The organism is Pseudomonas sp. NPDC089395 (genome assembly GCF_044749525.1).
Classification (GTDB): domain Bacteria; phylum Pseudomonadota; class Gammaproteobacteria; order Pseudomonadales; family Pseudomonadaceae; genus Aquipseudomonas.
Window position 1 is genome coordinate 1 of sequence record NZ_JBIVID010000003.1, and the last position, 54,794, is coordinate 54,794.

The window sequence follows — 54,794 nt, forward strand, 5'->3', positions numbered from 1 at the left end:
GTGTAAGCGCTGTGAGGCGTTGAGCTAACCAATACTAATTGCCCGTGAGGCTTGACCATATAACACCCAAGCAATTTGCTGCTGCAGATTGTGGTGGTGAAGACGAAAGAACCGAAAGTTCGAACGTAACCCACAAATATCGCATATCCGAATTCGCTGGGCTGTCCATCTGGACATTCTGGCTACCGAATTTCTTGACGACCATAGAGCATTGGAACCACCTGATCCCATCCCGAACTCAGTAGTGAAACGATGCATCGCCGATGGTAGTGTGGGGTTTCCCCATGTGAGAGTAGGTCATCGTCAAGATTCATTTCGCAAAACCCCTATCTGCGCAAGCAGGTAGGGGTTTTGTCTTTTCAGCTTGGATCAACCGCGGGCGAGTTCCGCGAGATGTGCAGTGGCCTCTTCACTCTTGAGGACCAATACGTCGCTTTTCAGCGAGTCGAGCACTACCTCGGATGTATTGCCAATCAATGCCCCGGAAATGCCTGTGCGTGCGATCGTGCCGATCACGGTGACCACCGCATCGAGTTCCTTCTCGAAATGAGGAATCAGTACATCGGCTGGGCCCTCTTCGACATGCAGTCGGTCTTCGCTGATGTCGTATTCCGCCTGGAACGCACTGCAAGCCTCCCGATAGCGTTTGTCTATGGTCTCGCTCCGCTGATAAGTTGGGTCTGAAGCTGCCAGCATGGGCGAGGGATGAGCACTGATCACGTGAAGCTCTCCCTTGGTCAAGCTGGCGATGCCGTAGCCGTGATCGATGATGCTGGCATGCAGCCGCCGATGATCTTCGTCATCGTTACCGACATCCACGGCCGCGAGAATCTTGCCTTCGGTCCAGGGGCGTTCGCTTTTGACCATCAATACTGCGCAAGGGCAAAGACGCAGCAATTTCCAGTCACTGGGCGTCAGCAGTGCCTTGCGCAGCGGATTGTCCGGTCGGTGTTCCTTGATTACCAGGTCACAGCCCTCGGCCTGCTGGACGGCGATAATTGACTCGTGGAGGCTCTCCTTCCAGTTCTGTTCATGGGAAACATTATCGTAGCCATCGTCATGCAGCTGACTGCTGAGCAGGCTGAGCAATGCGTTGTGATCCTGCTTCTTGTCACACATGAGCAGATGTAGGCGTGCACCGGTCACGCGAGCGATAAGCTTGGCGCGGGTCAGCGCACGGCTGTGGGCATGTTCGGGGTCGAGGACGACAAGGATGCTACGGACAGCTTGCATGGGCGTGAACTCCCTTCAAAGGTGGCGGCCAATGCCAGACTATAGTCGGCGTCCGTCGCGCCGCAGTTTGATGTACATCAAGAAGCATAGTCACTGGCGCTAACAGTCGCCGCCGGTATAATCGCCGGTCCTGACTGTACAGTGTGGTTGTATGCCTATGTCCCTGATCCCCGAAATCGATGCCTTCCTCGGCTGTCGCACGCCAGACGCCTGGATCGAAGCGGCGCTCGCCGACCAGGAAACCTTGCTCATCGACCACAAGAACTGTGAATTCAAGGCAGCCAGTACGGCCTTGAGCCTGATCGCCAAGTACAACACCCACCTGGACCTGATCAACATGATGTCGCGCCTGGCGCGTGAAGAGCTGGTGCATCATGAGCAGGTCCTGCGCCTGATGAAGCGCCGAGGGGTGCCGCTGCGGCCAGTGTCGGCGGGGCGCTATGCCTCAGGTCTGCGTCGGTTGGTTCGCGCCCATGAGCCGGTCAAGCTGGTGGATACCCTGGTGGTGGGGGCGTTCATCGAAGCCCGTAGCTGTGAGCGTTTCGCAGCCCTGGTACCTCACCTCGATGAAGAGCTCGGGACCTTTTATCACGGCTTGCTGAAGAGTGAAGCGCGCCATTATCAGGGTTACCTGAAACTGGCGCACCACTACGGGGAAGAGGCGGATATCATCCGCCGTATTGAGCTGGTCCGGGAAGCGGAAGCTGAGCTGATCCAGTCCCCGGACCAGGAGCTGCGCTTCCACAGTGGTATACCGATGGCGCAGGCCGCCTGACTCACCCGCGGCAGGCAACCCTTAGTATCGGCGGCCCAACAGTAGCCCTATCACGAGGCCGAAGCCTGCAGAAACGGCCACGGTTTGCCACGGATGGCCGCCGATATAGTCCTGGGTCGCGTCAACCACGGGTTGCGCTTTTGCGCGGACTTGGCTGGCAGCTTCCCTGGCCTGGCGCAGCTTCAGGCTGACCTGCGCGCGCAAGGTTTCGGCTTCCTCGCCAACCAGCGACGCGCTGTCGTTAAGCAATTTTTCCGACTCTTCGATCAAAGCCTGCAGCTCGCTGAAAACCTGGTCCTTGATCTGGTCGTTGTTGGCTACTGCAGCAATTTTTCGGGCCATGAACTCGTCCTCGTCGATGGGGGTGAATAATCAATGGATGCCGGCGCGCCAGGAAAGTTGCGGCGGTTTCTCGATGATGCAGCGCTACGGTGTAAGATAGCGGCCATTTAAACGAGCAGGTAATTCCATGAGTTTCAATCTGGCCAACAGGAGCTTCGAGGAACGGGCGCAGATCGAGGCAGAGAAGGCCCGGCTGTTCGAGCTGTGGCAGAACAACCTGGGCAAGGCAAAGGGCGAGGCTGCCCGGATCATTTCAGAAAAACCGCGGCGCAAGGGCAAATGGGCCGAATGGGTGCGTGCCGAACTGGACGCCATGTCACCGCCCGAGTACGCCAATATGGTGCGCAGTGAAATCAACAAGATGATGGCAGCTGCCAGCGGCAACCGCTGACACCTTTTCACCTGGCAAATGCACAGTAGCGTTGAAACGTTTGGTCGTTATGAAAGATACTGTTTCTCATTAACGCCCGATAACTCCTCTTACTGGCAGTGCCTCCACCCAATGCCGACGTCTCCTGTGTCTGGTCTGCTGGCAAGTTTCCAGCAGCACTATGACGATCTCCTGCAGTTTCTGACCCGCCGCATGAGCGACCGTCAGCGTGCCGCCGACGTGGCGCAGGAGACCTACCTCAAGCTGGTGAAGATCGAAGAGCAGTCCATGCCGGTGTTGCATGCGCGCAGTTTCATCTTTCGCGTGGCAGGCAACCTGGCCATCGACGCCCTGCGCCGTGAGCAGCGCCTCGCCGCGAGCCACGAGGACAGTGACGGTGCAGGGGAGGTGGCCTGCCCGGCACCGGCGCCGGAAGCGGCGCTATTGGCCCGCGAGCGCCTGCAGATCCTCGATGAAGGGTTGCTGCAGCTGTCCGAAAATGCCCGCCAGGCCCTGCTGCTCAATCGTGTCGAAGGCCTGACCCAGGCTCAAATCGCACAACGACTGGGCGTCTCCGAGAGCATGGTGGCAAAATACATCGCCCAGGCCCTGCGCCACTGCCGCGACTGGCTCAAACATAACCATGACTGACACCCCGACCATGCCCGTGCCGCAGCCGATCAGCGATTTGTCCGACGATGCCCTCGACTGGCAGGTGCTGCTGCGGTCGGGCAACGCCAGCGCGGCCGATCATGCGCGTTACCAGCGCTGGATTCAGCTGAGCCCGGCGCATGCCGAGGCGGCGCGTGAGGCCGAGGCGCTCTGGCAGGATCTCGGGCAGACGCCGACTGCGCAAGCATTTGAAGCGCCGCCCATGCGCCGCCACAAACGACACTGGGCCGCAGGCATCGCCGCTTCCCTGGTGCTGCTGGTGGCCGGCTACGGCGGGTGGCAGCAAGTGCCAGTGTGGTTGGCGGACTATCACACCGGCATGGGGCAGCGGCAGAGCGTCACCCTGGCAGACGGTTCGCGGGTACTGCTCAACAGCGCCAGCGCCCTCAGCGTGGCCTTTACCGCCAGCGAGCGCAGGGTGTCGTTGCGGGCCGGCGAGGCGTTGTTCGAAACGGCAGATGATCCACGGCCGTTTGTGGTCGAGACCGCCGGTGAGGCCGTGCAAGGCAGTGCAGCGACCTTTAGCGTGCGCCGCGATGGCCACGTAGTGCTGGCCAAAGGTGACGCCCAGGTTGGAGCACGCAACCTGGCCGTGGCGCCCGACGCCAGCGCGCAGATGGCCTGGCAACGCGGCAAACTGATCTTCAACGGCAAGCCCCTCGGGCAGGTGCTGGCCGAACTCGAGCGTTACCAGCACGGCCGTATCCTGCTCTCCGACAGCAAGCTTGCGGCGCTTGAAGTCAGTGGCGTATTCGACCTGAACGAACCCCAGGCGCTGCTGCACACACTCGAACAGCGTTACGGCCTCAAGGTCACCTACCTCCCGTGGCTGGCGGTGGTGCACTGAGCCGGTAAAAAATAATCGAAATTTTTTTCATTCGGCACTGCAAGTTCGTGTGAGCCAGATCGTCGTAGAGGGACTGATCAGTACCCATTCTCATTTACGACTTGTCTGGAAGCTCATTCGTGCCTCTCATGCCCAAGCCCTTGTACCGTTGCGGCGGTCGTTTCCATCATGCCTTGTTGTCTTGCAGCGCGCTGGCCGTGTTCGCTGGCCCCCTGCAAGTGTGGGCCGCCACGCAAACCGGGCAGGCACCGATAGAAACACGGCAGGTGCAACTGGACCTGCCAGCACAATCCCTGGACCAGGCCCTGACAGCCTTCGCCGACCAGGCCGGGCTGCATCTTCTGTACACCACCGGCGATGTGTCCGGTCTGACCAGCCCGGCCTTGCAAGGCAGTTATAGCGTCGAGCAGGCACTGCAGCAGCTGCTCGCCGGCAGTGACATGGCCTGGCAGTTCAGCGATGCCCGCACGGTCACCTTGCGCAAAGCCGTCGCGCCGCCGCAGGCGGTCAACCTCAAGCCGATCGAAGTCAGCGTCGCCTCGCGCACCAGTACCGCCATCAGCGAAATCCCCGGCACCGTGTGGGTGGTCGATCAGCAGCAGCTGCGTGAACAGATCGACAGCGGTGTGAGCCTCAAGGAGGCCATCGGCAAGCTGGTTCCGGGCCTTGACCTGGCCCCGGAGGGCCGGACCAACTACGGCCAGAACATGCGCGGGCGCAACGTCCTGGTAATGATCGACGGGGTTAGCCAGAACAGCTCGCGCGGGCTGTCGCGCCAGTTCGACAGCATTTCGCCGTTCAACGTCGAGCGCGTCGAAGTGCTGTCCGGGGCCAGTGCCATCTATGGCGGTGGTGCCACCGGCGGCATTATCAACATTGTCACCAAAAAGGGCGAACCGGGCCCCGCGCGCTTCGAGACCCAGCTCGGCGCCAGCAGCGGCTTCAACAACAGTGATGACCTGGCGACGCGTTTCGCGCAGTCCATCAGCGGCGGCAACGAGCGGGTCAATGCCCGCCTGGGGATCTCCGGTGAACAGAACGAAGCCTTCTACGACGGTGCGGGCGAGCAGATCTTCATCGACAACACCCAGACCGACCTGCAGTACAACCGCACTATCGACGTGCTCGGCACCGTCGGCCTGAAACTGACTGACCAGCAAAGCCTCGACCTGCTGGCGCAGTACTACGATTCCGGTAACCACGGCAGCACCGGCATCTATTTCCCCAACCTCAACTACAACGCGCCTTCCGACCTTGAAGACGCCGAGCTGCGCAGCGGCTACTCGTCCGATCTGGAGCCGCGTACCCGGCGCCTGTTGCTCAACGCCAACTACCACCATACCGACGTATTGGGCCAGGATTTCTACCTGCAAGCCTCCTATCGCAAGGAAGACGACAACTTCTACCCGTTCCCGTATTACAACCGCGCCACGCCCACCGGCTCACGTGGGGTGTATTTCGCTGCCTCGCAGCAGAACTTTGAAGTTACCAGCCTCAAGGGACTGTTCGCCAAGCAGTGGGACACGCTGAAGCTCACCTATGGCGTGGACCTCGACCGCGAACGCTTCAACGCCGACCAGACCACCTTCGATGCGCTGACTTCGTCCGAGAGCGGTGGCCTCGACCTGGACAAAGAGAGCAAGGCCGCCCGCTACCCCAGTTATCGCGTGGATGGCGTCTCGGTCTATGCCCAGCTGGATTGGCACGCCACCGACAACCTGACCCTCTCCGGCGGCGCTCGGCGCCAGCAGATGGACGTGGATGTCAGTGATTTCAAGGGCGTACCCGGCGGCAGCAATGACTACCAGGTCAACCTGTACAACGTCGGCGCCATCTACGACTTCAAGAATGGCCATCAGGTCTGGACCAACTACGGCGAGGGCTTCGATCTGCCGGACCCTGCCAAGTACTACGGCAAGCCGGGCCTGAGCGTGGCAGACAACCCCTTGGCCGGCATCAAGAGCCGCCAGGTCGAGCTAGGCTGGCGCTACGCCGACCTGGATTGGGATGCCCAGGCCGCGCTGTACTACATCTGGTCGGACAAGATCATCAACGTCGATTCGCAGACGCTGACCATCAATGTGGAAGACCAGAAGAGCCGTGATTTCGGCTTCGAAGGGGCATTGACCCGGCATTTCCAGAGCGGCTGGGAGGCTGGCGGCACGTTGCACCTGACCCGCTCCGAAGAAGAAGATGCCGACGGTGACTGGATCAAGCGCGATGCCCGTTATGCCTCCCTGTCCAAGTCCACGGCGTTCGTCGGCTGGAAGGGTGATGGGCGCAGTGCGCGGCTGCAGGCCAACCATGCGTTCAGCCTGAAGGATGATGCCGATCATGAGATCGACGGGTACACCACCTTCGATCTGCTGGGCAGTCAGGACACAGGCTTCGGCACCTTCAGCGCCGGTATCCAGAACCTGTTGGACAAGCAGTACAGCACCGTGTGGGGGCAGCGGGCGACGTTGTTCTACTCGCCCACTTACGGCCCGGCGTACTTGTATGACTATCAAGGGCGGGGGCGCACCTACACCCTGACCTGGAGCATGGCTTACTGATTTTGGGTGTCTGCGCGGGCCTCATCGCCGGCTTGCCGGCGATGAGGCCCGCGCAGACGATCAGCCAAACACCGCCAACAAGTCCTCCACAAACGCCCGCTGCGCCTCCCCTGGCACCTGCCCCCGATGCCTGGCCAGGGTAAACGGCACCACAAAGTCCAACCCCGCATCCAGCGCCCACAACAAACCCTGATCCTCCCACCCCTGAGCGCAATGGCTCGGCAGATACCCCATGTGCCGCCCCGAGAGAATGAACATCAACACACTCTCGATCTGTTCGGCCACGGCCATGCTGCGCCGGCTCTGGAACGGCTCGCCGCCCTTGAGAAAACGATAGGGGTGGCGCACCTGGTCCGCCTCCAGCAACTGCTCGCGAGGCACCTGCGCCAGGCCGAACAACGGGTGCCCCTTGCCGCAGTACAAACGCTGGCGCTCTTCGAACAGCGGCTGGTAATCGAACGCCGCCTGGTTGCCGGAAAAGTAGCTGATGGCGCAGTCCAGGCGCTGCTCCAGCAATAACCGCTCCAGCTCCGCGGGTGGCGCACTGATCAGCTCCAGCTGCACCGCTTCATCCCGTTCGCGAAAGCGTGAAATGGCCTGCGCCAAGCGCAGGCTGACGGTTGCATCCTGGTTTTCCGCCATGCCCACCCGCACCGTGCCCAGCAAGCGCCCACCTACGCCATTAGCCTGCTGGCGGAACCGCTCGATATCCAGTAGCAAGCCACGCGCAGCTTCCAGCAACAGCTCGCCCTTTTCCGTCAGGCTGAAACCAGCCTTGCCACGGCTGCACAGGCGATAGCCCAGGCGTGCTTCCAGCTGTGCCATGCGCTGGCTGATGGTGGGCTGGCTCAGCCCCGACACGCCTTGGGCGGCGCTGAAGCCGCCGGCCTCGACAACCGTGATGAATAGCCGCAACAGGTGCAGGTCAGGGTCGTGCAGTTGTCCGAGCATCACATTGGTCCTGGTGAATGTCAGCTTTGCAAAGTTGCCATTCTTGCAATGTAACTCGTCTGGCATGCTGACGGCATCCACCCAGTGTTCGAGGTGTCCGTCATGCGTAGTTCGCTGTGTCTGTTGTCCCTGTGCCTGGCCTTGCCGCTGCAGGCCGAAGAGAAGGTCGTCAACCTTTACAGCTGGGCCGATTATGTCGCCCCGCAAACGCTGCAGCGGTTCGAGCAGGAAACCGGCTACAAGGTGCGTTATGACACGTTCGACACCACCGAGGTGCTGGAAACCAAACTGCTGACCGGTGGCAGTGGTTATGACGTGGTCGTGCCGTCATCCACCGTGCTGGCGCGGGCACTCAAGGCCAAGGCCCTGCAGCCGCTGGAAGCGCAGCGCATGCCCGGTTACGCCAACCTCGACACGGACCTGCTGGGCAAACTCGCCGAGGCCGACCCCGGTAACCGCTATGCGGTGCCCTATACCTGGGGCACCTTGGGCCTGGGAGTGAATGTCGAGGCGGTGCGCAAGCGCCTGGGCGACGTGCCGCTGGACAGCCTGGACCTGCTGTTCAAGCCCGAATACGCCAGCCGCCTCAAGGACTGTGGCATCGCCATGCCCGATTCGCCGCAGGAAGTGATCGGCGTGGCCCTCAACTACCTGGGCAAAGACCCGTACAGCCAGGACAAGGCCGACCTTGCGCAGGTGCAGAGCCTGTTGAGCCAGCTGCAGCCTTCGATCAGCTATGTCGCCAATGGCCGACAGATCAGCGACCTGGCCAATGGCAGCGTGTGCCTGGCGCTGACCTACAATGGCGATGCGGCCATGGCCGCCGACCAGGCGCGCCGCGCCGGCAAACCGTTCGAGCTGATCTACCGTATCCCCCGCGAAGGGACGCTCATCTGGCAGGACAACCTGGTCATTCCCAAGGATGCGCCGCACCCGGAGGCGGCCCGGGCCTTCATCGCCTTCATGCTCAAGCCGGAATCGGTGGCCGCACTGACCAACACCCTGTACTTCGCCAATGCCAACCAGGCGGCCACGCCCCTGGTCGACGAGGCGGTGCGCAATGACCCGGATATCTACCCGCCCGCAGCGGTGCGCGAGCGCCTGTTCGGCGACCGCAGCATGGCGTTGTCCGACCTGCGCCAGCGCAATCGGCTGTGGACGGCTTTCCGCACCCGTCAGTAAACCGCTAATCACAAAGGAGCCCGACCGTGGAGCAAGCCCAGAACAACGACCAGGCCATGACCCGCGACAGCCTGTATGGCACCGCGGCGGAAAGTACCTACGCCGGTATCACCAGTTTCTCCCGCCGTCGCTACAGCCGCGACCTGCGCGGGGTGGATGTAGTCGTCAGCGGAGTGCCCTTCGACACCGCCACCAGCAACCGCCCGGGCGCGCGTTTCGGGCCGCGGGCGATCCGCGCCGCTTCGGTGCAGCAGGCCTGGGCCCGTCACTGGCCCTGGGCGTTCGACCCATTCGACCACCTGGCTGTCATCGATTATGGCGATTGCCCGTTCGACAACGGTACGCCGCAGTCGGTGCCGGACAGCATCGAGGCGCATGCCACGCACATTCTGCAGGCCGGCTGCGCGATGCTCACCCTGGGCGGCGACCATTTCATCAGTTACCCGTTGCTCAAGGCCCATGCCCGCCGCCACGGCCCGTTGGCCCTGATCCACTTCGATGCGCACAGTGACACCTGGCCGGACGAGGAGGGCAAGCGCATCGACCATGGCACTATGTTCTGGCATGCCGCCCGTGAAGGCCTGGTGGACCCGTCCTGCTCCGTGCAGGTCGGCTTGCGCACCACCAATGACGACAGCCAGGGCTTCGCCATCCTCGATGCACGGCAAGTCCATCGCCAAGGCACCGAGGCGATCATTGCGGCGATCCGTCAGCGGGTCGGTGAGCGCCCGGTGTACCTGACCTTCGATATCGATTGCCTGGATCCTGCCTATGCGCCGGGCACCGGCACCCCCGTGTGTGGCGGCCTGAGCACGGTGCAGGCGCTGGAGATACTCGGCGGGCTGCGCGGCATCAACCTGGTGGGCATGGACCTGGTGGAGGTGGCACCGGCCTATGACCATGCCGATATCACGGCCTTGGCCGGCGCGACCTTGGTCATGGAGATGCTCTGCCTGTACGCCGCACGGCACAAAGTCGATACAGCCCTGTGACAAGGGCTGTACGGCCCCCTTGGCAGGTTCATACTGAAACATCAGGAATCGCATTCACACTTTTGCCGCGAACCCTTCGCGCCTTAGGCTATCCAACGCACGAGGCGCGCCTTTTCGTACGGGAGGTGAAGCATGAATCTTACATTGCCAACCCTGGCCATCGGCCTGCTGCTATGCCTGCCGGCGCAGGCTGCTGCGCCGCAGCCGCTGCAGCTTGCGGCCAGCAATAACAACCCTTACAACAGCCCGATCCAACGCGCCAATCCCAATAGCCGCCAGGGCAGCATGTCGGCTACCCCGCCGGTGCGTGGGCCTTCGACCCAGCCCATCCAGCGCACGCCCAGCCTGGACAACCGTGGCATCGGCAATGGCGACAACCTGCGGCGCCAGCAGCAGACACCGAACCTGGAACCCACTCGGCCTGCGCGCGATACCCAACGCGTGCCCTGAGCCTCTCGAAAGGAATTGCGCATGACCAAAGCTACCTGGCTGGCCACCCTGACCGCCGCCGCATTGCTGCCGATGTTGGCGCAGGCCGCTTCCGAGCAGCAGTTCCCCAGCGAGGAAGGTCAGATCACTGTCAGTACCCTGGCGGACGGCTTGCGCAACCCATGGGCGTTGGCGTTCCTGCCAGGCGGCAAGGACATGCTGGTCACCGAGCGCACCGGCAACCTGCGCCTGGTCAACGCCGAAGGCAAGGTTGGACCGCCCATCAGCGGCGTACCCAAGGTCTGGGCCGAAGGGCAAGGCGGCCTGCTCGACGTGGTGCTTTCGCCGGAGTTCGGCAAGGATCGCACCGTTTACCTCTCCTTTGCCGAAGAAGGGAGTGATGGCAAGGCGGGCACCGCAGTGGGCCGCGGCCAGCTGACGGAAGATCGTGCACGGCTGGAGAATTTCACCGTGATTTTCCGCCAGCAGCCCAAGCTGTCGGTCGGCAACCACTTTGGCTCGCGGCTGGTGTTCGATCGGAATGGCTACCTGTTCATTGCCCTGGGCGAGAACAACCAGCGTCCGACGGCACAGGACCTGGACAAGCTGCAGGGCAAGATCGTGCGCATCCTGCCCGACGGTGAAGTGCCGAAGGACAACCCCTTCGTCGGCAAGGACAACGTGCGCCCGGAGATCTGGTCGTTCGGCCATCGTAACCAGCAGGGCGCTGCGCTCAACCCCTGGACGGGCAAGCTCTGGACCCACGAGCATGGCCCGCGCGGTGGTGATGAGGTCAATATCGTGCAGCCGGGCAAGAACTACGGTTGGCCGATCGCCACGCACGGCATCAACTACTCGCTACTGCCGATTCCCGAGGCCAAGGGCAAGCATGTCGACGGCATGGTCGACCCGCTCCATGTTTGGGAAAAATCGCCTGGCATCAGCGGCATGGCTTTTTACGACAACCCGACTTTCAAGGCTTGGGATCACAACCTGTTCATTGGTGCGCTGGTTAGCCAGGAGCTGATCCGCCTGCAGCTCGATGGCGACAAGGTCGTTCACGAAGAGCGTTTGCTCGGGGGATTGAAAGAGCGCATTCGCGATGTGCGGGTGGGGCCGGATGGTTATCTGTATGTGCTGACCGATGCCAAGGATGGGCAGTTGCTGAAAGTCGGCCTGAGTGGTGGCTGAACAGGTTTGGGGTCTGCACGGGCCCTATCGCCGGCAGCCGGCTCCCACAGGTTGGATCACACATGGTGAATCCTGTGGTGTTCCTGTGGGAGCCGGCTTGCCGGCGATAGGGCCCTTGAACATAATGCCGCATGGCGCTCGATCCCCGATTTCTCTACCACAAAGCCCTCGCAGACCTTGGCTACGCCCCCGACCCGGCGCAGGCCCGGGCCGTCGACGCCCTGCAAGCCTGCTTCGAGGCCATCGAGCAGAGGCGCCCCACCCAGGGCCTCTACCTCTGGGGCCCGGTCGGCCGCGGCAAGACCTGGCTGATGGACCTGTTCCATCGCTGCCTGTCCGTCCCGGCGCGGCGCCAGCACTTTCACCATTTCATGGCTTGGGTCCACCAGCGCCTGTTCCAGCTCAATGGCACCGCCGACCCTTTGCAGGCGCTGGCCCGTGAACTGTCCGGGCAAATCCGCGTGCTGTGCTTCGACGAACTGTTTGTCAGCGACATCGGTGATGCAATCATCCTCGGCCGCCTGTTCCAGGTGCTGTTCGACCAGGGCGTGCTGGTGGTCGCCACCTCCAACCAGCCGCCCCAGCAGTTGTACCGCGACGGCTTCAACCGCGAGCGATTCCTCCCGGCAATCCGCGCCATCGAGCGGCACATGCAGGTGCTTCCGGTTGCCGGAGAGCAGGACCACCGCTTGCACCCGGGCGCGCCACGGCAACGCTACTGGGTAGCCGAAGCCGGCAAGCCAGGCAAGCTTGAGGCGGTGTTCCAGCAGCTCAGCCCGAACGACCCTGGCTGCACCCAGCCACTGTCGCTGGGTACACGGCAGATCCAGGTCATCCGCTACAGCGCCGAGGCGATCTGGTGCCGCTTCGCCGACCTGTGCGAGCAGCCGCTGGCCGCCATGGAATTCATGGCCTTGTGCGACCGTTTCCCGGCGATCCTGGTCGAGGGCGTACCGGCCTTGAGCGGTGAGCAGCGTGCAGGGCGGATCGCCCGTGGCACCGAGGATGGCGCGGCGCGCGTAGAGGCGGGCGATCGCGAATTGCCTGCCTTGTCGCCCAAGGATGACGCCGTGCGCCGCTTCATCGCCCTGGTCGATGAGTGCTACGACCGCAGGGTTGCCTTGTACCTGGAGGCGCAGGTCCCGCTGGATGCGCTCTACACTCAAGGGTATCTGGCGTTCCCGTACCAAAGGACCTTGAGCCGGCTACGGGAGATGCAACTGCAACGCTTCGCTTGAAGGAGCCGAACCATGGAGCCGTTGTCGCATCATCTGCTGACCCAGGCCTACAACAATGGCTGGGCCAACCACCGCCTGTACAAGGCTTGCCTGCAACTGACCCACGACGAATTCGTCGCCCCGCGTTGCAGCTTCTTTCCGTCGATCAAGGCCACCCTCAACCATCTGCTGACGGTGGACTGGTTCTACCTGCACATGCTCGAGTGCGAGCAGCGCGGCGAGGCACCAGGGGCCGACGGCGAACGCTTCTTCGACCCGGAACAGCCGTTCGCCACCTGCGCTGATCTGCATGCCGAACAGGCCCAGGCCGACCACCGGCTGATTGCCTACTGCAGCTTGCTGCACGACGATCAATTGGCCCGCTATGTGAGCATCGTGCGACCCGACCGGGTGCAGCGCGAACAGCGCCTGAGATTGCTGTCGCACCTGTTCGAGCACCAGATCCACCACCGTGGGCAGGTGCATGCCATGCTCAGCGACACGGCGGTGCGGCCACCGCAGCTGGATGAGTTTTTCTGCGAGGAGGAAGACAGTTTGCGGGCTTTGGATTTTGCCGAACTTGGCTGGACAGAAGGGCAGGTCTGGAAGGGCTAGCTGTAGGTACAGCGCTACTTTCAAGGCCCGGCTGCGGACTCGTTGTGGGAGCGGGCTTGCCCCGCGAAGCAGGCGCCGCGTTGCCTGGCACCGGCGTTGCCGGTGTTCGCGGGGCAAGCCCGCTCCCACCCATCTATTCGATCAAGGTGCCAACCACTCGACGAGAGTTTTGTTGAAGCGCCTTGGCTCTTCGATCTGCGGCGCATGCCCCATGCCTTCGAAGGTCACCAGTTCGCCGTGCGGAATCAGTTTCGCTACCTTCGGCCCAAGCACCTTGTACTTGCCCAGCTGCGCCTTGACCTCGGGCGGGGCGATGTCACTGCCAATGGCGGTGGTGTCCTGGTCACCGATCATCAGCAGGGTCGGCATCTTCAGGTCACTGAACTCGTGGTACACCGGTTGGGTGAAGATCATGTCGTAGATAAGCGCCGAGTTCCACGCCACCGCTTCATGCCCCGGCCCCTTGTTCAGCCCTACCAGCATCTGCACCCAGCGCTCGTACTCGGGCTTCCAGCGCCCGGCGTAGTAAGTCTTGCGCTCATACTCACGCACGCCCTCGGCGTCGAGCTTCAGTTCGCGCTCATACCACTGATCCACCGTGCGGTACGGCACGCCCAGGGCTTTCCAGTCCTCCAGGCCGATCGGGTTGACCATCGCCAGGCGCTCGACCTGCTGCGGGTACATCAACGCGTATCGGGTGGCTAGCATGCCACCGGTGGAGTGGCCGAGCACAATCACCTTCTGGATGCCCAGATGTTCGAGCAGGGCATGGGTGTTGCTGGCCAGTTGCTGGAAGCTGTATTGGTAATGCGCCGGCTTGCTCGACGTGCAGAAGCCGACCTGGTCGGCGGCGATCACCCGATAGCCGGCCTGGCTCAGGGCGTCGATGGTGGTTTCCCAGGTGGCCGCGCAGAAGTTCTTGCCGTGCATCAACAGCACGCTGCGGCCATTGGCCTGGCCTTTGGCCGGTACATCCATGTAGCCCATTTGCAGGGGCTGGCCCTGGGACTGGAAGTCGTAATGCTTGAGCGGGTGAGGGTAGCTGAAGCCTTCGAGTTGCTTGCCGTAGGTGGGCGTTTCGGCGGCGAGGGCCGGGGCGCCGACAAGGCAGGCCAGGGCCAGGGCGGTTGCGCGCAGCATGGGGGCACTCCGTGTAGGACCATGTAGGAATTGGCGACTGTAGCAGTCAGTGGACCACCTTAAACGTTAAAGGTGTCACCAACTGTTAAACCAGCCTAGGGTAATCAGCGCCACGACGATGTAGCGCCCGCCCTTGGCCAGCGTCACCAGCAGCATGAAGCGCCAGAACGGCTCACGCATGATCCCGGCGATCAGGGTCAACGGATCGCCGATTACTGGCATCCAGCTGAGCAGCAGCGACCATTGCCCCCAGCGCTGGTAGCGCTGCTGGGCGCGTTCCAGCTGGGTGGCGCTGAACGGAAACCAGCGCCTGTCGCGCAAGTTTTCGATGGCCCGGCCCAACAGCCAATTGACCAGCGAGCCCAGCACATTGCCCGCCGTGGCGATCAGCAACAGGGTCAACCAGGCCTCGGGCTGGCGCAGCAGCAGGCCCACCAGCACCGCCTCCGACTGCAGGGGCAGCAGGGTGGCGGCGCCGAAGGCGCTGAGGAACAGCGCCCAGAAGCTGAGCATCAGTAGTTGGCGACCACGGTGTCCTGGCCATCCTGGGTTACGCCGATGACCTGGTAGGCGTCCTTGTGGTCACCCATCTCCATGCCTGGCGAGCCCATGGGCATGCCGGGCACAGCCAGGCCTTTGAGGTCGGCGCGCTTGGCCAGCAGGCGCACCTGTTCGGCCGGCACATGGCCTTCGACGAACTTGCCCTCGATCACCCCAGTGTGGCAAGACGCCAGACGCGGCGCTACGCCCAGGCGCTGTTTGACGGCGCTCATGTTCGGTTCGACATGGTCGTTGACGGTGAAACCGTTGTCGCGCAGGTGGCTGATCCACTCCTTGCAGCAGCCGCAGTTGGGGTCGCGGTAAACGTCGATGGTCTCGGCGGCCTGGGCCAGGCCGGTGATGGCCAGCAGGCCGAAGGTGAGCAGGTTTTTACGCAGCATGGTCGAACGACTCCTTTAAAAACGCAGGCGCACGCCTGCCACCAGGCGGGTCTGGGCGAGGTCTTCGCCGTGCTCCCGTGCCTGGTCGGCGCGATTGCCGTGCAGGCGGTCGAAGCTTACCCCGATATAGGGGGCGAAGCCGCGGGTGATTTCATAGCGCAGGCGCAGGCCGATTTCGCTGTCGGCCAGCCCTGCGCCTTGCTCGTGGCCAGCAGCATTGCGGCCGAAGAAATTGGCTTCGACGGTTGTCTCGAGGATCCAGCGATTGGTCAGCAGCATAGCGTAAGCGGCCTCCAGGCGCAGCGCGGTCTGTTGTCGCTCGCCCGCGTAGGCCGTGGCTTCCAGCTCCAGGCCATACAGTGGCGTGCCTTGGATGCCAAAAGCCGCCCAGGTCTGGCCGCTGGCGGGCTTGAAGTCCTGGCGCACACCGCCGACCAGTTCCCACCAGGGGCTGATGCCATGGCCCCACAGCGCCTGCAGCTCAGCCTTGTGGGTCTTGCCCTGTTCGCGCTCGCCTTCGCTGCGCAGCCAGAGGCGGTCGACATCGCCACCGATCCAGGCCGTGGCGTTCCAGTTCAGGGCGCTGCTGCTTTCAAAGTGCTGGTATTCCAGCTGGTCAACGATGACCGCCCAGTTGATGGCGCGATCATGCACCTGGTGGTTGGACGAGGGCGTAGCGCCGGCCATGGCCCGCTCGCTGTTCAGCAGTGCCAGCAAGGCCAGGCTGGTGACGATGTGCTTGTTGATCTCATTCATCGACCCGTACCTCGCGGAACATGCCGGTCTCCATGTGGTAGAGCAGGTGGCAGTGATAGGCCCAGCGGCCTGGGGTATCGGCGCTGACCCGGTAGCTGCGTCGGCTGCCGGGCGGGATGTCGACAGTGTGCTTGCGCACCAGAAAGCGCCCATGCTCGTCTTCCAGATCGCTCCACAGACCGTGCAGGTGGATGGGGTGGGTCATCATGGTGTCGTTGACCAGGGTGATGCGCACTCGCTCGCCGTAGGTCAGGCGCAGCGGCGTGGCATCACTGAATTTGATGCCGTCGAACGACCAGGCGAAGCGCTCCATGTGCCCGGTCAGGTGCAGCTCTATGTCCCGTGAGGGCTCGCGGCCGTCCGGGTCGGGGTAGGGGCTGCGCAGGTCGGCGTAGGTCAGCACCCGCCGGCCATTGCCACGCAGGCCGATGCCAGGGTCGTCCAGGTTGGCGCGCGGGGCCATGGTCTGCATGTCCACCAGCGGGTTGTCGGTTTCGCTGGCAGGGTGCTGCTGCATCGGCGCCATGGCCGAATGGTCCATGCCGGCCATGCTGCTGTGATCCATCCCGGCCATGCTGCTGTGGTCCATGCTCGCCATGGCACCGTGGCCCATGTCGGCCATGCTCAGCACCGGTCGTGGGTCGACTTCCGGCACCGGTGCCTGCAACCCCACCGCGCGGGCCAGGGTGCCGCGGGCGTAGCCGCTGCGGTCCATGCTCTGGGCGAACAGGGTGTAAGCGGGCAGGTCGCCGACACTCACCAACACGTCGTAGGTTTCGGCCACGGCGATACGCAGTTCATCTACCGTCACGGGCGTCACCGGCAGGCCGTCGGCGGCGATCACCGTGAGCGGCAGGCCGGGAATGCGGAAATCGAAGTAGGTCATGGCCGAGGCATTGATCAGGCGCAGGCGCACGGTTTCACCCGGCTGGAACAGGCAGGTGAAATTACCGTCCGGTGGTTGGCCGTTGAGCAGGTAGGTATAGGTGGCGCCGCTGATGTCGGCGAGGTCGGTGGGGCTCATGCGCATGCGCGCCCAGGCCAGGCGCTCGTCGACGGTGTTGCTCCAGCCCTTTTGCGCAACGTCGTCGATGAAGTCGCCGAGGGTGCGCTTGTGGTAGTTGAAGGCATCGGACTGTTTCTTCAAGGTTGCCAGCAGCGCTTCGGGCGATTCGTCCGACCAGTCGCTGAACAACAGCACATGGTCGCGTTGGTAGCGGTGCGCCTCGGGTTCGCGGGGTTCGATGACGATCGCCCCGTAGACCCCGGCTTGCTCCTGCAGGCCGGAATGGCTGTGGTACCAGTAGGTGCCGCTCTGGCGCAGGGTAAAGCGGTAGAGGTAATCGCCACCGGGCGCAATGCCGGCGAAGCTCAGGCCGGGTACGCCGTCCATGTCGCTGGGCAAGAGGATGCCGTGCCAGTGGATCGAGGTGTCCTGCGCCAGCTGGTTGCGCACCCGCAGGGTCACCGTGTCGCCTTCGCGCCAGCGCAGCAGGGGGCCGGGCAGGCTGCCGTTGACGGTCAGCGCCGTGCGCGGGCGGCCGGTGATGTTGACCGGGGTCTGGCCGATGTACAGCTCGAAATGCTGGCCGGCCAGGGCCCGGCCCTCGGCGGCACTGGCCAGTGGCCGCCACAGGCCGAATCCGGCGAGCGTGGCCGCGGCGCCCAGGCCTTTGACGAAGGTGCGGCGGGAAGTGGTGGGCAACATTGGGTGGTCTCTGGTGGGGAGCCACGATCGTCGCCTGTTGCGCCTGTCAGGTAGCTGAGGCGGGGATTACAGACCTGTCAGGCAGCCTGTCCGAGGTGGGGGCATTTCTATGTGCCGGGGTTTCGCGGGTGCCATTAACCTGAATTCTCTCTTCAGCCAGGACACTATCCATGAACTTTTCCGTCAATGAATTCGACGACGCCAGCCTGGTCAGCTTTGACAGCAGCCTGGCGCGGGATGAGCGCCATGACATCCACTGCCTGCTGGCCCAGGCCGACGCGTTCTCCAGCCGCGCCTTCGACCGCGACGTGCTGTGGAAGAGCTGGCTGGACCGCTACCGCAATCGCCTGGTCAAGCACGGCTGCGAGGAACGCCAGCTGCTGTCGCTGGAGCCCGTTGTGGTGAACTCGTTGGAGGCGTTCAACCAGCAATTGGCCCTGACCTTGGCCAACCCCACGGTAGGCGGCCTGGTCGAAAAGGGCCTGCTTTCCCGGGAAGTGCTGGAAAAGCGTGAATTCGCCGAGCGTTTTTTCGCGAAAGGCAGTGCCGATGGGCGCAGCAACACCTTCCTGGTCACCCCTTGCGGCAAGAATGATCAGGGCGAGATCATTCTGCTGGTCTATGTGTTGCACCTGAGTGCTGGCGTGGACAGCCGCGAGGCTGGTGGCTACGGGCCGGACATCAGGCGCGAGCTGGTGCTGTGGCGCACGGGCAATGTCTATCGCTTCGATCGTGCCGTCTATGCAGGCTATCGCCAGGAAATCCGCCAAAGCCTGAGTGAAAGCTCGCTGCGCCACATCGACCGTCACGTCGCTGGATGAGTGTCCGGCTGGAGCAGGTCGCGCATCAGCAGCGCATGCTTGAGCGCGACCTGCTCGGGGATTGGCAGGTACACCACGTGGCCGTCCCCGGGCGCCACGTCGATGGCCTGCTGCTGGCGGTTGCACAGGTGGTGCAGGTCGAAGTGGTAGTTGCCGCGCGGGGTCATCAACTCCAGGTGGTCGCCCACGGCGAAACGGTTCTTGACCTTGACCTCGGCCAGGCCTTCCACCCGCTCACCGGTCAGCTCGCCGACGAATTGCTGGCGCTCGGAGAGCGAGTTTGCGCGCAGGTAGTTCTGGTATTCGTCATGCACATGCCGGCGCAGGAACCCTTCGGTGTAGCCGCGCTGGGCCAAGGACTCGAGGTTGTCCATCAGGGCCATGTCGAACGGCCGCCCGGCCGCCGCATCGTCGATGGCCTGGCGATATGACTGTACCGCGCGGGCGCAGTAGAAGTGCGATTTGGTGCGGCCCTCGATCTTCAGCGAATGCACGCCCATGGCCGCCAGCCGTTCGACGTGCTGGATGGCGCGCAGGTCCTTGGCGTTCATGATGTAGGTGCCGTGCTCGTCCTCGAAGGCGGGCAGTTCGGTGCCAGGGCGGTTGCTCTCCTGCAGCAGGAACACCTGCTCGGTCGGCGCCCCCAGACCCAGGGTAGGCTGCACTTGGTGAACGATGTCGCCGGTGGCATTTTCGGTGGCCGGCGTGGCTTGGTATTTCCAGCGGCAGGCATTGGTGCAAGTGCCCTGGTTGGCGTCACGCTTGTTCAGATAGCCCGACAGCAGGCAACGGCCGGAATAGGCCATGCACAGGGCGCCATGAACGAACACTTCCAGCTCCATGTCCGGCACCTGCTGGCGAATTTCCTCGATTTCTTCCAGTGACAGCTCCCGGGACAGGATCACCCGGCTCAGGCCCAGGCCCTGCCAGAACTGCACGCTGGCCCAGTTCACCGTGTTGGCCTGCACCGACAGGTGCACGGGCATGTGCGGGAAGTGCTGACGCACCAGCATGATCAGGCCGGGGTCGGACATGATCAGGGCGTCGGGGGCCATCTCGACCACGGGCGCCAGGTCCTTGAGGAATGTCTTGAGCTTGGCATTGTGCGGCGCGATGTTGACCACCACGTAGAAACGCTTGCCCAGGGCATGCGCCTCGGCGATACCCAGGGCCAGGTTGGCGTGGTCGAATTCGTTGTTGCGTACCCGCAGGCTGTAGCGCGGCTGGCCGGCATAGACAGCGTCGGCGCCGTAGGCGAAGGCGTAGCGCATGGTCTTGAGCGTGCCGGCAGGAGCCAGCAGTTCGGGCTTGGCGATCGGGTTCATGGGCGCACCGGGGCAAAAGTCGCGGATCCTAGGGCGTGACCGGGGGCGGCGTATTGATTTGAATCAAGGGTTGGGTGGCACTTTTTCCATGATGGCCTGCACTAATGTTCAGGACACTGAAGGAGCCGCCATGAAAGCAACCGCGCTGCAGAACAAAGCCCTGGCCGGACTTCTGACCTTGGTCACCTTCGCCTTCCTATTGATTCTGCTGCCGTACTACGGCGCGATCTTCTGGGCGGTGATCCTCGGCATCCTGTTCGCGCCGCTGCAACGCAACCTGCTGATACGTTTTGGTCGGCGCCGCAACCTCGCTGCCGCTACCACCCTGCTGGTGTGCCTGGTGGTGGCCATTCTGCCGGTCATCATCACCAGCGCGCTACTGGTGCAGGAGGGCGCCAGTCTGTATCAGCGTATCGAGAGCGGGCAGCTGGACATCGCCGGTTACGTGCAGCGTGGCAAGGACATGCTGCCAGCCTTCGCCCAGCATGGCCTGGACAGCCTCGGCATGGGTAATCTCGAAGGGCTGCGCGACAAGATCACCAAGTGGGCCACGCAAGGCAGTCAGGTGTTGGCGACTCAGGCTTACAGTTTCGGCCAGGGGACGTTCGAGTTCCTGGTGAGTTTCGGCATCATGCTCTACTTACTGTTCTTCTTTCTACGCGAGGGCCCCGAGGTGGCTCGCCAGGTGCGGCTTGCCGTGCCATTGCCCGAGCACCAGAAGCGCAAGCTGCAACTGAAGTTCAACCGGGTGGTGCGGGCCACGGTAAAAGGCAATGTGCTGGTGGCCATCACCCAGGGGGCGCTGGGCGGTTTGATCTTCTGGGTGCTGGACATCCCCAGCGCACTGGTCTGGGCGGTGCTGATGGCGTTCCTGTCACTGCTGCCAGCCGTGGGCGCCGGCATCATCTGGGCGCCAGTGGCGGCCTACTTTCTGCTGACCGGGGCGATGCTGCAGGGGATCATCCTGACGGCTTTTGGCGTGCTGGTGATTGGCCTGGTGGATAACGTGCTGCGGCCGATCCTGGTGGGCAAGGACACCCGGATGCCCGATTACATGATCCTGGTGTCTACCTTGGGTGGGCTGGCGGTGTTCGGGCTCAATGGATTCGTGATCGGGCCGCTGATCGCGGCCTTGTTCATGTCTAGCTGGGCGATTTTTGCATCGACCAAGCCGCAGGTGCAGTTGCCCCAATAGGGGCTGCTGTGCACCCCAATCGCCGGCTTGCCGGCGATTGGGGTGCACAGCAGCCCCCTTCAGTGGAAGCTGTACGAAACCCCGGCATACACGGCAAACCCTTCCCCCGGCGTCGAGCGGGCGATGTCCTGCCCGGCATCGTCATATCCCGGGGTCACCGTTGCCGCGTAGCGCTCGTTGGTCAGGTTGCGCAGGTCCAGCCAGGTCTGCCAGTCCTGTTTCGGGGAGTTCCAGCCCAGCCGCGCACCCAGTAGCGCATACGCATCGGCGTGGTAACTGTTGGCGTAGTCGACCTGCACCTTGGAAGCCATCTGCGTATTGACCCCGGCATAGAAGCCGCTCGGCCAGTCGTAGCGCAGCTCGGCCTGGTAGTAATGCATGGGAATGCCCGGCAGACGGTTATCACCGAACTGGTCGTCGTCACGGTAATGGAAGTCGCTGAAGGTGTAGGCCTGGCGCAGGCTCAGCCTGCCGATACCTGAGTCTTCCCAGAGTGTGCTGTCCAGGCCTGCTTCAACGCCCTGGTGAACCGTGGGGCTGGCATTGAACTCCTTGGGCAGGGCACCCGGCACGATCTCCACGGCCAGCAGTTCATGGCGAACCTGCGAGTAGTACCAGGCCAGGTCCCAGCGGCCCAGCACCGATTCCCCTCGCGCGCCGAGTTCCAGGGTGGTGGCAGTCTGGTTCTGCATCTCGATCGGCTGGGTAGCGACCGTTGAACTCCAGATCAGCGCCCAAGGGTGCGGCGGCTCCACGGAGCGGCTGAGGTTGCCATAGACCTGCAACTGCGGGCTGATGTCGTAACGCAAACCCAGACGGGGTGCGTAGTCCCAGTCATGCTGGCTGACCTTGCCACCGGTTTGCGGATAGGTCACGTCACTTTCGCGGCGGGTGTAGATCATGGCCAGGCCAGTGGACAGCCACAGGTCCGGGATCAGCTCCAGATCGTTGCCGACGTGCAGCACGGTGTCCGAGCCCTGATAGCTGAAGTCGCGGCTGCGGGCGCCGAAGTTTTCGCCGCTGCTGCGGGCGAACTGCGAGGCGCCACTGTTGGGCAGGTGCTTGGTGGTGCGCCAGCCGACGGTGGTCTTGCTTTCATGGCCGAACAGCGTGTCGCGGCGCAGATAGTTCAGCGTGCCGCTGACGTCGGTGTAGGCGACCTTCAGGCGCATCGGGCCTTCGCGCAGGTCCATCGGGTAGTCGTGATAGACCAGCCCGGCTTCCAGGCGCGCGTCATCTTCCAGGTAGAAAGTGGTCTTGTTGCCGACCCAGGTGCTGCCCGGTTGCGGGCGACTATCGTCGCGCGCCAGGTACGCCGGGTTGGCCGCGCGTGGGTCGTGCTTGATCTGTTGCTTGGTCAGGCGCCCGGCCAGGTCGTTCTCGGTTTCCCGGTAGCGCAGGTAGAAGCGCGTTTCCAGGTTGGGGTTGAAGCGGTAGCCGAGGTTGGCGGCAATGCCTTTGCCACTGCCACTGCTGTGTTCCTGGTAGCCGTCGTATTCCGAGTCGGTCAGGGCCACGTAGTAGTCGAGGTCGCCCAGTACCTGGCCGGAGCTTACGTGCCGGTGCTGGTAGCCGTGGCTGCCAACCTCATAGCGCACCTGCAGCGGTGCGGCATCGTGGCCGGTGTGGGTTACGTAGTTGATCGCGCCACCCAAGGCCAGCGCGCCCTGGTCGAAACCATTGGCACCGCGCAGTACCTCGGCGCGGCTAAGCCACAGCGGCTCGAACAGCTCATAGGGGGTACCGCCCGGACCGGTCAGGGGCAGGCCGTCGAACATCGTGTACACGCCGGAGCCGTGCGCCCCCGGTGCGCGGTTGATGCCTGAACCACGGATCGACAGCTTGATGCCGTCGTTGCCCGCCGACTGGGCGAACACGCCGGGTTGATAGGCCAGCACATCCTGGTTGCTGGCGACCCGGCCTTGTTCGACGCGCTGCATGTCTACCAGGTTACTGGCGCCAGGTACCGACTGGAGGCGCTCACGGGCGTACTCCAGTTCGCTTTGCTCCTCTTCACTTATCAGCAGCTGGCCCAGTTCGACCGACGGAGCTGCCGTGGCCTGCGGGCCTACAGTGACAGCGGCCACAAGACCAAGGCATGACGAAAGGGGCAAAACAGGACGCATCGTACAGCTCCAGGCGAAGGGGTAGACAGACAACGGCGTTGTGACGAGCGAAATGGCATTCAGAGCACGAGGAATTTCAATAAATAGCAAGCGACTTTCAAAGTGGTTTTGTTGGGCAGGCTTCTACAAGTCGCATGAATAGCTGCAATGGGCCTGTGCTTCGTAAGGTGAGCTCCAGGGCGGCAGCACGTTTGGTTGTCGCAATTGGCCATGATTGAGGAGTTCGATGATGAAAACCAATGAGCGATCGATTACAAACTGCGCAGTCGATACGCCGATCCACCTCACCCCACGTGAACAGCAGGTACTGCTGTGGTGTGCCTATGGCAAGAGCTCCTGGGAGATCGGCCGGATCCTGCAATGCAAGGAGTCTACGGTCAACTTTCACGTGTCCAACATCTTGCGCAAGTTCGCTGTCCCCACCCGTATCGCGGCAGTGATCAAAGCCATTCGCTACGGCATGTTGGCCGAGGTCTGAGGAGGTGAGTATGTTGAGCGACATCCCGATTGACCTGCAGTCCGGCCCCGAGGGGGTTGTCAGCCATGCACGTTTTCCCGATTGCCATGATCCTTTCTGGCCGCGCATCGAGCTGAGTGTCCTGCGCGAGCGATTGCGACTCGGCGCTGCTATCAGCGAAGCCCGTCTGGCACTGGCGGCACGCTGTGCCGCGATCGCCGCAGCCGAGGAGTTCGCGCGTTGGCGGGCTGCACTTCGGGCGCGTGGTCACAAGCGCCTGGAAGACTTGGCGGGGCATGATCATGGGCGCGCGTTGTCGGTCTGTTACCGGCGTTTCATCGAAGCCGCGGTGTTGCGCACACTGCATACCGAACGGGTTTGCAAAGCGTTGCCCGAGGAGGTCGAGCATGGCCGAGGGCAATGAGCTACAGGCCTTTGCCGGTGCACTATCGGAAATGCTGGCGTCGGAGGGCCGGGTGCTGTTGGGGGCGTTGCTTGGGGCCTTGTTGGTCAGTGCCGCACGGGACCGCTTGAACATCGTGTCGCGCAAGCGTCTGTCGACGCGCAAGCAATTGATGCTGATCTTCCTGACCTTGGGCGTCGGCTATCTCTTCGAACCCCTGCTGCAATCGATGGCGCCCATGTTATCCCGCGGCATGGCCGCCTTTGTGGCGGCGGTGGTGGTGATCCCGATCACCCTCAAGGTCCTGGTCTGGCTGGACTCGGTGGACCTGCGCGAGCTCATCCAGCGTTGGCGCCGGCGCAGTTAGCGTTGAGTGCCTGAATTTGCTGCTCCAGTTGCTGGATACGCTGCTTGTCCTCGATGTGCAGAAGAATGGCCTGGCGGTCTGCAGATGAAAGGCCTCGTAGGCGCTCAAGCACGTCGTTCTCCCAGGCCTCGTTGGCCTGGGCTGGCGAGCGGTTGTGCGGCTCACCCAGCAACAGCCAATCGAGCGTGCACATGTGCTTTCTGGCGTTCAATACGCATAGCGAGTACGGAATGCTGTCACGGACCTTCCAACTGCTCAGTGTTTGAGGGCTGACATCGAGCGCCCTGGCCAGCTGAACATCAGTAGCTGAGCCGGTCAGCTGCTTTAGGCGTGCCAGCACTGATGCAAGCGAGTGGCTACTCATGACAATTATCCATGGCTGGTTTAATGATATTCCTTGGGCTTAAACTACTCGATATGAATACTTTGCTTGCAATATAAGGAGAAATCTCGGCATGAGAAGTAGTGTAATGAAAAAAACCGTTATTGACTTAGCCGATACTGATTCAACTTGTCGATCAGTCCTACAGCTTGTCCGTATGTTTGGTATTAGCAGGTACTTGCCGTGAGTACCTATAAGCTGGTCTGTCCTCATTGCCAGAGTCGAATGCGTATCCGTACCAGCGAAGGGCGACATATTTTTCTGCGGATTGCCTACCTGCAATGCACCAACGAAGCCTGCGGTTGGTCAGTGCGAGCAGAATTCGAAATGACTCACGAGCTGTCACCAAGCGGTATGCCCAATCCACAGGTGCATCTGCCTTCCGCCTGTAGTGAGCTGCGTAATACCGCCTTGCAGCGTGGCGACGACACTCGCCATGGGGCGCCATTGCCAAAGGCTGCTCCCCGGCCTGTGTCACGCAGATAAAAAAACACCCCGCAGAGCGGGGTGTTTTTTTACTGGCTTGATCAACCGATCAGTTGCAGGCCTGCCTGCTGGACCATTTCCAGCAGCGGCTGCGGATAAACCCCCAGCACGAACGCGAGAATGGCGATGGCCAGCAGCATGACGCCACCGGTGCGCTGTTCCCACTTCAGCGGGGCGTCGTGGCGACGCAGGTTCGGCTCGACCAGGAACAGGGTGACCATGACGCGCAGGTAGTAGTACACGCCAATGGCGCTACCGATCACCAGGGCACCGACCAACCACCACAGCTGCGACTCGACCCCGGTGGCAATGATGTAGAACTTGCCGATGAAGCCTGCGGTCAGCGGGATACCCGCCAGCGACAGCATCATCACGGTCAGCACCGCGGTCAGGTACGGGCGGCGCCAGAACAGGCCGCGGTACTCGTACAGCGCATCGGCATCACGGCCGCCGTAAGGCGAGGACATCAGGGTGATGACACCGAAAGCGCCGAGGCTGGTGATCACGTAGGTGACCAGGTACACGCCCATGGCTTCCAGGGCCAGGCCCTTGCTGGCGACCAGGGCGATCAGCAGGTAACCGAAGTGGGCGATGGACGAGTAACCAAGCAGACGCTTGAGGTTACTCTGGGTCAGCGCCAACAGGTTACCGATCAGGATCGAGGCGACCGCGATGACTGCCAGTACGGTGCTCAGCACGCCGCTGCTGGCGGCAGGGGAGAGCATGAACAGGCGCACGACCACGGCGAAGACCGCGACCTTGCTGGCGGTGGCCAGGAAAGCAGCGACCGGCGCCGGGGCGCCTTCGTACACGTCCGGGGTCCACAGGTGGAACGGTACCAGCGACAGCTTGAAGGCCAGGCCGACCAGCATCATGCCCAGGCCCAGCTGGGCCAGCAGGCTTGGCATGCTGGTAGTGGCCAGGGCCTTGCCGATCTGGTCGAAGCTCAGGCTGCCAGCGTCGGCGTACAGCAGGGCCATGCCGAACAGCAGGAAGGCCGAGCCTGCGGCCGACAGCACCATGTACTTGATGCCGGCTTCCAGCGAGCGCTTGTTGAAGAAGGCATACGCCACCAGGCCGTAGACCGGCACCGACAGCAGCTCCAGGCCGATGAACAGGCCGGCCAGGTGGTTGGCGCTGACCAGCACCAGGCCACCGAGGGCCGACATCAGCAGCAGCAGGTACAGTTCTTCACGGTTGCCCGGGTAGCCCTTGGAGCCTTCGCCGAGGTAGGCGTGGGCGAGGGTGACGCAGGCCAGTGTGGCCACCAGGATGATCGCCATGTACAGGCAGGCGAACTTGTCGATGGTGATCAGCGGGGTGACCGCCAGCGGCGCGACTTTCAGCACCGGCAGGATCGACAGCAGGGCCAGGTTCAGCCCCACGGTGGACAGCAGGAAGGTCTGCGAGTGGTTGCGCTTCCAGGCGATCGCCAGCATCACCACCACCGTGGTGATGGTGGTGATCAGCATCGGCGCCAATGCGATGAAGTGTTGAGTGGTGAATTCCATAGCGCTCTTACCGGGCCGAAGCGAGTTGAGTGAAAGCGGAACCGAGCCACTGCTGCACACCACTCATGGTGGCGGCAGAGGTGTCGAGGAACGGCTGCGGATACACGCCCAGCAGGATCAGCAATACCGCCAGGCCCAGGACCATGATCATTTCGCGACCGTCCATACCGGCCAGCACGCCTTCGGCCTTGGCCGGGCCGAAGTAGGCGCGGTGGATCATGATCAGCGAGTAGACCGAACCGAACACCAGGCCGGTGGTAGCGATGACGGTGATCCACGGCACGCTGGCGAAGCTGCCGATCAGGATCAGGAACTCGCCGACGAAGTTGCCGGTACCTGGCAGGCCCAGGGAGGCAGCGGCGAAGAACAGGCTGATGGCAGGCAGGTAGGCGATGCGGTGCCACAGGCCGCCCATCTGACGCATGTCACGGGTGTGCAGACGCTCGTACAGCTGGCCGGACAGGATGAACAGCGCGGCGGCCGACAGGCCGTGGGCCAGCATCTGGATCACCGCGCCTTGCAGGGCCTGCTGGCTGCCGGAGTAGATACCGATCAGCACGAAGCCCATGTGCGAGACGCTGGAGAAGGCGATCAGGCGCTTGATGTCGGTTTGCGCGAAGGCCAAGAAGGCACCGTAGAAGATACCGATCAGGCCCAGGGCCATGGCGAACGGCGCGAACTCGGCCGAAGCGTTCGGGAACAGCGGCAGGGCGAAGCGCAGCAGGCCGTAGGCCGCGGTCTTCAGCAAGATACCCGCCAGGTCCACGGAACCTGCGGTCGGTGCCTGGGCGTGAGCGTCAGGCAGCCAGGAGTGGAACGGTACTACCGGCAGCTTCACCGCGAAAGCAATGAAGAAGCCCAGCATCAGCACGTATTCGACGCCGGCTGGCAGCTCGGCCTTGAGCAGGTCGCTGTAATTGAAGGTCAGCACGCCGGTGGTGTTGTAGTTGACCAGCACCAGGCCAAGGATCGCCACCAGCATGATCAGGCCGCTGGCCTGAGTGAAGATGAAGAACTTGGTGGCGGCATAGATCCGGGTCTTCTTGCCGTCTGCCGAGCTGTGACCCCAGAGCGCGATGAGGAAATACATCGGCACCAGCATCATTTCCCAGAAGAAGAAGAACAGGAACAGGTCCAGGGCCAGGAACACACCGACCACGCCGCCGAGGATCCACATCAGGTTGAGGTGGAAGAAGCCGACGTGGCGCTGGATCTCTTTCCAGGAGCACAGTACCGACAGCACACCGAGCAGGCCGGTGAGCAGGATCATCAGCAGCGACAGGCCGTCCAGGGCCAGGTGGATGCTGATGCCGAAGCGCTTGATCCACTGGACTTTGTATTCCAGGGCCCAGGCAGGTTCGGCGCCCGGAGCAGGGGCCAGGGTGTAGTCGCCGGTGCCCCACAGCCACAGGCCGATGCCGAGCAGCAGGGACATGGTCAGCAGTGCGATCCAGCGTGGCAGGGTGGCGCCGAAGCGCTCACCCAGCCAGCACAGGAAGCCGCCGATGAAGGGGATCAGGATCAGCCAAGGCAAAATCATGACGGGTTGGTTTCCTTTGGCAAAGTCGCAAGATTCATAGTCATACCGCGGCCACTACCACGGCACCGATGACCAGTACGGCACCGACGGCGATCGAGGCGGTGTACCAGCGCAGCTGGCCAGTCTCGGTCTTGCTCATGGCGACGTGACCGCCGCGAGCCATCCGAGGGATCAGGCCGATGCTGCGGTCAACCGGGTCCTTGCGCAGGATGTGGCTGATCAGCAGGTAAGGTTTGACGAAGAGCTTGTCGTAGATCCAGTCGAAGCCCCAGGCGGCGAACCACCAGGCCGACAGGACGCGGCCGATGCCGCTGTTGGCGATGGCCGAAACCAGGCGACGCTTGCCCAGGAACAGCACCGCGGCCAGCAGGATACCGGCGATGGCGATGGCGCCCGAGGTGATTTCCAGCGCGTGCTTGGCTTCGCCACCGGCGTGGCCGGCGCTTTCAGGCAGCACACCTGCCAGCGGCGGATGGATCCAGGCGCCAACGAAGGTCGACAGCACGATCAGCACGCCCAGTGGCAGCCAGTGGCTGATGCCGTGGCCGGCGTGGGCTTCGGTCTTGGCTTCGCCATGGAAGGCGATGAAGATCAGGCGGAAGGTGTAGAGCGAGGTCATGAACGCGCCCACGAGACCGGCGTACAGCAGGCCGCTGTTGCCGCTGGCGAAGGCTTCCCAGAGGATCTCGTCCTTGGAGTAGAAGCCCACGGTCACGATCGGCAGGGCAGCCAGGGCAGCACCACCGACCACGAAGCTGGCGTAGGCCAGCGGCAGTTTCTTCCACAGGCCGCCCATCTTGAAGATGTTCTGCTCGTGGTGGCAGGCAACGATCACCGCACCGGAGGCAAGGAACAGCAGGGCCTTGAAGAAGGCGTGGGTCATCAGGTGGAAGATCGCCGCGTCCCAGGCACCCACGCCCAGGGCCAGGAACATGTAGCCGATCTGGCTCATGGTCGAGTAGGCGAGGATACGCTTGATGTCGGTCTGAACCAGGGCAGCGAAGCCGGCCAGGACCAGGGTCACGCCGCCCACGACGCCTACCAGGTGCAGGATGTCCGGCGCCAGCAGGAACAGGCCGTTGGTACGGGCGATCAGGTAGACGCCCGCGGTCACCATGGTTGCCGCGTGGATCAGTGCCGAAACCGGGGTCGGGCCCGCCATTGCGTCGGCCAGCCAGGTCTGCAGCGGCAGCTGGGCCGATTTACCGACCGCGCCACCCAGCAGCATCAGGGTCGCCAGCTCCATCCAGAAATCGCCAGCCTGGAACTTCTGCGGTGCCAGCACCAGCAGTTCCTGCACGTTCAGGGTACCCAGCTGGGCGAACAGGATGAACAGGCCGATGGCCATGAACACGTCGCCGATACGGGTGACGATGAAGGCCTTGAGTGCGGCGTTACCGTTGTTGCGGTTGCTGTAGTAGAAACCGATCAACAGGTACGAGCACAGGCCCACGCCTTCCCAACCGAAGTAGATGAACAGCAGGTTGTCGCCCAGCACCAGGAACAGCATGCTGGCGATGAACAGGTTGGTGTACGCGAAGAAGCGCGAGTAACCCGCTTCGCCACGCATGTACCAGGAAGCGAACAGGTGGATCAGGAAGCCGACACCGGTCACCACACCGAGCATGGTGACCGACAGGCCATCCACGTACAGGGTGAAGTTCGGCGCGAAGCCGTCCACCGACATCCACTGCCACAGCAGCTGGCTGTACGCGCCGCCTTCAGGCGGGGCGACGTTGAACTGCCAGATCACGTAGGCGGCCACGGCCGCCGAAAGGCCGACCGAACCGACGCCGATCAGCGCGGACAGGTTCTCCGAGAACCGCCCGCGCGAGAACGACAGCAGCAGGAAGCCGATCAGGGGGAAGACGAAAGTCAGGAAGATAAGGTTCATCCGCGCATCTCACTGGCAGCATCGATGTCGAGAGTGTGGAAGCGGCGATACAGCTGCAGCAGGATTGCCAGGCCAATACTGGCCTCGGCGGCTGCCAGGCTGATCACCAGAATGAACATCACCTGGCCGTCGGGTTGGACCCAACGGGCACCGGCGACGATGAACGCCAGGGCAGAGGCGTTCATCATGACTTCCAGGCTCATGAGCACGAAGAGGATGTTGCGGCGGACCATCAAGCCAACCAGACCTAAGCAGAACAGGATGCCGGCGACCGCCAGACCATGCTCGAGAGGGATAGCACCCATGATTTACTCCTTCGCCTCGTTGCGGCCCAGGTGGAAGGCGGTGACGGCCGCGGCAAGCAGCAGCATCGAAGCCAGTTCGACCACCAGCAGGTAAGGGCCGAACAGGCTGACGCCCACGGCCTTGGCGTCCACGGTGGTACCGCTGATGCCCGCGCCGCTCGGGGCGACGAACAGCACATACAACAGCTCCAGCAGCAGCAGCGCGCCGAGGATCACCGGCCCGGCCCAGATACCGGGCTTGAGCCAGCCCCGTTCCTGGGCGACCGAAGCCGGCCCGAGGTTGAGCATCATCACCACGAACACGAACAGCACCATGATGGCGCCGGCGTAGGCGATCACTTCCAGGGCGCCGGCGAACGGCGCACCCAGGGCGAAGAAGATCATGGCCACGGAGATCAGCGAAATGATCAGGTAGAGCAGGGCGTGCACAGGGTTGGTGCCGGTTACCACCCGAAGGGTGGAAACCACGGCGATCCCGGATGCGAAGTAGAAAGCGAATTCCATCTTTCTGTCCTTATGGGAGCAAGCTCTTCACGTTGATCGGCTCGGCTTCGTTCTGTGCAGAGCCCTTCGGCTTGCCAGCGATCGCCATACCCGCAACACGGTAGAAGTTGTAGTCAGGGTTCTTGCCGGGGCCGGAGATCAGCAGATCTTCTTTCTCGTACACCAGGTCCTGACGCTTGAACTCGGCCATTTCGAAATCCGGCGTCAGCTGGATCGCGGTGGTCGGGCACGCTTCTTCACACAGGCCGCAGAAAATGCAACGCGAGAAGTTGATGCGGAAGAACTCCGGGTACCAACGACCGTCCTCGGTCTCGGCCTTCTGCAGCGAGATGCAGCCAACCGGGCAGGCCACCGCGCAGAGGTTGCACGCTACGCAGCGCTCCTCGCCATCGGGGTCGCGGGTGAGGACGATGCGGCCGCGGTAGCGCGGCGGCAGGTACACGGGCTCTTCGGGGTACTGCAGGGTGTCGCGCTTGCGGAACCCGTGGGAGAACACCATTGCCAGGCTGCGCAGCTGGGTGCCGGTGCCCTTAACGATGTCGCCGATATACTTGAACATGGGTCAAATCCTCACTGGGCCGCGACGGCTGGCGTGTTGTAGAGCACGAGCGCAGCGGTCACCAGCAAATTGATCAGGGTCAGCGGCAGGCAGAACTTCCAGCTGAAGTCCATCACCTGGTCATAGCGTGGGCGCGGGATCGAGGCGCGCAGCAGGATGAACAGCATGATGAAGAACGCGGTCTTCAGCGCGAACCACAGGAACGGTACCTGAGGCAGCAGGCCGAACGGACCGTGCCAGCCACCGAAGAACAGGGTCACCAGCAGCGCCGAGATGAGGATGATGCCGATGTACTCACCGACGAAGAACATGCCCCATTTCATGCCGGCATACTCGATGTGGTAGCCGTCGGCCAGTTCCTGTTCCGCTTCCGGCTGGTCGAACGGGTGACGGTGAGTCACGGCGACGCCAGCGATGAAGAAGGTGCAGAAGCCGAAGAACTGCGGAATGATGAACCACAGGTTCTGTGCCTGGTATTCAACGATGTCGCGCATGTTGAACGAGCCCACCTGCACCACCACGCCCATCAGCGCCAGGCCCAGGAACACTTCGTACGACACGGTCTGTGCCGAAGCCCGCAGGCTGCCGAGCAGGGCGTACTTGTTGTTCGACGACCAACCGGCGAACAGTACGGCGTACACCGAAAGCCCCGCCATGGCGAAGAAGAACAGCAGACCGATGTTCAGGTCGGCGACGCCCCACAGCGGGGTGATCGGGATGATGCTGAAGGCGATCAGCAGGGCACTCATGGCCACGACCGGCGCCAGGGTGAAGATCATGCGGTCGACGAAGGGTGGGTTCCAGTCTTCCTTGAAGAACATCTTCAGCATGTCGGCGGCGATCTGGAACATGCCGAACGGGCCGACACGGTTCGGACCGTAACGGTCCTGCCACCAGCCCAGCAGGCGGCGCTCGACGAAGCTGAGCAGCGCGCCGCAGACCACCACCGCGAGCAGGACCACGATGGCCCGGACCACGGTGAGGATCACATCGATCACTTCGGGGGTGAACCAGCTCATTGTGCTGCCTCCTGCAGACCTTCGACGGATGCACCGAAGATGGCAGGCGGAATGCCAGCCAGGCCTTTCGGCAGCGCAACCAGGCCAGCGCCCAGTTCTTCATTGATACGCAGCGGCAGGCGCAGCGACACACCGGCGACGTTCAAGCTCAGCAGGGCGCCTTCGTTGACGCCCAGGCGGTCGGCTTCGGACTTGGCCAGGGCCACGTAGGCGGCCGGAATGCGCTCTTGTACCGGCGCGGCGCGCGAGGAGCTTTCTTCGCTGCCGAACAGGTGGAAGAACGGTACCGCGGTCCAGCTGCCACGGGCCGGGTTGAAGGCACCCGGAATGGCGTTGAACCAGTTCAGGCGATCGCCTTGCGATTCGATCAGGCGCACGCCTGGGTCACCGGCACGCAGGTGGCCACCGACCTCGTCCTGGAACTTGTTCCAGGCTTGCGGCGAGTTCCAGCCCGGCGACCAGGCGAACGGCACCTGCTGGCGCGGCTCGACGGAGCCCGAGTAGCCTTCCATGGAGAAGGCGAACGCGGTGTCCTTGTCTTGCGGGGTACGCGGCTCGTGCACGCTGATGTTGGCGCGCATGGCGGTACGGCCGGAGTAGCGCAGCGGCTCACGGGCCAGTTTCATGCCCTTGATGCGGAACGCGGCGGAAGGCGCTGCGCCAACGATGCCGGCCAGTTGCGGCGCGGCTTCGGCGCAGGCGCTGGTGACGTGATCCAGCTGGGTCCAGTCGACCGGCTTGTTCAGCAGGGTGGCACGCAGGGCGTGCATCCAGCGCCAGCCTTCGTGGATCAGGATGCTGCTGTCCAGGTACTGCGGGTCGAACACCTGGAAGAAGCGCTGGGCACGGCCTTCCTGGCTGACCAGGGTGCCGTCGCCTTCGGCGAAGGAGGCGGCTGGCAGCACCAGGTGGGCGCGGTCGAGGGTCGCCGTCTTGGAGTGGTCGGCAACGATCACCACCTTGGCTGCAGCCAGGGCCGCGTCGACCTTGGCGGCCGGTACGCGGGCGTACAGGTCGTTTTCCAGTACCACGATGGCATCGGCCTTGCCGCTTATGACCGCATCCAGTGCGGCATCGACGGACTCGCCACCCATCATGGCCAGGCCCAGGCTGTTGGCCTCAGGTACGACCAGGCTCAGCGAACCGTTCTTCTCGCGCAGCTTCAGGGCCTTGGCGATGTTGGCGGCGGCTTCGATCAGGGCGGGGTCGGCCAGGGAAGTACCGGCGATGACCAGTGGGCGCTTGGCAGCGACCAGGGCGTCGGCGATGCGTTGGGCCAGGGCTTGTGCTTCCTGGTCCAGGCCGGCCACTGCTGGCGCGCTCGGGTCGATGGCGTGGGCCACGGCGAAACCGATGCGGGCAAGGTCCGCAGGTGCTGCGTGCACGCATTCTTCGGCAACGTCGTCCAGCTTGGTTTCAGCCAGCGAAGCGATGAACAGCGGGTACAGCGCGTGCTGGCCGATGTTCTTCACCGCGGCGTCGAGCCATGGCTGCACTTTCATGGCCTCGGCCATGGCTTCGGCCTTGCCTTTGGTGGCCTGGCGCACGGCCAGGGCGACGCGGGCAGCGGTCTGGGTCAGGTCTTCACCGAGCACGAACACGGCGTCGTGGTCTTCGATGTCGCGCAGGGTCGGCACAGGCAGCGGGCTGTTGTTCAGCACGTTCAGGGCCAGGCGCACGCGGGCCAGTTCGCCGGCTTCCATACCGGAGTAGAAGTAGTCGGCACCGACCAGTTCACGCAGGCCGTAGTTGCTTTCCAGGCTGGCGCGCGGCGAGCCGATACCGACGATGGTGCGACCGCGCAGCAGGTCGGCGGCCTTGTCCAGGGCGCCGTCCAGGCTCAGCTTGGTGCCATCGGCGAGGAACGGCTGGCGTGGGCGATCGGTGCGGTTGACGTAGCCGTAGCCGAAGCGGCCACGGTCGCACAGGAAGTACTGGTTGACCGAGCCGTTGAAGCGGTTCTCGATCCGGCGCAGTTCGCCGTAGCGCTCGCCCGGGCTGATGTTGCAGCCGCTGGAGCAACCGTGGCAGATGCTCGGGGCGAACTGCATGTCCCACTTGCGGTTGTAGCGCTCGGAGTGGGTCTTGTCGGTGAACACGCCGGTCGGGCAGACCTCGGTCAGGTTGCCGGAGAACTCGCTCTCCAGCACGCCGTCTTCAACGCGGCCGAAGTACACGTTGTCGTGGGCACCGTATACGCCCAGGTCGGTACCACCGGCGTAGTCCTTGTAGTAGCGCACGCAGCGGTAGCAGGCGATGCAGCGGTTCATCTCGTGGGCGATGAACGGGCCGAGGTCCTGGTTCTGGTGGGTACGCTTGGTGAAACGGTAGCGGCGCTCGTTGTGGCCGGTCATTACCGTCATGTCCTGCAGGTGGCAGTGACCGCCTTCCTCGCACACGGGGCAGTCGTGCGGGTGGTTGGTCATCAGCCATTCGACGACGCTGGCGCGGAACGCCTTGGACTCGTCATCGTCGATGGAAATCCAGGTGCCGTCGGAGGCAGGGGTCATGCAGGACATGACGATACGACCACGGGTGTCGTTCTCGTCGGTGTACTGCTTGACTGCACACTGCCGGCAGGCGCCAACGCTACCAAGCGCCGGGTGCCAGCAGAAATAAGGGATGTCGAGGCCGAGCGACAGACACGCCTGTAACAGGTTGTCTGCACCGTTGACTTCGAGCGCTTTGCCGTCTACGTGGATAGTGGCCATTGTTCAAAGTTCTTCGTTGGCCCGCGTGAGCGGGCGTGGCTAATGGAAATCGGTGAGCCTGCGGCCCGCCACGAATCGTTCGGGCCGGCCTGCAGGCTGGCGGGTGGCACGGACCACCCGCATCTCATCTTGTTATGCGCCGACCACGATCGGCTTGGCCAGGTTCGGGCGCAGGGTGTCGGCCGCGCTAGCGGGAGCGACACCGGCCTCGAACTCGGACCGGAAGTATTTGATGGCACTGCCCAACGGCTCGACGGCACCCGGTGCGTGAGCACAGAAGGTCCGGCCTGGGCCGAGGAAGTTGACCAGACCCAGCAGGGTCTCGATGTCTTCGGCGCGGCCCTGGCCTTGCTCCAGTGCGCGCAGCATCTTCACGCTCCACGGCAGGCCGTCACGGCAGGGGGTGCACCAGCCACACGATTCGCGGGCGAAGAATTCTTCCATGTTGCGCAGCAGCGAGACCATGTTGACGCTGTCGTCGACCGCCATGGCCAGGCCCGTACCCATACGGGTGCCGACCTTGGCGATGCCACCGGCGTACATCTGTGCGTCGAGGTGCTCGGGCAGCAGGAAGCCGGTACCGGCGCCGCCTGGCTGCCAGCACTTGAGCTTGAAGCCATCGCGCATGCCGCCGGCGTAGTCTTCGAACAGCTCGCGGGCGGTGACGCCGAACGGCAGCTCCCACAGGCCAGGGTTCTTCACCTTGCCGGAGAAGCCCATCAGCTTGGTGCCGTGGTCTTCGCTGCCTTCGCGGGCCAGCGACTTGTACCAGTCGTTGCCGTTGGCGACGATGGCCGGCACGTTGCACAAGGTCTCGACGTTGTTCACGCACGTCGGCTTGCCCCACACGCCCACGGCGGCAGGGAAGGGCGGCTTGGAGCGCGGGTTGGCGCGGCGGCCTTCCAGCGAGTTGATCAGTGCGGTTTCTTCACCGCAGATGTAACGGCCGGCACCGGTGTGCACGAACAGCTCGAAGTCGAAACCGCTGCCCAGAATGTTCTTGCCCAGCAGGCCCGCGGCCTTGGCTTCGTCGATGGCGCGGTTGAGGTTCTTCGCCGCGGTGGTGTATTCGCCACGCAGGAAGATGTAGCCACGGTAGGCCTTCAGGGCGCGGGCGCTGATCAGCATGCCCTCGACCAGCAGATGGGGCTGTTGCTCCATCAGCATGCGGTCCTTCCAGGTGTTCGGTTCCATTTCGTCCGCGTTGCACAGCAGGTAGCGGATGTTCATGGATTCGTCTTTGGGCATCAGGCCCCACTTCACACCCGTGGGGAAGCCCGCGCCGCCACGCCCCTTGAGGCCGGAGTCCTTGACGGCCTGGACGATGTCGTCCTGCGACATCTGCGCCAGCGCCTTGCGGGCGGCGGCGTAGCCGTTCTTGGACTCGTATTCGGCAAGCCAGACCGGCTCGCCGTCGTCACGCAGGCGCCAGGTCAGCGGGTGGGTTTCGGCCGAACGCGCGATGCGGTTGGCCGGGCCGAAGGAAGTGATGGTCATACGTAACCCTCCAGCAGCTTGGTGACGCCGGCAGGCTGCACGTCGCCAAAGGTGTCGTCGTCGATCATCAGCGCCGGGGCCTTGTCGCAATTGCCCAGGCAGCACACCGGCAGCAGGGTGAAGCGGCCGTCCGGGGTGGTCTGGCCCAGGCCAATGCCCAGTTCGCTCTGGATCTGGCTGACGACCGACTCATGGCCGCCGATGTAGCAGACCATGCTGTCGCACACGCGGATGATGTGACGGCCGACCGGCTGGCGGAAGATCTGGCTGTAGAAGGTGGCCACGCCCTCGACGTCGCTGGCCGGGATGCCCAGCACTTCACCGATGGCGTGAATGGCGCCGTCCGGCACCCAGCCACGTTCCTTCTGGACGATCTTCAGGGCTTCGATGGACGCCGCGCGCGGGTCCTCGTAGTGATGCATCTCGTGCTCGATGGCCGAGCGCTCGGTTTCGCTCAGGGCGAAACGGTCAGTCTGGATAAGCGTGCTGTTCATGCTTAGCGGTCCACGTCAGCCATAACGAAGTCGATACTGCCCAGGTACGCAATGAGGTCGGCGACCATGCTGCCTTTGATCACCGAAGGGATCTGCTGCAGGTGCGGGTAGCTCGGGGTACGGATCCGGGTGCGGTAGCTCATGGTGCCGCCATCGCTCGTCAGGTAGTAACTGTTGATGCCCTTGGTCGCCTCGATCATCTGGAACGACTCGTTGGCCGGCATGACCGGGCCCCACGAGACTTGCAGGAAGTGCGTGATCAAGGTTTCGATGTGCTGCAGGGTGCGCTCTTTCGGCGGCGGCGTGGTCAGCGGGTGATCCGCCTTGTACGGGCCTTCCGGCATGTTGCGCAGGCACTGGTCGATGATGCGGATACTCTGGCGCATCTCCTCGACACGGACCATGCAGCGATCGTAGGCATCGCCGTTGTGGGCCAGCGGTACTTCGAACTCGAAGTTCTCGTAGCCGGAGTAGGGGCGTGCTTTACGCAGGTCGAAGTCGCAACCGGTGGAACGCAGGCCGGCACCGGTGGTGCCCCATTCCAGCGCTTCCTTGGTGTTGTACGCGGCAACGCCGATGGTACGGCCCTTGAGGATGCTGTTCTGCAGGGCGGCCTTGGTGTATTCGTCCAGGCGCTTTGGCAGCCAATCGACGAAGTCCTTGACCAGCTTGTCCCAGCCGCGCGGCAGGTCGTGGGCGACGCCACCGATGCGGTACCAGGCCGGGTGCAGGCGGAAACCGGTGATCGCCTCGATCACGGTGTAGGCGCGCTGACGGTCGGTGAAGGTGAAGAACACCGGGGTCATGGCGCCCACGTCCTGGATGTAGGTACCCAGGAACAGCAGGTGGCTGGTGATCCGGAAGAACTCGGCCAGCATGATGCGAATCACGTCGACCTTCTGCGGCACCTTGATGCCCGCCAGCTTCTCGACGGCCAGTACGTACGGCAGGTTGTTCATCACCCCGCCGAGGTAGTCGATACGGTCGGTGTAGGGGATGAAGCTGTGCCAGGACTGACGCTCGGCCATCTTCTCGGCGCCACGGTGGTGGTAACCGATGTCCGGGACGCAGTCGACGATCTCTTCACCGTCCAGCTGCAGGACGATACGGAAGGCACCGTGGGCCGACGGGTGGTTCGGGCCGAGGTTGAGGAACATGTAGTCCTCGTTGGCGCCCTGACGCTTCATGCCCCAGGCTTCCGGGTTGAAGCGTGCTGATTCCTCTTCAAGCTGCTGCTTGGCCAGGGTCAGGCTGTAGGGGTCGAACTCGGTGGCACGGGCTGGGTAGTCCTTGCGCAGCGGGTGACCTTCCCAGGTGGGCGGCATCATGATGCGGCTCAGGTGTGGGTGGCCGGCAAAGTCGATGCCGAACATGTCCCAGACTTCGCGCTCGTACCAGTTGGCGTTTGGCCAGATGCCGGTCACGGTCGGCAGGTTCAGGTCGCCTTCGCTGAGCGACACCTTGATCATCACGTCGCTGTTACGTTCGACCGACAGCAGGTGGTAGAACACGCTGAAATCGGCGGCGGGCAGGCCACGGCGCTGGGTGCGCAGGCGCTCGTCGACACCGTGCAGGTCGTACAGCATGCTGTAGGGCTTGGTGACACCGCGCAGGAAGCTGAGCACCTCTTTGAGCTGGGCGCGCTTGACCCACAGCACGGGCATGCCGGTGCGGGTTTCCTGGGCGACGAATGCTTCGGCGCCAAAACGGTTGTGCAGTTCGACGACCACATCCTGGTCGTCAGCCTTGTAGGGCGGAATAAAAATAGCGTTGTCCGCTGTCATGGTCTCGGTCGCTTTGGGTCAACGTTAAGAATGAAGCCAGGCCGCCGGCTCCTTGGGGAGCGGGCGGCAGGTCGCTGGATCAGACTTCGTCGGGGCTGCGCAGGTTGGTTACTGCAATGCGCTGCTCACGACGCAGGTCTTTCTGGGCTGGCATCTCGGCACGGTAAATACCTTGATCACCAACAACCCAGGAAAGCGGGCGTCGTTCTTGGCCGATCGACTCCTGCAGCAGCATCAAGCCTTGCAGGAAAGCCTCAGGGCGTGGCGGGCAGCCAGGCACATAGACGTCCACGGGGAGGAACTTGTCGACCCCCTGAACGACCGAGTAGATGTCGTACATGCCGCCGGAGTTGGCGCACGAACCCATGGAGATGACCCACTTCGGTTCGAGCATCTGCTCGTACAGGCGCTGGATGATCGGCGCCATTTTGACGAAGCAGGTACCGGCAATGACCATGAAGTCGGCCTGACGCGGCGATGCCCGAATGACTTCGGCGCCGAAGCGGGCGATGTCGTGGGGCGCCGTGAAGGCCGTGGTCATTTCCACGTAGCAGCAGGAAAGGCCGAAGTTGTACGGCCAGAGGGAGTTCTTGCGACCCCAGTTGACCGCACCACGCAGCACATCTTCGAGTTTCCCCATGTAGATGTTCTTGTGGACCTGGTCCTCTAGCAGCTGATCGGTGACGGTTTCCCGTTCACCGACCGGGTACTGCTCGTTGGGCGCATCCGGATCGATTCTGGTGAGATTGTATTGCATGCCAAAGCCTCATTGTTTCAGCTTCGCTTGCCGCTTGCGGCGACCTTCGGGAGCCCAATCAAGTGCCCCGACGCGCCATAGGTAGACAAGACCTGCCAACAGAATTGCTATGAAAACGAGTGCTTCGACGAATCCGGTCCAGCCGCTTTCGCGGACGGACACAGACCATGCAAAGAGAAAGAGGGCTTCGATATCGAAGATCACGAACAGCATCGCGACCAGATAGAATTTGGCGGACAGGCGCAGGCGAGCGCTGCCGGTAGGCAGCATGCCGGATTCGAAGGGTTCGTTCTTGGCGCGGCCCCAGGCCTTGCTACCGAGCAGGCTGGAGAGGCCGAGCATGAAGGCACACAGGCCGACGACACCCAGGAGGAAGATGGCAAAGCCCCAGTTGTGGGCGATGAGTCCTGCCGAATCGGACATGCTAGAGATCCTTATACAGAGACCCAGCTCTGCAGTCTGAAATAAGTAGAGCGGCGACGTGGTGTCGCAGGTGCAGTGACCAAATGTCGCAGCTGAATCAATCGGGCTGATTTTATGGGTAAACCCGGTGCAAGTAAAATTTCTGTCGCAAATTTATTCGTAGGATTAAGAATAAAAATCCCTCGTAACTGGCTGAAAGCCTTGAATTTCGGGCATTGCGAACGGTTTTGTTAATTATGTTTCTTGCTCAGCGTAACGAAACACTAACTTGGTAATGATAATTAATATCGTTTGAGCTGGTATCTGAAACTTTGCCATTGCTGAACCTTGCAAAGTTCATCTGGCGATATTCCCCACTTGCAAATGCGAAAGCCTCTTGTTCTAGCAGTTTTCGATTCCGCGTGCACCGCTCTGGGTCAATACTTTGCCGCCTAAGCCGTGGCGAACGGATGAAGCGATCGCCCATTGGCCGAGCCAGTAGGCCAGGATGATCAGGTAAGGCGCGGCGGCGAACGGGCTGACGAAACGGTCGATGCCGATCAGGCTGTCGGAGAACACGAACAGGCAAGCACCCATCGCAGCGGCGCCGCCGCAGGCCAACGCGCGCCAGAGCATGGCGCTGATCGCCAGTGCGTAAACGGCCACGGGTATCAACAGCGGACCGAGGCCGTGGCTGGCCAGTACGCCGAGCAGGGTGATGCCGGTGATGGCGCTCAATAGCAGCGCTGCTAGCGCTGCTCGCCGGGTTTGGCTGGAGTAGGCGCGCAGGTAGGCGAGGTGCGCGCAGAGGAAGGCAGCCAGGCCGAATACGAACAGGTCGGCAGGGATGGCCAGCAGAATGTCACCGAGCACAGAGAAGCCCAGGCCAATGGTGATCCAGCGGCGATACGGTGTAGCGGGGGCGCTGAGCATCCAGGCGATCAGGGCCAGCACCGGAACAGGTTTGGACACGAGGCCGAGCAGGGCGTTGTCGGTGGCCAGTGCATATATATAGAAGGCGGCGGCTGCGACGGCGATGATGAGCAGATGGCTTGGACGAGGCATGGGCGGTCCTTGCTGCTGGGCTGCCCCAAGCATAGTCCGGATCCTGGATTCTGCTGTGGCCCTATCGCCGGCAAGCCGGCTCCCACAGGGATCTCCCGCGTCGATGCGCTCGGTGTGGGAGCCGGCTTGCCGGCGATAGGGCCACAGCAGGCAAAAAAAGCCCGGAATCCTCACGAATCCCGGGCCTGCTTTCAGCAATTCACGCTTATCAGTGGAACTGCTCTTCCTCGGTAGAGCCGGTCAGTGCAGTCACCGACGAAGCGCCACCCTGGATCACGGTGGTCATGTCGTCGAAGTAGCCAGTACCCACTTCCTGCTGGTGAGCCACGAAGGTGTAGCCTTTGCTAGCGTCCGCGAATTCCTGTTCCTGCAGTTTGACGTAGGCAGTCATGTCGTTGCGGGCGTAGTCGTGCGCCAGGTTGAACATGCCGTGCCACATGTTGTGGATGCCGGCCAGGGTGATGAACTGGTGCTTGTAGCCCATGGCCGACAGTTCGCGCTGGAACTTGGCAATGGTGGCGTCGTCCAGGTTCTTCTTCCAGTTGAAGGAAGGCGAGCAGTTGTACGACAGGATCTGGTCCGGGTATTCCTTCTTGATCGCTTCGGCGAAGCGGCGGGCTTCGTCCAGGTCCGGCTTGGCGGTTTCGCACCAGATCAGGTCGGCGTATGGCGCGTAGGCCAGGCCGCGGGCGATGGCCTGGTCGAGGCCGGCGCGCACCTTGTAGAAGCCTTCACGGGTACGTTCGCCGATCACGAACGGCTGGTCGTAAGGATCGCAGTCGCTGGTCAGCAGGTCGGCGGCGTTGGCGTCGGTACGGGCCAGGATGATGGTCGGCACGCCCGAGACGTCAGCGGCCAGGCGTGCTGCAACCAGTTTCTGCACGGCTTCCTGGGTCGGTACCAGTACCTTGCCACCCATGTGGCCGCACTTCTTCACCGAAGCCAGCTGGTCTTCGAAGTGCACGCCGGCGGCGCCTGCTTCGATCATGTTCTTCATCAGCTCGTAGGCGTTCAGCACGCCACCGAAACCGGCTTCAGCGTCGGCCACGATCGGCGCGAAGTAGTCGATGTAGCCGTCGTCGCCTGGGTTCTTGCCCGCTTTCCACTGGATCTGGTCGGCACGGCGGAAGGCGTTGTTGATGCGCTTGACCACGGTCGGTACCGAGTCGACTGGGTACAGCGACTGGTCAGGGTACATGGACTCGGCCGAGTTGTTGTCGGCGGCCACTTGCCAGCCAGACAGGTAGATGGCCTGGATGCCGGCTTTTACCTGCTGTACTGCCTGGCCGCCGGTCAGGGCGCCCATGCAGTTGACGAAATCTTTTTCTGGGCGGAAGGACGGGTGGGCGCCTTCGGTGACCAGCTTCCACAGTTTTTCTGCACCTTGGCGAGCAAAGGTGTGCTCCGGCTGCAGAGAGCCACGCAGGCGAACGACATCAGCGGCGGTGTAGGTACGGGTCACGCCTTTCCAGCGCGGGTTTTCGGCCCAGTCTTTCTCGAGGGCTGCAATTTGCTGTTCGCGTGTCAGTGCCATGGAAATAAACCTCGTCGCATCGATCTTGGGGTAATTGTGTTGATGCTCACGAAGCGAATCAGGGAGCTGGCGGCTGTCCTGTCCGGGGGAGTGCGGCGGCGAACGCGAAGGCTCGAAGGGGAAGGGGTGTGCAGGCCGGGCGAAGGTGTGCGCCAGCAGGTCGGCTCGTGGTTGCCTTGCTGCGGTGCTACGCGATTGCCAGTACTGCGGTGATGCGCTTCCGTCCCTCGGGACAACTTCGTCGTTGCAGTCGCAATCCCGTCGAACCGCCTTGTGGGCCGTATAGACACGAGGCGCCTCCAGGGGTGGGAGGAGTACGCCTCGAAGGCCCTTGCCAGGGCCCCTGATTAGCGGGAGCGAGGCCATCATGCCCTTGGGAAAAAGTACCTGTCAAATGTTTTGTAGTGGTTTTTTTCGCTTACTACATCTTTGGTCTAGTGCGACTTGCGGGTCAGTTTCAAGGCCGTTGGTCGAGGCCTTGATTTGCCTGGGATCCGTCGAAAAGGTCGACTTTGACACGCAGCGTCATGTTTTCACCCCGTTGGGTGCTGTAGGTGCGGCTTGATGCATCCCGCCCGGCTTGGGATTGCTGGTTGTAGCCTGCCAGGGTGATCCACTCGCCCAGCCTGCCAGTGACTGTCGTGTCGGTGCTTTGCACGTTCACTACATCGGCACGTTCCCGGCTAATTCTGTCGTTATTTGTGCTTATTTGCAGACGAACCGTCTCGCCACTCAAGCTCGGCGTGACGTAGAAACCCTGGGTCACGTTGCGGTATTCAGTGTTGCTCTGAATGCGCCCGTAAACGTCGGTGCTGGTGCTGGTCACCGGGATGCTCTGGCCGACCTGGATCAACGCCGGCTGGCCTTCGCTGGCCTGGATCTGCTGCAGACCTCCCTCACGGTTGCTGGTGCCGTAGTGGATGACCCGGGCATTGCCACGGTCGTCCTGAAAGTTGCTGTCGTTGTTGTCGACGCTGATCAACAGGCGCTTGGGGGCGGTATCCAGTTGCAGCAGTAGGGTGCGCAAGTCGTCGATGCGCTCGGGGCTGGCGTTGACGATCAGCTTGTTCTCGAACGCGGTGACGCTGCCGTCCTTGCCGATGAAAGACTGGGCGGCGGGCAACAGTTCGGCACTGCTGCGGTGCTGCAGCGGCACCACTTCGGTGGCCGCCTGGGCCGTCAGGCTTGCGGCCAGCAGCAGGGAAACGAAAAGAGGGCGTAGCGGCATGTCCATGATCTCCGCAGGTGGAATCAACATGATGGCAAATTTGCCATGATTGTGCCGGGTGTAGATCACAAGCTTTCCTTTCGCGCCGGTGTGATCGTGCTGGCGGTGGCTGCTGTTCGACAAAATCCGTAATATCGCGCTCCTTCGTTTTTTCGTACCGTCCATCCGGACTGCGCCACAGGACATTCATGAAACCTGCCCGACTTCGCGCCGACGTGCTCGCCGGCCTGACCACGTCTTTCGCCCTGGTGCCCGAGTGCATCGCCTTCGCCCTGGTCGCTCACCTCAACCCGCTGATGGGCCTTTATGGCGCTTTCATCATCTGCACCCTGACCGCGCTGTTCGGCGGCCGACCGGGCATGATCTCCGGCGCCGCGGGCTCCATGGCAGTGGTGATCGTCGCCCTGGTGGTGCAGCACGGCGCGCAGTACCTGCTGGCCACGGTGCTGCTGGGCGGGGTGGTGATGATCCTGTTCGGCCTGCTGCGCCTGGGCAAGCTGGTGCGTCTGGTGCCGTACCCGGTGATGCTCGGCTTCGTCAACGGCCTGGCGATCGTCATCGCCCTGGCCCAGCTGGAGCACTTCAAGCAGGGCGAGCAGTGGCTCAGCGGTGCGCCGCTGTACCTGATGATCGGCCTGGTGGCGTTGACCATGCTGGTGGTCTATGTACTGCCCAAGCTCACTCGTGCCGTGCCACCTGCACTGGTGGCGATCCTGGGTGTGGGATTGCTGGTGTACTTGCTCGGTCTGCCGACCCGCACCCTCGGCGACATGGCGCACATTGCCGGCGGCCTGCCGGCGCTGACCTTGCCGGATGTGCCGTGGACCCTGGAAACCCTGAAGATCATCGCCCCCTACGCCGTGCTGATGGCCATGGTCGGATTACTGGAAACCCTGCTGACCCTCAACCTCACCGACGAAATCACCGAAAGCCGCGGCTACCCGGACCGCGAGTGCGTGGCCCTGGGCGCGGCCAACATGGTCTCGGGCCTGTGTGGCGGCATGGGTGGCTGCGCGATGATCGGGCAGACCGTGATCAACCTCAGCTCCAATGGCCGTGGCCGGCTGTCGGGGGTGGTCGCCGGCGTCATGATCCTGCTGTTCGTGCTGTTCCTGTCGCCGCTGATCGAGCGCATTCCGCTGGCGGCACTGGTCGGCGTGATGTTCGTGGTGGCCCAGCAGACCTTCGCCTGGGCGTCCTTGCGGGTGTTGCACAAGGTGCCGGTGAGCGATGTGCTGGCCATCATTGCGGTGACCGTGGTGACGGTGTTCACCGACCTGGCCACGGCGGTGATGTTCGGCATTGTCATCGCCGCGATCAATTTCGCCTGGCAGCATGCGCGGGAGTTGTATGCCGAAAGCCATGAGGATGCTGAAGGGAACAAGCATTACCAGGTGCACGGCACGCTGTTCTTTGCCTCGACCACGGCGTTTCTCAACCAGTTCGACCCGGCGAACGACCCGGTCAAGGTGACCCTGGACTGCAAGCACCTGAGCTTTGTCGACTATTCGGCGATTGCGGCCTTGAAGACCTTGCGCGAGCGTTATGCCAAGGCGGGTAAGCCCCTGCGCGTGGTGCACCTGTCGGAGCGCTGCAAGAAATTGCTGAAGCGGGCGGGTGAACAGCACTGAATCGGTGGTGATGCCATCGCCGGCAAGCCGGCTCCCACGCCGATCGGGTCAATACTGGAGATCCCTGTGGGAGCCGGCTTGCCGGCGATCGAGGGCAAAGCTCTCGCTCGATCACTCGCCGCGAGTCTTCTTCACGATGGTATCGGCAATGCTCGCCGGCGCCTCGGCATAACGGGTGAACTCCATGGTGTAGCTGGCTCGCCCCTGGGTCATCGAACGCATCGAGGTGGCATAGCCGAACATCTCCCCCAGTGGCACCTCGGCGCGAATAACCTTGCCGGCAGGTGTCTCGTCGCCATCCTGAATCATGCCGCGGCGCCGGCTCAGGTCGCCCATGATATCGCCCTGGTACTCCTCAGGCGTTACCACCTCGACCTTCATCACCGGCTCCAGCAACACCGCGCCGCCTTTCTGCGACAGCTGCTTGGTGGCCATGGAGGCAGCGATCTTGTAGGCCATTTCGTTGGAATCGACGTCGTGGTACGAGCCGTCGAACACCGCCGCCTTCAGATTGATCAGCGGGTAGCCGGCCAGCACGCCGTTCTTCATCTGCTCCTCGATGCCCTTCTGGATCGCCGGTATGTACTCGCGCGGTATCACGCCGCCGACGATTTCGTTGGTGAACTCCAGGCCTTCCTTGCCCTCATCGCCCGGCGCGAAGCGGATCCAGCAGTGGCCGTACTGGCCGCGCCCGCCGGACTGGCGAACGAAGCGGCCCTCGATTTCACAGGTGTTGCGGATTTTCTCGCGGTAGGCCACCTGGGGCTTGCCGATGTTGGCCTCGACGTTGAACTCGCGGCGCATGCGGTCGACGATGATGTCCAGGTGCAGCTCGCCCATGCCGGAGATGATGGTCTGCGCCGTTTCCTCGTCGGTACGCACGCGGAACGACGGGTCCTCCTGGGCCAGCTTGCCCAGGGCGATGCCCATCTTCTCCTGGTCGGCCTTGGTCTTGGGCTCCACTGCCACGGAAATCACCGGGTCGGGGAAGTCCATGCGCTCGAGGATGATCGGTTTGTCGATATCGCAAAGGGTGTCGCCGGTGGTCACGTCCTTCATGCCGATCAGCGCGGCGATATCGCCGGCGCACACGTCCTTGATCTCGGCGCGCTGGTTGGCATGCATCTGCACCATGCGGCCGATGCGTTCCTTCTTGCCCTTGACCGAATTGAGCACGGCATTGCCGGAACTGAGTACGCCGGAATACACCCGGGCAAAGGTCAGGGTGCCGACGAACGGGTCAGTGGCGATCTTGAAGGCCAGGGCCGAGAACGGCTCCTTGTCGTCGGCATGGCGTTCCAGGTGTTTCTCTTCGTTGTCGGGGTCGGTGCCCTTGATCGCCGGGATCTCCGACGGCGCGGGCAGGTAGTCGATGACGGCATCGAGCATCAGCGGCACGCCCTTGTTCTTGAACGACGAGCCGAGGATGGTCGGCACGATCTCGTTGGCAATGGTGCGCTGGCGCAGGGCGGCCTTGATCTCGTCGATGCTCAGTTCCTCGCCGTCGAGAAACTTCATGGTCAGTTCGTCATTGGCCTCGGCCGCGGCTTCGATCATGTGCGCGCGCCATTCGTCGGCGAGCGCCTTGAGCTCGGCGGGAATCTGTTCTTCGCGGTAGCTGGTGCCGTGGTCGTCCTCGTTCCAGTAGATGGCCTTCATCTTCACCAGGTCGATCTGGCCGATGAAGTTTTCCTCGCTGCCAATGGCCAGCTGGATCGGGACCGGGTGGTGCCCGAGGCGTTTGTCGATCTGCTTGACCACGCGCAGGAAGTCGGCGCCCTGGCGGTCCATCTTGTTGATGTAGGCCAGCCGTGGCACATGGTACTTGTTGGCCTGACGCCAGACGGTCTCGGACTGCGGCTCGACCCCGTCGGCGCCGCTGAACACCACCACCGCGCCATCGAGCACGCGCAGCGAGCGCTCCACTTCGATGGTGAAGTCGACGTGGCCGGGGGTGTCGATGATGTTGAAGCGGTATTTGTCGGCATACTGCTTGGTCGAGCCTTGCCAGAAGGCCGTGGTCGCCGCCGAGGTGATGGTGATGCCGCGCTCCTGCTCCTGGGCCATCCAGTCCATGGTCGCGGCGCCGTCGTGCACCTCGCCCATCTTGTGGTTGACCCCGGTGTAGAAGAGGATGCGCTCGGTGGTCGTGGTCTTGCCGGCGTCCACGTGGGCGACGATGCCGATATTGCGGTACAGCTCGATGGGCGTTGTACGGGCCATGACGGACTACCTGCGGCGATGCGGATTCTCCCAAGGTAGCAGAGCGGGAGAATCCTGCTTTACCGCCGGGCCGTCAGTCGGCCTGGGCTTGCAGCAGCCATTGGCCTTCGACTTCGCGGGCAAGGCCGCTGGCCGCCAGCAGGGCCAGCAGGCGCTCGTGCAGGGCGGCTTCGGTGAAGGTCTTGAGCGTGGTCAGGTCAAGGGCGCCGGCCAGGGTCAGTTCGGCCTTGGTGTACGACAGCCAGGCCTTTTTCAGTACCTGGGCCACGTCGCTGCCGGCGGTGCTGGCGAAGCGGCGATTCCACGTGCGGCCTTCGAAGGCGAAGTTGTGCGAGTGGCTGTAGGCGCTTTCGTCGCCGCCCTCGGCACAGCGGTGGCAGCGGCACGGGCCTTCGCCGAAGGCATTGCGCAGGTAGCTGTTGAAGTCCACGACGGGCTTGAGGGTCAGGCGTTTGTCGACCTCGAACAGGTCGGCGATCAGGGGTTCTTCGGCGCTCACTCGGTGTCCTCGTGTGGTGTGGCGTGCATCGGCGGGCACCCTACCAGATCGGGGCGGGGGAGGCCATGTGGTTATGGCAGGCCAGTAGAGACAACTGAGCACGGCTGCCGTACTCTACGCGCCCGCAAGCCAGCATCTAATACCTGAGGTAACCCCGCTTGAGCACCAAGTACCCGTACACCGCCACCGTGACCATCAGCGCCGAAGACCGTGGCGGCGATATCGAGGCCTCCGAGAATCCCAGCATGCGTGTCGGCCTCGAAGCGGTGACCGAAACCCTGAAGAAGGTGCATTTCGTCGGTACGCTCGCGGCACCCGAGAAACCCGCCACGCACATCTGCGTGACCCTGGAGAACGGCCTGACCTACTACGGCCCGATCGTCAATGGCCACGCCGAACTCGAAGGCGGCTGGATCGCCTTCGAGTCCGACATGCTCACTCCGGAAGAACTGGGCCTGTAAGCTTCAACCCAGCTCCGCCAGGCACTGCTCGAGGATATCCAGGCCTTCCTCGAGCACTTCGGCTTCGGTGGTCAGCGGTGCCAGCAGGCGGATGATATGCCGCGCCTTGCCGCTGGGCATCAGCAGCAGCCCCTTGGCCCGCGCCGCCTCCAGCACCTTGGCCAATTGTGCCGGTGCCGGGCTGCCGTCGGCATTGACGAACTCGATACCGCGCATGGCGCCGACCCCGGTCAACCGGCCGATGCACGGGTACATGCCTTGCCAGCGCGCCACGCGGCTGACGATGGCCTGCTCCTGGCGCTCGCCCCAGGTGGCGAGGTTCTCGTCGCTCATCTGCGCCAGGCTCGCCAGCGCTGCCGCACAGGCAATCGGATTCCCCGAGTAGGTGCCACCCAAGCCACCCTTGGGCAGGGCCGCCATCAACGCCTGACGCCCGACCACCGCACCCAATGGCATGCCGCCCGCGATGCTCTTGGCCAACAGCAGCAGGTCAGGCTCGATTCCCAGTCGCGGGAAGGCGAAACGCTGGCCGGTACGACCGAAGCCGGACTGGATCTCGTCGATGATGATCAGGATCCCGTGCTCGTCGCAGAAGCGCCGCAGCGCCTGGGCGAACGTCGGGTCGAGGGCGAGAAAGCCGCCTTCGCCCTGCACCGGCTCGAAGATGAACGCCGCCACGTCCTCCACGGCCAGTTCGACGCTGAACAGCCGCTCCAGGGCCTTGAGTGCCTGCTCGCAGGTAACGCCGGTGTCGGCGCTGGGGTAGGGCAGGTGGTAGACCGGTCCTGGCAGTTCGCCGACCCGTTGCTTGTAGGGGGCGACCTTGCCGTTGAGGTTCAGAGTGGCCAGGGTGCGGCCATGGAAACCCCCGTCGAAGGCGATGATGGCGCGCTTGCCGGTAGCGCCGCGGGCGACTTTCAGGGCATTTTCCGCCGCTTCCGCGCCACTGTTGGTGAGCATGCCGGCCAGCGGATAGCTGACCGGGACGAATTCGCACAGGCGTTCCATGAGCGCCAGGTAAGGGCCGTGAGGGGCGGCGTTGAAGGCGTAGTGGGTCAGGCGCGTGGCCTGGGTCTGAATGGCCTCGACCACGGCCGGGTTGCAGTGGCCCAGGTTGAGCACGCCGATACCGCCGACGAAGTCGATGTAACGTTTGCCGTCGGTATCCCAGACTTCGGCGTTACGGCCATGGGAAAGTGTGATCGGGTGAACGATGGCAATGGATTGACTGATACTTTCCTGGTTCATGGGGCACGCAGACCTTGTTCGATTTTTTAATATCGAAGCGCGCCCGGGTATTATTCCGCAAACGAATTATTTGATTGCGATCATTCCCTGGATTCTTGATCTTTCAGTGCCGGCCTCTTCGCGGGACAAGCCCGCTCCCACAAATTACTGCACAGCTTTCAGCTTCGGTGGTGATTCTTGTGGGAGCGGGCTTGCCCCGCGAAGAGGCCAGTGCAGACGCGCTCAATCGCCCTCGGCCACCCGCTCGCGAATCCACTGCACGAAAGCCCTGATCTTCGGCACCTCCGCCGCATGTTCGGCATGGGCGATGAAGTGCCGTCCATTGCTCGCCACCGGGTGGTCCCAGGCCACCACCAGCTTGCCTTCGCTCAGCTCCTCGGCCACCAGGTAGCGCGGAATCAGGGCAATGCCGCAACCGGCAATGGCTGCACGAATGCACAGGTAGAACGTGTCGAAGCGGGGCCCGTGGTAGCTGTTCTGGCTGTGCAGCCCCAAACCCAGAAACCATTCGTGCCAGGCTTCCGGCCGCGAGGCGCACTGCAGCAGGCGGTGCTCGGTAAGCGCCCCGGCGCTGTCGAAACGGTGCGCGGCCTTCAGCTGCGGGGCGCACACCGGCACCACCTCCTCGCTGAACAACTCGATGCAGGTCGCCCCCGGCCAGGTGCCCTGACCGAAGAAAAAAGCGATATCGGCCTTGGCCTGTACCAGGTCGAACGGCTCCAGTTCGTTGCGAATGTCCAGGTGAATGCGTGGGTGGCGATCACCGAAACCCTTGAGCCTGGGCACCAGCCAGCGTGCGCCGAACGTCGGCTGGGTGGCGATGCGCAGCACTTCTGTCTCGTCGCCGTAGCTGAGGATGTAGCGGCTGGAGATGTCGATCTGGGTCAGGATCTTGTTCACCTCGGTCAGGTACAGGGCGCCGGCGGGGGTGAGGTGCAGGCGCCGGCGAATGCGCTGGAACAGGGAGTGCGAAAGCATCTCCTCCAGTTGCGCGACCTGCTTGCTGACGGCGCTCTGGGTCAGGTGCAGCTCGTGTGCTGCACGGGTGAAGCTCAGGTGGCGTGCGGCGGCTTCGAAGCACTGCAAGGCGGTGGTCGAGGGCATCAGGCGTTTTGACATGGCAAGGGTTTACCGAGCAAAAAAGGAAGAAGTTCATTCCCAAATGGAATCATGTGCTTCGAAAAGGTCGTTTGTTGACCCGCGCCTATAGATTAATACTGACCTGGATCAACGATTACAACCGGTGATGCGAAGAGGAGGTAAGTGCACGGCCGGCAACTTCAGAACAAGAAAAAAGAGCAACACACCTACAAGAATTCTGCTTCAACTTTTTCAGCCGTCCGTGTGGCGGCCGACCCATTCGAGGGTTCTCCATGGCTTCGCTAGACAACAAGAAACAGCGCTCCCTGCAGCACGGCCTGACGTCGCGTCAGGTGTCCATGATTTCCATTGCCGGCATCATCGGTGCCGGCCTGTTCATTGGCTCTTCCAACGCCATTGCCACCGCTGGCCCAGCCATTCTCATTTCCTACGCCATGACCGGCCTGCTGGTGCTGCTGGTGATGCGTATGCTTGGCGAGATGGCCATCGCCAACCCCAACAGCGGCTCGTTCTCCACCTATGCCTCCGAAGCCATCGGCCCTTGGGCAGGCTTTACCATCGGCTGGCTGTACTGGTGGTTCTGGGTACTGATCATCCCGGTCGAGGCCATCGCCGGTGCGGATATCCTGCACGCCTACTTCCCCGGCGTGCCGTCCTGGCTGTTCGCCTTCCTGATCATGTTCCTGCTGTCGGGCACCAACCTGGTCAGCGTGAAGAACTTCGGAGCGTTCGAGTACTGGTTCGCCCTGGTCAAGGTGATCGCCATCATCGCCTTCATCGGGGTCTGCAGCCTGGCCGTATTCGGTTTCTGGCCGCTGGCCGAGGTGTCTGGCGTGAGCCGCCTGTGGGATAACGGCGGGTTCATGCCCAACGGTTTCGGCACCGTGCTCGGTGGCGTGCTGATCACCATCTTCTCGTTCTTCGGCGCGGAGATCGTGACCATCGCGGCCGATGAAACCGCCAACCCGAAAGACAAGATCCGCCGCGCCACCAACCTGGTGGTGTACCGCATCGCGATCTTCTATCTGGCGTCGATCTTCCTGGTGGTGTCGCTGGTAGCCTGGAATGACCCGGCCCTCAAGGCGGTGGGTTCGTTCCAGCGGGTGCTGGAAGTGCTCAACGTGCCAGGCGCCAAGCTGCTGGTCGACCTGGTGGTGCTGGTGGCCGTGACCAGTTGCATGAACTCAGGCCTCTACACGGCTTCGCGGATGCTGTATTCCCTGGGCGCTCGCGGCCAGGCGCTGAGCATGACCAAGCGTATTTCCGGCGCGGGCGTACCGACCGTGGCGGTCATCCTCTCGACCCTGGCAGGCTTCGCCGGCTGCTTCGTCAACTATGTGTTCCCCGGCAAGGTGTTTGGCTTCCTGTTGTCCACCACCGGCGCCATCGCCTTGCTGGTGTATCTGGTAATCGCCGTGTCGCAGCTGCGCATGCGTGCCCGTGCCGATCGCGAAGGGCGGCCGCTCGAGCTGAAGATGTGGCTGTTCCCGTGGCTGACGTGGCTGGTGATCGGCACCATCGTGATGGTGTTGGGCTACATGTTGTTCAGTGATGCCTACCGTTACGAAACGTTGATGACGGCTGGGGTCACGTTGTTCATCTTGCTGGTGTCGCTGACCCAGCGGCGCGAGAAGGTGCTGGTGCAGACCGCCTGATAGTTTGGGGGTGCTTCGCACCCCTTTCGCGACACAAGGCCGCTCCTACAGAGATCGCGTGTTTCCGTAGGCGTGGCCTTGTGTCGCGAAAGGGGCGCAAAGCGCCCCCAGCATTCCGGTTGGCGCTGACCCAGCACGGCGCTACCATCGCAGCTCGCACCTCTTCCCACTCCAACAAGCACAGGAAGCGCATGAACGAGCACACTCTCTCCCTCCAGGCCCTTGCTGCCCCCGAAGGCACCTGTTACGGCTGCGGCTGCTCCCATCCCTCCGGTCTGCACCTGCAAAGCCACTGGGACGCCGATGGCATCCACCTGCTGAGCCGGCACTCCCCCGACAGCACCTTCATCGGCTGGCCCGGCCTGGTCTATGGCGGCCTCTTGGCGATGCTGGTCGATTGCCACTCCAACTGGACGGCCATGGCCTACCATTACCGCGCCGAGGGCCGTGAGCCCGGCAGCCTGCCGCGTATCGACTGCGTCACCGGCAGCCTGGGCCTGAACTACCTCAAGCCCACGCCAATGGGTGTCGAGCTGCTGCTCAAGGCACGCGTCGAAGGCGAGGTGGGGCGCAAGACCCGCGTGCTCTGCGAGGTCTGGGCAGGCGATGTGCTCACCGTCAGCGCCGACTCGGTGTTCGTGCGTGTCGATACCGAAAAGCTCAAGCTCAAGGCGCATGGCCAGGCGAGCTGACGACAGGCAGGTGATGGTCAGCCGTGCGGGATGTCACTAGAGTGACAACTTCCCAATCCCTGGCACAGGTTGACCATGATCGATCTCAGCGCATTCCCCATCACCCGCAAATGGCCGGCGAAACACCCCGAGCGCCTGCAGCTGTATTCGTTGCCCACGCCCAATGGCGTCAAGGTGTCGATCATGCTCGAGGAGATCGGCCTGGCCTATGAGCCGCACAAGATCAGCTTCGACAACGATGACCAGCTGAGCGCGGAATTCATCTCGCTCAGCGCCAACAACAAGATCCCGGCGATTCTCGACCCCGATGGGCCGGGCGGCAAGCCACTGCCGCTGTTCGAGTCGGGCGCGATTCTGCAGTACCTGGCCGAGAAGAGCGGGCAACTGCTCAGCCAGGATCCGGCCACCCGCTACCAGACGATCCAGTGGCTGATGTTCCAGATGGGCGGCATCGGGCCGATGTTCGGGCAGGTCGGGTTCTTCCACTTCTTCGCGGGTAAGGAATATGAAGACAAGCGCCCGCGTGATCGTTACGTCAACGAGTCGAAGCGCTTGTTGGGTGTGCTGGATCGACACTTGAAGGGTAGAGCGTGGATGGTCGACGAATACAGCATTGCCGACATCGCCATCTTCCCTTGGGTGCGCAACCTGGTGGAGCGCTATAACGCGCGGGAGTTGGTGGGGTTCGATGAATATAAGGAAGTGCAGCGGGTGCTGGCGGTGTTCCTCGAACGACCGGCGGTGCAGCGTGGCCTGAAAGTCCCGGGTTGATCAGGCGACACTGAACCTGTGGGAGCGGGCTTGCCCCGCGAATGCTGCAGTGGATTCACCATCGCATTCGCGGGGCAAGCCCGCTCCCACAGGTTTTTCATTTGCAGCCTAGAAAATCTGGTTCAGCAGCCAGTACAGGCTCCCCGCCAGCAGCATCGCGGCCGGCAAGGTCAGCACCCAGGCCATCAACAGGTTGATCAAGGTCCGCTTCTGAATCCCCGAACCATTGGC

At 62.9% G+C, this 54,794-nt stretch carries 53 protein-coding genes, 1 rRNA gene and 1 pseudogene (1 of these 55 running past the window's edge); 23 read left to right on the plus strand and 32 right to left on the minus strand.

The features are described 5' to 3' along the window. Positions 1-193: 193 nt before the first annotated feature. A 5S ribosomal RNA gene (gene rrf, locus ACIPZG_RS08445) occupies positions 194-309 on the plus strand. A gap of 60 nt (positions 310-369) precedes the next feature. Here the strand turns inward: rrf and ACIPZG_RS08450 are convergent. Then, positions 370-1,233 carry a universal stress protein gene (locus ACIPZG_RS08450; protein ID WP_400712231.1) on the minus strand — a complete coding sequence of 288 codons (864 nt, stop codon included), beginning with the start codon at positions 1,231-1,233 and terminating at the stop codon, positions 370-372. Positions 1,234-1,390: 157 nt separating this feature from the next. Here ACIPZG_RS08450 and ACIPZG_RS08455 point away from each other — a divergent pair, with 157 nt between their 5' ends. Then, on the plus strand, positions 1,391-2,008 hold the full coding sequence (locus tag ACIPZG_RS08455) for a tRNA-(ms[2]io[6]A)-hydroxylase (protein ID WP_008096079.1): 618 nt from the start codon (positions 1,391-1,393) through the stop codon (positions 2,006-2,008). A 21-nt stretch (positions 2,009-2,029) separates the two neighbouring features. On the opposite strand, the gene ACIPZG_RS08460 is transcribed toward ACIPZG_RS08455, so the two are convergent. Continuing rightward, positions 2,030-2,350, minus strand: coding sequence for a YqjD family protein (locus tag ACIPZG_RS08460; RefSeq protein WP_400712234.1), 321 nt, complete (start codon positions 2,348-2,350; stop codon positions 2,030-2,032). Between the two features lie 127 nt (positions 2,351-2,477). Here ACIPZG_RS08460 and ACIPZG_RS08465 point away from each other — a divergent pair, with 127 nt between their 5' ends. The 4 genes and pseudogenes from ACIPZG_RS08465 (at position 2,478) to ACIPZG_RS08480 (ending at position 6,794) form a co-directional block, all read left to right on the plus strand. Continuing rightward, a complete protein-coding gene (locus ACIPZG_RS08465) occupies positions 2,478-2,741 on the plus strand; it encodes a hypothetical protein (RefSeq protein WP_008096076.1) in 264 nt (87 codons plus the stop codon). Positions 2,742-2,852: 111 nt separating this feature from the next. Then, positions 2,853-3,359, plus strand: a pseudogene (locus ACIPZG_RS08470) (RNA polymerase sigma factor); the annotation flags it as partial. A gap of 4 nt (positions 3,360-3,363) precedes the next feature. Beyond that, entirely contained in the window at positions 3,364-4,239 is an 876-nt protein-coding gene (locus tag ACIPZG_RS08475) for a FecR family protein (protein WP_400712237.1), read from the plus strand. Positions 4,240-4,367: 128 nt separating this feature from the next. After that, positions 4,368-6,794, plus strand: a complete 2,427-nt coding sequence (locus ACIPZG_RS08480) for a TonB-dependent receptor (RefSeq protein WP_400712240.1) — start codon at positions 4,368-4,370, stop codon at positions 6,792-6,794. Between the two features lie 60 nt (positions 6,795-6,854). Here ACIPZG_RS08480 and ACIPZG_RS08485 read toward each other — a convergent pair whose 3' ends face one another. Further along, positions 6,855-7,745, minus strand: a complete 891-nt coding sequence (locus tag ACIPZG_RS08485) for a LysR family transcriptional regulator (protein ID WP_400712243.1) — start codon at positions 7,743-7,745, stop codon at positions 6,855-6,857. A 102-nt stretch (positions 7,746-7,847) separates the two neighbouring features. Between ACIPZG_RS08485 and ACIPZG_RS08490 the strand changes: the two genes are divergently transcribed. From ACIPZG_RS08490 to ACIPZG_RS08515, 6 genes are all read left to right on the plus strand, one after another. After that, the gene (locus ACIPZG_RS08490; protein WP_400712246.1) at positions 7,848-8,927 is read left to right on the plus strand and encodes an extracellular solute-binding protein; all 1,080 of its coding nucleotides are present in this window, start codon (positions 7,848-7,850) and stop codon (positions 8,925-8,927) included. A gap of 26 nt (positions 8,928-8,953) precedes the next feature. Further along, entirely contained in the window at positions 8,954-9,919 is a 966-nt protein-coding gene (gene speB, locus ACIPZG_RS08495) for an agmatinase (RefSeq protein ID WP_400712249.1), read from the plus strand. A gap of 132 nt (positions 9,920-10,051) precedes the next feature. Next, the gene (locus ACIPZG_RS08500; RefSeq protein WP_400712252.1) at positions 10,052-10,369 is read left to right on the plus strand and encodes a hypothetical protein; all 318 of its coding nucleotides are present in this window, start codon (positions 10,052-10,054) and stop codon (positions 10,367-10,369) included. A 21-nt stretch (positions 10,370-10,390) separates the two neighbouring features. Next, the gene (locus ACIPZG_RS08505; protein WP_400712255.1) at positions 10,391-11,539 is read left to right on the plus strand and encodes a PQQ-dependent sugar dehydrogenase; all 1,149 of its coding nucleotides are present in this window, start codon (positions 10,391-10,393) and stop codon (positions 11,537-11,539) included. A gap of 131 nt (positions 11,540-11,670) precedes the next feature. After that, positions 11,671-12,777 (plus strand): cell division protein ZapE, encoded by a 1,107-nt coding sequence (gene zapE, locus ACIPZG_RS08510; protein ID WP_400712258.1) that lies wholly within the window; start codon positions 11,671-11,673, stop codon positions 12,775-12,777. Between the two features lie 12 nt (positions 12,778-12,789). After that, complete coding sequence (locus tag ACIPZG_RS08515; RefSeq protein WP_400712261.1) at positions 12,790-13,371, plus strand: DinB family protein; 582 nt, start codon at positions 12,790-12,792, stop codon at positions 13,369-13,371. 141 nt (positions 13,372-13,512) lie between these two features. On the opposite strand, the gene ACIPZG_RS08520 is transcribed toward ACIPZG_RS08515, so the two are convergent. The 5 genes from ACIPZG_RS08520 to ACIPZG_RS08540 all read right to left on the minus strand — a co-directional run bounded on the left by ACIPZG_RS08520 (position 13,513) and on the right by ACIPZG_RS08540 (position 17,916). Continuing rightward, entirely contained in the window at positions 13,513-14,511 is a 999-nt protein-coding gene (locus ACIPZG_RS08520; RefSeq protein ID WP_400712264.1) for an alpha/beta fold hydrolase, read from the minus strand. A 75-nt stretch (positions 14,512-14,586) separates the two neighbouring features. After that, the gene (locus ACIPZG_RS08525) at positions 14,587-15,024 is read right to left on the minus strand and encodes a YqaA family protein (protein WP_400712267.1); all 438 of its coding nucleotides are present in this window, start codon (positions 15,022-15,024) and stop codon (positions 14,587-14,589) included. Continuing rightward, positions 15,024-15,452: a DUF411 domain-containing protein gene (locus tag ACIPZG_RS08530; RefSeq protein ID WP_400712269.1), complete on the minus strand. Its 429-nt coding sequence runs from the start codon at positions 15,450-15,452 to the stop codon at positions 15,024-15,026. Before ACIPZG_RS08530 ends, ACIPZG_RS08525 begins: the two co-directional genes overlap by 1 nt. A gap of 15 nt (positions 15,453-15,467) precedes the next feature. Then, positions 15,468-16,208, minus strand: a complete 741-nt coding sequence (locus tag ACIPZG_RS08535) for a copper resistance protein B (RefSeq protein ID WP_400712272.1) — start codon at positions 16,206-16,208, stop codon at positions 15,468-15,470. Then, positions 16,201-17,916, minus strand: a complete 1,716-nt coding sequence (locus tag ACIPZG_RS08540; protein ID WP_400712275.1) for a copper resistance system multicopper oxidase — start codon at positions 17,914-17,916, stop codon at positions 16,201-16,203. Before ACIPZG_RS08540 ends, ACIPZG_RS08535 begins: the two co-directional genes overlap by 8 nt. Positions 17,917-18,086: 170 nt before the next feature. On the opposite strand from ACIPZG_RS08540, the gene ACIPZG_RS08545 reads away from it, so the two are divergent. Next, a complete protein-coding gene (locus tag ACIPZG_RS08545) occupies positions 18,087-18,737 on the plus strand; it encodes a hypothetical protein (RefSeq protein WP_400712278.1) in 651 nt (216 codons plus the stop codon). Here ACIPZG_RS08545 and yegQ read toward each other — a convergent pair. Beyond that, complete coding sequence (gene yegQ / locus ACIPZG_RS08550) at positions 18,722-20,062, minus strand: tRNA 5-hydroxyuridine modification protein YegQ (protein WP_400712281.1); 1,341 nt, start codon at positions 20,060-20,062, stop codon at positions 18,722-18,724. The two genes, ACIPZG_RS08545 and yegQ, sit on opposite strands and share 16 nt — an antisense overlap. A gap of 130 nt (positions 20,063-20,192) precedes the next feature. Between yegQ and ACIPZG_RS08555 the strand changes: the two genes are divergently transcribed. Next, entirely contained in the window at positions 20,193-21,257 is a 1,065-nt protein-coding gene (locus ACIPZG_RS08555; RefSeq protein WP_400712284.1) for an AI-2E family transporter, read from the plus strand. Positions 21,258-21,316: 59 nt separating this feature from the next. Here the strand turns inward: ACIPZG_RS08555 and ACIPZG_RS08560 are convergent, their stop codons facing one another. After that, positions 21,317-23,383, minus strand: coding sequence for a TonB-dependent receptor family protein (locus ACIPZG_RS08560; RefSeq protein WP_400712287.1), 2,067 nt, complete (start codon positions 23,381-23,383; stop codon positions 21,317-21,319). A 229-nt stretch (positions 23,384-23,612) separates the two neighbouring features. Here ACIPZG_RS08560 and ACIPZG_RS08565 point away from each other — a divergent pair, with 229 nt between their 5' ends. Genes ACIPZG_RS08565 through ACIPZG_RS08575 form a run of 3 tightly spaced genes read left to right on the plus strand, consistent with a single transcriptional unit; the run spans position 23,613 to position 24,610 of the window. Next, on the plus strand, positions 23,613-23,861 hold the full coding sequence (locus ACIPZG_RS08565) for a response regulator transcription factor (protein WP_008096212.1): 249 nt from the start codon (positions 23,613-23,615) through the stop codon (positions 23,859-23,861). Between the two features lie 10 nt (positions 23,862-23,871). Next, complete coding sequence (locus ACIPZG_RS08570; RefSeq protein WP_400712290.1) at positions 23,872-24,264, plus strand: head completion/stabilization protein; 393 nt, start codon at positions 23,872-23,874, stop codon at positions 24,262-24,264. Continuing rightward, a complete protein-coding gene (locus ACIPZG_RS08575) occupies positions 24,248-24,610 on the plus strand; it encodes a hypothetical protein (protein WP_400712293.1) in 363 nt (120 codons plus the stop codon). The genes ACIPZG_RS08570 and ACIPZG_RS08575 overlap by 17 nt, the downstream gene beginning before the upstream one ends. Here the strand turns inward: ACIPZG_RS08575 and ACIPZG_RS08580 are convergent. After that, the gene (locus ACIPZG_RS08580; RefSeq protein WP_400712296.1) at positions 24,582-24,974 is read right to left on the minus strand and encodes a helix-turn-helix domain-containing protein; all 393 of its coding nucleotides are present in this window, start codon (positions 24,972-24,974) and stop codon (positions 24,582-24,584) included. The genes ACIPZG_RS08575 and ACIPZG_RS08580 overlap by 29 nt on opposite strands. A 201-nt stretch (positions 24,975-25,175) precedes the next feature. On the opposite strand from ACIPZG_RS08580, the gene ACIPZG_RS08585 reads away from it, so the two are divergent. After that, the gene (locus ACIPZG_RS08585) at positions 25,176-25,478 is read left to right on the plus strand and encodes an ogr/Delta-like zinc finger family protein (protein ID WP_400712299.1); all 303 of its coding nucleotides are present in this window, start codon (positions 25,176-25,178) and stop codon (positions 25,476-25,478) included. Positions 25,479-25,519: 41 nt separating this feature from the next. Here ACIPZG_RS08585 and nuoN read toward each other — a convergent pair whose 3' ends face one another. The 16 genes from nuoN to ACIPZG_RS08665 all read right to left on the minus strand — a co-directional run bounded on the left by nuoN (position 25,520) and on the right by ACIPZG_RS08665 (position 44,312). Beyond that, a complete protein-coding gene (gene nuoN / locus ACIPZG_RS08590) occupies positions 25,520-26,989 on the minus strand; it encodes an NADH-quinone oxidoreductase subunit NuoN (RefSeq protein WP_400712302.1) in 1,470 nt (489 codons plus the stop codon). Between the two features lie 7 nt (positions 26,990-26,996). After that, positions 26,997-28,529 carry an NADH-quinone oxidoreductase subunit M gene (gene nuoM, locus ACIPZG_RS08595; RefSeq protein WP_008096206.1) on the minus strand — a complete coding sequence of 511 codons (1,533 nt, stop codon included), beginning with the start codon at positions 28,527-28,529 and terminating at the stop codon, positions 26,997-26,999. A gap of 40 nt (positions 28,530-28,569) precedes the next feature. Continuing rightward, on the minus strand, positions 28,570-30,423 hold the full coding sequence (gene nuoL, locus ACIPZG_RS08600) for an NADH-quinone oxidoreductase subunit L (protein WP_008096203.1): 1,854 nt from the start codon (positions 30,421-30,423) through the stop codon (positions 28,570-28,572). Beyond that, complete coding sequence (gene nuoK, locus ACIPZG_RS08605) at positions 30,420-30,728, minus strand: NADH-quinone oxidoreductase subunit NuoK (RefSeq protein ID WP_008096201.1); 309 nt, start codon at positions 30,726-30,728, stop codon at positions 30,420-30,422. Before nuoK ends, nuoL begins: the two co-directional genes overlap by 4 nt. Before the next feature lie 3 nt (positions 30,729-30,731). Continuing rightward, entirely contained in the window at positions 30,732-31,232 is a 501-nt protein-coding gene (nuoJ, locus tag ACIPZG_RS08610) for an NADH-quinone oxidoreductase subunit J (RefSeq protein ID WP_400643278.1), read from the minus strand. A gap of 10 nt (positions 31,233-31,242) precedes the next feature. Further along, positions 31,243-31,791: an NADH-quinone oxidoreductase subunit NuoI gene (gene nuoI / locus ACIPZG_RS08615; protein ID WP_003251442.1), complete on the minus strand. Its 549-nt coding sequence runs from the start codon at positions 31,789-31,791 to the stop codon at positions 31,243-31,245. Positions 31,792-31,802: 11 nt separating this feature from the next. Continuing rightward, complete coding sequence (gene nuoH, locus ACIPZG_RS08620; RefSeq protein ID WP_008096190.1) at positions 31,803-32,810, minus strand: NADH-quinone oxidoreductase subunit NuoH; 1,008 nt, start codon at positions 32,808-32,810, stop codon at positions 31,803-31,805. Further along, on the minus strand, positions 32,807-35,521 hold the full coding sequence (gene nuoG / locus ACIPZG_RS08625) for an NADH-quinone oxidoreductase subunit NuoG (RefSeq protein ID WP_400712305.1): 2,715 nt from the start codon (positions 35,519-35,521) through the stop codon (positions 32,807-32,809). The genes nuoH and nuoG overlap by 4 nt, the downstream gene beginning before the upstream one ends. Positions 35,522-35,653: 132 nt before the next feature. Next, positions 35,654-37,018: an NADH-quinone oxidoreductase subunit NuoF gene (gene nuoF / locus ACIPZG_RS08630; protein WP_400643280.1), complete on the minus strand. Its 1,365-nt coding sequence runs from the start codon at positions 37,016-37,018 to the stop codon at positions 35,654-35,656. Next, entirely contained in the window at positions 37,015-37,512 is a 498-nt protein-coding gene (nuoE, locus tag ACIPZG_RS08635) for an NADH-quinone oxidoreductase subunit NuoE (RefSeq protein WP_008096184.1), read from the minus strand. The genes nuoF and nuoE overlap by 4 nt, the downstream gene beginning before the upstream one ends. Positions 37,513-37,514: 2 nt before the next feature. Beyond that, entirely contained in the window at positions 37,515-39,296 is a 1,782-nt protein-coding gene (gene nuoC / locus ACIPZG_RS08640; RefSeq protein ID WP_400712308.1) for an NADH-quinone oxidoreductase subunit C/D, read from the minus strand. 79 nt (positions 39,297-39,375) lie between these two features. Next, positions 39,376-40,053, minus strand: coding sequence for an NADH-quinone oxidoreductase subunit B family protein (locus ACIPZG_RS08645; protein WP_008096180.1), 678 nt, complete (start codon positions 40,051-40,053; stop codon positions 39,376-39,378). A 9-nt stretch (positions 40,054-40,062) separates the two neighbouring features. Next, a complete protein-coding gene (locus tag ACIPZG_RS08650; protein ID WP_008096178.1) occupies positions 40,063-40,476 on the minus strand; it encodes an NADH-quinone oxidoreductase subunit A in 414 nt (137 codons plus the stop codon). A 381-nt stretch (positions 40,477-40,857) separates the two neighbouring features. Further along, positions 40,858-41,520 carry a lysoplasmalogenase gene (locus ACIPZG_RS08655; protein WP_400712311.1) on the minus strand — a complete coding sequence of 221 codons (663 nt, stop codon included), beginning with the start codon at positions 41,518-41,520 and terminating at the stop codon, positions 40,858-40,860. Between the two features lie 208 nt (positions 41,521-41,728). Beyond that, entirely contained in the window at positions 41,729-43,054 is a 1,326-nt protein-coding gene (gene aceA / locus ACIPZG_RS08660) for an isocitrate lyase (protein WP_008096174.1), read from the minus strand. Between the two features lie 457 nt (positions 43,055-43,511). Further along, positions 43,512-44,312 (minus strand): secretin N-terminal domain-containing protein, encoded by an 801-nt coding sequence (locus ACIPZG_RS08665; RefSeq protein WP_400712314.1) that lies wholly within the window; start codon positions 44,310-44,312, stop codon positions 43,512-43,514. 158 nt (positions 44,313-44,470) lie between these two features. On the opposite strand from ACIPZG_RS08665, the gene ACIPZG_RS08670 reads away from it, so the two are divergent. Next, on the plus strand, positions 44,471-45,913 hold the full coding sequence (locus tag ACIPZG_RS08670; protein ID WP_400712317.1) for a SulP family inorganic anion transporter: 1,443 nt from the start codon (positions 44,471-44,473) through the stop codon (positions 45,911-45,913). A 111-nt stretch (positions 45,914-46,024) separates the two neighbouring features. On the opposite strand, the gene fusA is transcribed toward ACIPZG_RS08670, so the two are convergent. Next, a complete protein-coding gene (fusA, locus tag ACIPZG_RS08675; protein ID WP_400712320.1) occupies positions 46,025-48,136 on the minus strand; it encodes an elongation factor G in 2,112 nt (703 codons plus the stop codon). 73 nt (positions 48,137-48,209) lie between these two features. After that, positions 48,210-48,635: a hypothetical protein gene (locus tag ACIPZG_RS08680; protein WP_400712323.1), complete on the minus strand. Its 426-nt coding sequence runs from the start codon at positions 48,633-48,635 to the stop codon at positions 48,210-48,212. A gap of 158 nt (positions 48,636-48,793) precedes the next feature. On the opposite strand from ACIPZG_RS08680, the gene ACIPZG_RS08685 reads away from it, so the two are divergent. Then, entirely contained in the window at positions 48,794-49,096 is a 303-nt protein-coding gene (locus ACIPZG_RS08685; RefSeq protein WP_306379504.1) for a hypothetical protein, read from the plus strand. 3 nt (positions 49,097-49,099) lie between these two features. On the opposite strand, the gene ACIPZG_RS08690 is transcribed toward ACIPZG_RS08685, so the two are convergent. Both ACIPZG_RS08690 and ACIPZG_RS08695 read right to left on the minus strand, forming a co-directional pair. After that, positions 49,100-50,344: an aspartate aminotransferase family protein gene (locus ACIPZG_RS08690; protein WP_400712326.1), complete on the minus strand. Its 1,245-nt coding sequence runs from the start codon at positions 50,342-50,344 to the stop codon at positions 49,100-49,102. Between the two features lie 222 nt (positions 50,345-50,566). Beyond that, on the minus strand, positions 50,567-51,463 hold the full coding sequence (locus ACIPZG_RS08695) for a LysR substrate-binding domain-containing protein (protein WP_400712329.1): 897 nt from the start codon (positions 51,461-51,463) through the stop codon (positions 50,567-50,569). A gap of 254 nt (positions 51,464-51,717) precedes the next feature. On the opposite strand from ACIPZG_RS08695, the gene ACIPZG_RS08700 reads away from it, so the two are divergent. From ACIPZG_RS08700 to ACIPZG_RS08710, 3 genes are all read left to right on the plus strand, one after another. Beyond that, a complete protein-coding gene (locus ACIPZG_RS08700) occupies positions 51,718-53,100 on the plus strand; it encodes an amino acid permease (protein WP_400712332.1) in 1,383 nt (460 codons plus the stop codon). Positions 53,101-53,291: 191 nt separating this feature from the next. Then, positions 53,292-53,792 (plus strand): PaaI family thioesterase, encoded by a 501-nt coding sequence (locus ACIPZG_RS08705; RefSeq protein WP_400712335.1) that lies wholly within the window; start codon positions 53,292-53,294, stop codon positions 53,790-53,792. 75 nt (positions 53,793-53,867) lie between these two features. Further along, entirely contained in the window at positions 53,868-54,563 is a 696-nt protein-coding gene (locus ACIPZG_RS08710; protein ID WP_008089888.1) for a glutathione S-transferase N-terminal domain-containing protein, read from the plus strand. Between the two features lie 108 nt (positions 54,564-54,671). Here ACIPZG_RS08710 and ACIPZG_RS08715 read toward each other — a convergent pair whose 3' ends face one another. Continuing rightward, positions 54,672-54,794: the final stretch of an inorganic phosphate transporter gene (locus tag ACIPZG_RS08715; protein ID WP_400712338.1), read on the minus strand. The gene runs 1,494 nt beyond the window's last position; 123 of the gene's 1,617 nt are visible here — the last part of the coding sequence; the start codon falls outside the window, past its right edge — the gene reads right to left on this strand; its stop codon occupies positions 54,672-54,674.

What these genes read in the sequence shown, in the direction of transcription:
- ACIPZG_RS08695 (WP_400712329.1), bottom strand. Translation starts at nt 51,463, where the DNA reads ATGTCAAAACGCCTGATGCCCTCGACCACCGCCTTGCAGTGCTTCGAA.
- nuoH (WP_008096190.1), bottom strand. Translation starts at nt 32,810, where the DNA reads ATGAGCTGGTTCACCCCCGAAGTGATCGATGTGATCCTCACCGTGGTC.
- ACIPZG_RS08545 (WP_400712278.1), top strand. Translation starts at nt 18,087, where the DNA reads ATGAACTTTTCCGTCAATGAATTCGACGACGCCAGCCTGGTCAGCTTT.
- ACIPZG_RS08540 (WP_400712275.1), bottom strand. Translation starts at nt 17,916, where the DNA reads ATGTTGCCCACCACTTCCCGCCGCACCTTCGTCAAAGGCCTGGGCGCC.
- ACIPZG_RS08450 (WP_400712231.1), bottom strand. Translation starts at nt 1,233, where the DNA reads ATGCAAGCTGTCCGTAGCATCCTTGTCGTCCTCGACCCCGAACATGCC.
- nuoJ (WP_400643278.1), bottom strand. Translation starts at nt 31,232, where the DNA reads ATGGAATTCGCTTTCTACTTCGCATCCGGGATCGCCGTGGTTTCCACC.
- ACIPZG_RS08555 (WP_400712284.1), top strand. Translation starts at nt 20,193, where the DNA reads ATGAAAGCAACCGCGCTGCAGAACAAAGCCCTGGCCGGACTTCTGACC.
- ACIPZG_RS08705 (WP_400712335.1), top strand. Translation starts at nt 53,292, where the DNA reads ATGAACGAGCACACTCTCTCCCTCCAGGCCCTTGCTGCCCCCGAAGGC.
- ACIPZG_RS08505 (WP_400712255.1), top strand. Translation starts at nt 10,391, where the DNA reads ATGACCAAAGCTACCTGGCTGGCCACCCTGACCGCCGCCGCATTGCTG.
- ACIPZG_RS08650 (WP_008096178.1), bottom strand. Translation starts at nt 40,476, where the DNA reads ATGTCCGATTCGGCAGGACTCATCGCCCACAACTGGGGCTTTGCCATC.
- ACIPZG_RS08480 (WP_400712240.1), top strand. Translation starts at nt 4,368, where the DNA reads ATGCCCAAGCCCTTGTACCGTTGCGGCGGTCGTTTCCATCATGCCTTG.
- nuoM (WP_008096206.1), bottom strand. Translation starts at nt 28,529, where the DNA reads ATGATTTTGCCTTGGCTGATCCTGATCCCCTTCATCGGCGGCTTCCTG.
- ACIPZG_RS08535 (WP_400712272.1), bottom strand. Translation starts at nt 16,208, where the DNA reads ATGAATGAGATCAACAAGCACATCGTCACCAGCCTGGCCTTGCTGGCA.
- zapE (WP_400712258.1), top strand. Translation starts at nt 11,671, where the DNA reads ATGGCGCTCGATCCCCGATTTCTCTACCACAAAGCCCTCGCAGACCTT.
- ACIPZG_RS08460 (WP_400712234.1), bottom strand. Translation starts at nt 2,350, where the DNA reads ATGGCCCGAAAAATTGCTGCAGTAGCCAACAACGACCAGATCAAGGAC.
- yegQ (WP_400712281.1), bottom strand. Translation starts at nt 20,062, where the DNA reads ATGAACCCGATCGCCAAGCCCGAACTGCTGGCTCCTGCCGGCACGCTC.
- nuoG (WP_400712305.1), bottom strand. Translation starts at nt 35,521, where the DNA reads ATGGCCACTATCCACGTAGACGGCAAAGCGCTCGAAGTCAACGGTGCA.
- nuoL (WP_008096203.1), bottom strand. Translation starts at nt 30,423, where the DNA reads ATGAACCTTATCTTCCTGACTTTCGTCTTCCCCCTGATCGGCTTCCTG.
- ACIPZG_RS08580 (WP_400712296.1), bottom strand. Translation starts at nt 24,974, where the DNA reads ATGAGTAGCCACTCGCTTGCATCAGTGCTGGCACGCCTAAAGCAGCTG.
- ACIPZG_RS08500 (WP_400712252.1), top strand. Translation starts at nt 10,052, where the DNA reads ATGAATCTTACATTGCCAACCCTGGCCATCGGCCTGCTGCTATGCCTG.
- nuoF (WP_400643280.1), bottom strand. Translation starts at nt 37,018, where the DNA reads ATGACCATCACTTCCTTCGGCCCGGCCAACCGCATCGCGCGTTCGGCC.
- nuoC (WP_400712308.1), bottom strand. Translation starts at nt 39,296, where the DNA reads ATGACAGCGGACAACGCTATTTTTATTCCGCCCTACAAGGCTGACGAC.
- nuoE (WP_008096184.1), bottom strand. Translation starts at nt 37,512, where the DNA reads ATGAACAGCACGCTTATCCAGACTGACCGTTTCGCCCTGAGCGAAACC.
- fusA (WP_400712320.1), bottom strand. Translation starts at nt 48,136, where the DNA reads ATGGCCCGTACAACGCCCATCGAGCTGTACCGCAATATCGGCATCGTC.
- ACIPZG_RS08575 (WP_400712293.1), top strand. Translation starts at nt 24,248, where the DNA reads ATGGCCGAGGGCAATGAGCTACAGGCCTTTGCCGGTGCACTATCGGAA.
- nuoK (WP_008096201.1), bottom strand. Translation starts at nt 30,728, where the DNA reads ATGGGTGCTATCCCTCTCGAGCATGGTCTGGCGGTCGCCGGCATCCTG.
- ACIPZG_RS08565 (WP_008096212.1), top strand. Translation starts at nt 23,613, where the DNA reads ATGAAAACCAATGAGCGATCGATTACAAACTGCGCAGTCGATACGCCG.
- aceA (WP_008096174.1), bottom strand. Translation starts at nt 43,054, where the DNA reads ATGGCACTGACACGCGAACAGCAAATTGCAGCCCTCGAGAAAGACTGG.
- ACIPZG_RS08515 (WP_400712261.1), top strand. Translation starts at nt 12,790, where the DNA reads ATGGAGCCGTTGTCGCATCATCTGCTGACCCAGGCCTACAACAATGGC.
- ACIPZG_RS08665 (WP_400712314.1), bottom strand. Translation starts at nt 44,312, where the DNA reads ATGTTGATTCCACCTGCGGAGATCATGGACATGCCGCTACGCCCTCTT.
- ACIPZG_RS08530 (WP_400712269.1), bottom strand. Translation starts at nt 15,452, where the DNA reads ATGCTGCGTAAAAACCTGCTCACCTTCGGCCTGCTGGCCATCACCGGC.
- ACIPZG_RS08475 (WP_400712237.1), top strand. Translation starts at nt 3,364, where the DNA reads ATGACTGACACCCCGACCATGCCCGTGCCGCAGCCGATCAGCGATTTG.
- ACIPZG_RS08655 (WP_400712311.1), bottom strand. Translation starts at nt 41,520, where the DNA reads ATGCCTCGTCCAAGCCATCTGCTCATCATCGCCGTCGCAGCCGCCGCC.
- ACIPZG_RS08700 (WP_400712332.1), top strand. Translation starts at nt 51,718, where the DNA reads ATGGCTTCGCTAGACAACAAGAAACAGCGCTCCCTGCAGCACGGCCTG.
- ACIPZG_RS08560 (WP_400712287.1), bottom strand. Translation starts at nt 23,383, where the DNA reads ATGCGTCCTGTTTTGCCCCTTTCGTCATGCCTTGGTCTTGTGGCCGCT.
- ACIPZG_RS08710 (WP_008089888.1), top strand. Translation starts at nt 53,868, where the DNA reads ATGATCGATCTCAGCGCATTCCCCATCACCCGCAAATGGCCGGCGAAA.
- nuoI (WP_003251442.1), bottom strand. Translation starts at nt 31,791, where the DNA reads ATGTTCAAGTATATCGGCGACATCGTTAAGGGCACCGGCACCCAGCTG.
- ACIPZG_RS08645 (WP_008096180.1), bottom strand. Translation starts at nt 40,053, where the DNA reads ATGCAATACAATCTCACCAGAATCGATCCGGATGCGCCCAACGAGCAG.
- ACIPZG_RS08570 (WP_400712290.1), top strand. Translation starts at nt 23,872, where the DNA reads ATGTTGAGCGACATCCCGATTGACCTGCAGTCCGGCCCCGAGGGGGTT.
- ACIPZG_RS08520 (WP_400712264.1), bottom strand. Translation starts at nt 14,511, where the DNA reads ATGCTGCGCGCAACCGCCCTGGCCCTGGCCTGCCTTGTCGGCGCCCCG.
- ACIPZG_RS08690 (WP_400712326.1), bottom strand. Translation starts at nt 50,344, where the DNA reads ATGAACCAGGAAAGTATCAGTCAATCCATTGCCATCGTTCACCCGATC.
- ACIPZG_RS08670 (WP_400712317.1), top strand. Translation starts at nt 44,471, where the DNA reads ATGAAACCTGCCCGACTTCGCGCCGACGTGCTCGCCGGCCTGACCACG.
- ACIPZG_RS08490 (WP_400712246.1), top strand. Translation starts at nt 7,848, where the DNA reads ATGCGTAGTTCGCTGTGTCTGTTGTCCCTGTGCCTGGCCTTGCCGCTG.
- ACIPZG_RS08465 (WP_008096076.1), top strand. Translation starts at nt 2,478, where the DNA reads ATGAGTTTCAATCTGGCCAACAGGAGCTTCGAGGAACGGGCGCAGATC.
- nuoN (WP_400712302.1), bottom strand. Translation starts at nt 26,989, where the DNA reads ATGGAATTCACCACTCAACACTTCATCGCATTGGCGCCGATGCTGATC.
- ACIPZG_RS08525 (WP_400712267.1), bottom strand. Translation starts at nt 15,024, where the DNA reads ATGCTCAGCTTCTGGGCGCTGTTCCTCAGCGCCTTCGGCGCCGCCACC.
- ACIPZG_RS08485 (WP_400712243.1), bottom strand. Translation starts at nt 7,745, where the DNA reads ATGCTCGGACAACTGCACGACCCTGACCTGCACCTGTTGCGGCTATTC.
- ACIPZG_RS08455 (WP_008096079.1), top strand. Translation starts at nt 1,391, where the DNA reads ATGTCCCTGATCCCCGAAATCGATGCCTTCCTCGGCTGTCGCACGCCA.